This is a genomic window from Paraburkholderia sp. MPAMCS5 (assembly GCF_036016995.1).
Taxonomy (GTDB): domain Bacteria; phylum Pseudomonadota; class Gammaproteobacteria; order Burkholderiales; family Burkholderiaceae; genus Paraburkholderia.
In genome coordinates this window covers 458,122-498,900 of record NZ_JAYXBK010000005.1, presented here as the reverse complement: position 1 = coordinate 498,900, position 40,779 = coordinate 458,122, and the positions used below count along the sequence as shown (strand labels likewise).

At 64.3% G+C, this 40,779-nt stretch carries 43 protein-coding genes and 1 pseudogene (1 of these 44 only partly in view); 18 read left to right on the top strand and 26 right to left on the bottom strand.

Features of this window, described 5'->3' with window-relative positions:
* From VOM14_RS15120 to VOM14_RS15110, 3 genes are all read left to right on the top strand, one after another.
* The coding region (locus VOM14_RS15120) for a hypothetical protein (RefSeq protein ID WP_327629532.1) at positions 1 to 139 on the top strand (139 nt) is incomplete at its 5' end.
* A 243-nt stretch (positions 140 to 382) separates the two neighbouring features.
* The gene (locus VOM14_RS15115) at positions 383 to 1,561 is read left to right on the top strand and encodes a 4-hydroxybenzoate 3-monooxygenase (RefSeq protein ID WP_327629510.1); all 1,179 of its coding nucleotides are present in this window, start codon (positions 383 to 385) and stop codon (positions 1,559 to 1,561) included.
* Between the two features lie 154 nt (positions 1,562 to 1,715).
* Complete coding sequence (locus VOM14_RS15110; protein WP_327629509.1) at positions 1,716 to 1,970, top strand: hypothetical protein; 255 nt, start codon at positions 1,716 to 1,718, stop codon at positions 1,968 to 1,970.
* A 73-nt stretch (positions 1,971 to 2,043) separates the two neighbouring features.
* On the opposite strand, the gene VOM14_RS15105 is transcribed toward VOM14_RS15110, so the two are convergent.
* The 3 genes from VOM14_RS15105 to VOM14_RS15095 form a co-directional block, all read right to left on the bottom strand.
* Positions 2,044 to 2,307, bottom strand: coding sequence for a hypothetical protein (locus tag VOM14_RS15105; protein WP_327629508.1), 264 nt, complete (start codon positions 2,305 to 2,307; stop codon positions 2,044 to 2,046).
* A gap of 93 nt (positions 2,308 to 2,400) precedes the next feature.
* The gene (locus tag VOM14_RS15100; protein ID WP_327629507.1) at positions 2,401 to 2,778 is read right to left on the bottom strand and encodes a hypothetical protein; all 378 of its coding nucleotides are present in this window, start codon (positions 2,776 to 2,778) and stop codon (positions 2,401 to 2,403) included.
* A 53-nt stretch (positions 2,779 to 2,831) separates the two neighbouring features.
* Positions 2,832 to 2,960 carry a hypothetical protein gene (locus VOM14_RS15095; protein ID WP_327629506.1) on the bottom strand — a complete coding sequence of 43 codons (129 nt, stop codon included), beginning with the start codon at positions 2,958 to 2,960 and terminating at the stop codon, positions 2,832 to 2,834.
* Between the two features lie 482 nt (positions 2,961 to 3,442).
* Between VOM14_RS15095 and VOM14_RS15090 the strand changes: the two genes are divergently transcribed.
* The gene (locus VOM14_RS15090; protein ID WP_327629505.1) at positions 3,443 to 3,997 is read left to right on the top strand and encodes a cytochrome b; all 555 of its coding nucleotides are present in this window, start codon (positions 3,443 to 3,445) and stop codon (positions 3,995 to 3,997) included.
* Positions 3,998 to 4,168: 171 nt separating this feature from the next.
* On the opposite strand, the gene VOM14_RS15085 is transcribed toward VOM14_RS15090, so the two are convergent.
* Both VOM14_RS15085 and VOM14_RS15080 read right to left on the bottom strand, forming a co-directional pair.
* Positions 4,169 to 4,756 carry a GNAT family N-acetyltransferase gene (locus VOM14_RS15085; protein WP_327629504.1) on the bottom strand — a complete coding sequence of 196 codons (588 nt, stop codon included), beginning with the start codon at positions 4,754 to 4,756 and terminating at the stop codon, positions 4,169 to 4,171.
* A gap of 166 nt (positions 4,757 to 4,922) precedes the next feature.
* Positions 4,923 to 6,368 carry an NAD-dependent succinate-semialdehyde dehydrogenase gene (locus VOM14_RS15080; RefSeq protein WP_327629503.1) on the bottom strand — a complete coding sequence of 482 codons (1,446 nt, stop codon included), beginning with the start codon at positions 6,366 to 6,368 and terminating at the stop codon, positions 4,923 to 4,925.
* Between the two features lie 353 nt (positions 6,369 to 6,721).
* Between VOM14_RS15080 and VOM14_RS15075 the strand changes: the two genes are divergently transcribed.
* From VOM14_RS15075 to VOM14_RS15065, 3 genes are all read left to right on the top strand, one after another.
* The gene (locus VOM14_RS15075; RefSeq protein WP_006052818.1) at positions 6,722 to 6,925 is read left to right on the top strand and encodes a cold-shock protein; all 204 of its coding nucleotides are present in this window, start codon (positions 6,722 to 6,724) and stop codon (positions 6,923 to 6,925) included.
* A gap of 179 nt (positions 6,926 to 7,104) precedes the next feature.
* On the top strand, positions 7,105 to 7,497 hold the full coding sequence (locus VOM14_RS15070; RefSeq protein WP_327629502.1) for a hypothetical protein: 393 nt from the start codon (positions 7,105 to 7,107) through the stop codon (positions 7,495 to 7,497).
* 197 nt (positions 7,498 to 7,694) lie between these two features.
* The gene (locus VOM14_RS15065; RefSeq protein ID WP_327629501.1) at positions 7,695 to 8,471 is read left to right on the top strand and encodes a ProQ/FinO family protein; all 777 of its coding nucleotides are present in this window, start codon (positions 7,695 to 7,697) and stop codon (positions 8,469 to 8,471) included.
* 47 nt (positions 8,472 to 8,518) lie between these two features.
* Here VOM14_RS15065 and VOM14_RS15060 read toward each other — a convergent pair whose 3' ends face one another.
* On the bottom strand, positions 8,519 to 9,859 hold the full coding sequence (locus tag VOM14_RS15060) for a TAXI family TRAP transporter solute-binding subunit (protein WP_327629500.1): 1,341 nt from the start codon (positions 9,857 to 9,859) through the stop codon (positions 8,519 to 8,521).
* 507 nt (positions 9,860 to 10,366) lie between these two features.
* On the opposite strand from VOM14_RS15060, the gene VOM14_RS15055 reads away from it, so the two are divergent.
* The gene (locus VOM14_RS15055) at positions 10,367 to 11,113 is read left to right on the top strand and encodes a glucose 1-dehydrogenase (protein ID WP_327629499.1); all 747 of its coding nucleotides are present in this window, start codon (positions 10,367 to 10,369) and stop codon (positions 11,111 to 11,113) included.
* Between the two features lie 88 nt (positions 11,114 to 11,201).
* Here the strand turns inward: VOM14_RS15055 and VOM14_RS15050 are convergent, their stop codons facing one another.
* Positions 11,202 to 12,119 (bottom strand): LysR substrate-binding domain-containing protein, encoded by a 918-nt coding sequence (locus VOM14_RS15050; RefSeq protein WP_327629498.1) that lies wholly within the window; start codon positions 12,117 to 12,119, stop codon positions 11,202 to 11,204.
* A gap of 119 nt (positions 12,120 to 12,238) precedes the next feature.
* Between VOM14_RS15050 and VOM14_RS15045 the strand changes: the two genes are divergently transcribed.
* Both VOM14_RS15045 and phnX read left to right on the top strand, forming a co-directional pair.
* Complete coding sequence (locus tag VOM14_RS15045) at positions 12,239 to 13,468, top strand: 2-aminoethylphosphonate--pyruvate transaminase (RefSeq protein ID WP_327629497.1); 1,230 nt, start codon at positions 12,239 to 12,241, stop codon at positions 13,466 to 13,468.
* A 57-nt stretch (positions 13,469 to 13,525) separates the two neighbouring features.
* Positions 13,526 to 14,329 (top strand): phosphonoacetaldehyde hydrolase, encoded by an 804-nt coding sequence (phnX, locus tag VOM14_RS15040; RefSeq protein WP_327629496.1) that lies wholly within the window; start codon positions 13,526 to 13,528, stop codon positions 14,327 to 14,329.
* Positions 14,330 to 14,372: 43 nt separating this feature from the next.
* Here phnX and VOM14_RS15035 read toward each other — a convergent pair whose 3' ends face one another.
* The 4 genes from VOM14_RS15035 to VOM14_RS15020 all read right to left on the bottom strand — a co-directional run bounded on the left by VOM14_RS15035 (position 14,373) and on the right by VOM14_RS15020 (position 20,719).
* Complete coding sequence (locus VOM14_RS15035) at positions 14,373 to 17,285, bottom strand: Hsp70 family protein (protein ID WP_327629495.1); 2,913 nt, start codon at positions 17,283 to 17,285, stop codon at positions 14,373 to 14,375.
* Complete coding sequence (locus VOM14_RS15030; RefSeq protein WP_327629494.1) at positions 17,282 to 19,129, bottom strand: Hsp70 family protein; 1,848 nt, start codon at positions 19,127 to 19,129, stop codon at positions 17,282 to 17,284. The genes VOM14_RS15035 and VOM14_RS15030 overlap by 4 nt, the downstream gene beginning before the upstream one ends.
* Complete coding sequence (locus VOM14_RS15025) at positions 19,126 to 19,704, bottom strand: DUF2760 domain-containing protein (RefSeq protein ID WP_327629493.1); 579 nt, start codon at positions 19,702 to 19,704, stop codon at positions 19,126 to 19,128. The genes VOM14_RS15030 and VOM14_RS15025 overlap by 4 nt, the downstream gene beginning before the upstream one ends.
* Before the next feature lie 289 nt (positions 19,705 to 19,993).
* Positions 19,994 to 20,719 (bottom strand): DeoR/GlpR family DNA-binding transcription regulator, encoded by a 726-nt coding sequence (locus VOM14_RS15020; protein WP_327629492.1) that lies wholly within the window; start codon positions 20,717 to 20,719, stop codon positions 19,994 to 19,996.
* Positions 20,720 to 20,946: 227 nt separating this feature from the next.
* Here VOM14_RS15020 and VOM14_RS15015 point away from each other — a divergent pair, with 227 nt between their 5' ends.
* From VOM14_RS15015 to VOM14_RS15005, 3 genes and pseudogenes are all read left to right on the top strand, one after another.
* Entirely contained in the window at positions 20,947 to 21,195 is a 249-nt protein-coding gene (locus VOM14_RS15015; protein ID WP_327629491.1) for a DUF2934 domain-containing protein, read from the top strand.
* Between the two features lie 81 nt (positions 21,196 to 21,276).
* Positions 21,277 to 21,552: a hypothetical protein gene (locus VOM14_RS15010; RefSeq protein WP_327629490.1), complete on the top strand. Its 276-nt coding sequence runs from the start codon at positions 21,277 to 21,279 to the stop codon at positions 21,550 to 21,552.
* A 308-nt stretch (positions 21,553 to 21,860) separates the two neighbouring features.
* A pseudogene (locus tag VOM14_RS15005) lies at positions 21,861 to 22,142 on the top strand (HAD family hydrolase); the annotation flags it as partial.
* A 135-nt stretch (positions 22,143 to 22,277) separates the two neighbouring features.
* Here the strand turns inward: VOM14_RS15005 and VOM14_RS15000 are convergent.
* Together VOM14_RS15000 and VOM14_RS14995 are read right to left on the bottom strand one after the other, a co-directional pair.
* Complete coding sequence (locus VOM14_RS15000) at positions 22,278 to 23,189, bottom strand: LysR family transcriptional regulator (protein WP_327629489.1); 912 nt, start codon at positions 23,187 to 23,189, stop codon at positions 22,278 to 22,280.
* Between the two features lie 88 nt (positions 23,190 to 23,277).
* On the bottom strand, positions 23,278 to 24,231 hold the full coding sequence (locus VOM14_RS14995; RefSeq protein WP_327629488.1) for a 2-hydroxyacid dehydrogenase: 954 nt from the start codon (positions 24,229 to 24,231) through the stop codon (positions 23,278 to 23,280).
* A gap of 362 nt (positions 24,232 to 24,593) precedes the next feature.
* Between VOM14_RS14995 and VOM14_RS14990 the strand changes: the two genes are divergently transcribed.
* Positions 24,594 to 25,976: an MFS transporter gene (locus VOM14_RS14990; protein WP_327629486.1), complete on the top strand. Its 1,383-nt coding sequence runs from the start codon at positions 24,594 to 24,596 to the stop codon at positions 25,974 to 25,976.
* 39 nt (positions 25,977 to 26,015) lie between these two features.
* Here the strand turns inward: VOM14_RS14990 and VOM14_RS14985 are convergent, their stop codons facing one another.
* Positions 26,016 to 26,768: a TerC family protein gene (locus VOM14_RS14985; RefSeq protein WP_327629485.1), complete on the bottom strand. Its 753-nt coding sequence runs from the start codon at positions 26,766 to 26,768 to the stop codon at positions 26,016 to 26,018.
* Between the two features lie 143 nt (positions 26,769 to 26,911).
* Between VOM14_RS14985 and VOM14_RS14980 the strand changes: the two genes are divergently transcribed.
* Positions 26,912 to 27,793 (top strand): LysR family transcriptional regulator, encoded by an 882-nt coding sequence (locus tag VOM14_RS14980; protein WP_327629484.1) that lies wholly within the window; start codon positions 26,912 to 26,914, stop codon positions 27,791 to 27,793.
* On the opposite strand, the gene VOM14_RS14975 is transcribed toward VOM14_RS14980, so the two are convergent.
* The 6 genes from VOM14_RS14975 to VOM14_RS14955 all read right to left on the bottom strand — a co-directional run bounded on the left by VOM14_RS14975 (position 27,766) and on the right by VOM14_RS14955 (position 33,121).
* Positions 27,766 to 28,227, bottom strand: coding sequence for a TerB family tellurite resistance protein (locus tag VOM14_RS14975; RefSeq protein WP_327629483.1), 462 nt, complete (start codon positions 28,225 to 28,227; stop codon positions 27,766 to 27,768). The two genes, VOM14_RS14980 and VOM14_RS14975, sit on opposite strands and share 28 nt — an antisense overlap.
* Positions 28,228 to 28,439: 212 nt before the next feature.
* Positions 28,440 to 29,882 carry an aspartate aminotransferase family protein gene (locus VOM14_RS14970; protein ID WP_327629482.1) on the bottom strand — a complete coding sequence of 481 codons (1,443 nt, stop codon included), beginning with the start codon at positions 29,880 to 29,882 and terminating at the stop codon, positions 28,440 to 28,442.
* Between the two features lie 27 nt (positions 29,883 to 29,909).
* Positions 29,910 to 31,244, bottom strand: coding sequence for a glutamine synthetase family protein (locus VOM14_RS14965; RefSeq protein ID WP_327629481.1), 1,335 nt, complete (start codon positions 31,242 to 31,244; stop codon positions 29,910 to 29,912).
* Positions 31,237 to 32,049, bottom strand: coding sequence for a gamma-glutamyl-gamma-aminobutyrate hydrolase family protein (locus VOM14_RS14960; RefSeq protein WP_327629480.1), 813 nt, complete (start codon positions 32,047 to 32,049; stop codon positions 31,237 to 31,239). Before VOM14_RS14960 ends, VOM14_RS14965 begins: the two co-directional genes overlap by 8 nt.
* A gap of 286 nt (positions 32,050 to 32,335) precedes the next feature.
* On the bottom strand, positions 32,336 to 32,557 hold the full coding sequence (locus tag VOM14_RS31420; RefSeq protein WP_414696227.1) for a hypothetical protein: 222 nt from the start codon (positions 32,555 to 32,557) through the stop codon (positions 32,336 to 32,338).
* A 246-nt stretch (positions 32,558 to 32,803) separates the two neighbouring features.
* On the bottom strand, positions 32,804 to 33,121 hold the full coding sequence (locus tag VOM14_RS14955; RefSeq protein WP_327629479.1) for a hypothetical protein: 318 nt from the start codon (positions 33,119 to 33,121) through the stop codon (positions 32,804 to 32,806).
* 95 nt (positions 33,122 to 33,216) lie between these two features.
* Here VOM14_RS14955 and VOM14_RS14950 point away from each other — a divergent pair, with 95 nt between their 5' ends.
* A complete protein-coding gene (locus VOM14_RS14950; protein ID WP_327629478.1) occupies positions 33,217 to 33,492 on the top strand; it encodes a DUF1488 domain-containing protein in 276 nt (91 codons plus the stop codon).
* Positions 33,493 to 33,624: 132 nt separating this feature from the next.
* Complete coding sequence (locus VOM14_RS14945) at positions 33,625 to 34,617, top strand: zinc-dependent alcohol dehydrogenase family protein (protein ID WP_327629477.1); 993 nt, start codon at positions 33,625 to 33,627, stop codon at positions 34,615 to 34,617.
* On the opposite strand, the gene fnr is transcribed toward VOM14_RS14945, so the two are convergent.
* The 5 genes from fnr to VOM14_RS14920 all read right to left on the bottom strand — a co-directional run bounded on the left by fnr (position 34,604) and on the right by VOM14_RS14920 (position 39,240).
* Positions 34,604 to 35,464: a fumarate/nitrate reduction transcriptional regulator Fnr gene (fnr, locus tag VOM14_RS14940; protein WP_327629476.1), complete on the bottom strand. Its 861-nt coding sequence runs from the start codon at positions 35,462 to 35,464 to the stop codon at positions 34,604 to 34,606. The genes VOM14_RS14945 and fnr overlap by 14 nt on opposite strands.
* The gene (locus tag VOM14_RS14935) at positions 35,457 to 35,888 is read right to left on the bottom strand and encodes a response regulator (RefSeq protein ID WP_327629475.1); all 432 of its coding nucleotides are present in this window, start codon (positions 35,886 to 35,888) and stop codon (positions 35,457 to 35,459) included. The genes fnr and VOM14_RS14935 overlap by 8 nt, the downstream gene beginning before the upstream one ends.
* Before the next feature lie 141 nt (positions 35,889 to 36,029).
* The gene (locus tag VOM14_RS14930; RefSeq protein WP_327629474.1) at positions 36,030 to 36,680 is read right to left on the bottom strand and encodes a response regulator transcription factor; all 651 of its coding nucleotides are present in this window, start codon (positions 36,678 to 36,680) and stop codon (positions 36,030 to 36,032) included.
* Positions 36,677 to 38,023, bottom strand: coding sequence for a PAS domain-containing sensor histidine kinase (locus tag VOM14_RS14925; RefSeq protein WP_327629473.1), 1,347 nt, complete (start codon positions 38,021 to 38,023; stop codon positions 36,677 to 36,679). Before VOM14_RS14925 ends, VOM14_RS14930 begins: the two co-directional genes overlap by 4 nt.
* A 380-nt stretch (positions 38,024 to 38,403) precedes the next feature.
* Complete coding sequence (locus VOM14_RS14920; protein ID WP_327629472.1) at positions 38,404 to 39,240, bottom strand: universal stress protein; 837 nt, start codon at positions 39,238 to 39,240, stop codon at positions 38,404 to 38,406.
* Between the two features lie 214 nt (positions 39,241 to 39,454).
* On the opposite strand from VOM14_RS14920, the gene VOM14_RS14915 reads away from it, so the two are divergent.
* A complete protein-coding gene (locus tag VOM14_RS14915) occupies positions 39,455 to 39,970 on the top strand; it encodes a flavodoxin family protein (protein ID WP_327629471.1) in 516 nt (171 codons plus the stop codon).
* Between the two features lie 109 nt (positions 39,971 to 40,079).
* On the opposite strand, the gene VOM14_RS14910 is transcribed toward VOM14_RS14915, so the two are convergent.
* Positions 40,080 to 40,779, bottom strand: the end of a protein-coding gene (locus tag VOM14_RS14910; protein ID WP_327629470.1) for an oleate hydratase. The gene runs 941 nt beyond the window's last position; only the last 700 of its 1,641 coding nucleotides appear in the window; the start codon falls outside the window, past its right edge; the stop codon is at positions 40,080 to 40,082.

Sequence of the window (40,779 nt, the reverse complement as noted above, 5' to 3'; positions counted from 1 at the left end):
CGCGGACTACAGCTCGATTCTCGTCGGCATTCAGGTGCCGGAAGCCGATAACGCGGAGTTCGACCGCTTTCTGACGACGCTCGGCTATCCGTATTGGGAAGAGACGCAGAATCCGGTTTATCGGTTGTTTCTCGGCTAGCGCGCTCGCTCGGGGTTTACCTTGAGTCGATGCCGCGCGCGTTATCGGGCCGGATAGAGAATGCTCGCGCTGCAAGCGCCGTCAGCCGGGCGTCACGCCGTCCTGATGCCTGCCGACAGCGCCTGAAGCGCACGGGATTTATCTCAAAACGGGATACGACCTATCCGCCCTATCGCGTTGCGCGATAGCGTGGCGAATCGTCACACTGAGCGCAAATCTAACGTCGCACTCAGGAGACACCTCATGCGCACCCAGGTTGGCATCATCGGTGCAGGGCCCGCAGGCCTGCTTCTTTCTCATCTTCTTCACTTGCGCGGTATCGAGTCGGTCGTGCTCGAAACGCGCACACGCGAGCAGATCGAATCGACCATCCGCGCCGGCGTGCTCGAACAGGGCACGATGGATCTGCTCACCGAAGCCGGCGTCGGCGCGCGCATGAAGGCGGAGGGCGCGCTGCATCACGGCTTTGAACTCGCGTTCGAAGGCAAGCGTCGCCGTATCGATCTCACCGGACTCACCGGACATTCGATCACCGTGTATGCGCAACACGAGGTCATCAAGGATCTGGTCGCGGCGCGCATGGCGGCCAATGGCGCGCTGCGCTTCGGCGTGTCGGAGACGTCGCTGCACGGGATCGATACCGACAAGCCGTCGATCCGCTATCGCCACGAAGGCGAAGCTCACGAGCTGCAATGCGACTTCGTGATCGGCTGCGACGGCTCGCAAGGCGTGTCGCGCGCATCGATTCCGCAGGCGCTGCGCCGCGACTTCGAACGCGTGTACCCGTTCGGATGGTTCGGTATCCTATGCGAAGGGCCGCCGTCGTCGGACGAACTGATTTACGCGCGCCATGAGCGCGGCTTTGCCCTGGTCAGCACGCGCTCGGCGAACGTGCAGCGCATGTATTTCCAGTGCGATCCGAAGGATTCCGTCGACAACTGGTCCGACGATCGCATCTGGGCGGAACTGCACGCACGTGTCGATTCGCACGACGGCCAGCATGTCGTGGACGGCAAGATCTTCCAGAAGAACATTGTCGGCATGCGCAGTTTCGTGTCGGCCACGATGCAACACGGCCGGCTCTTTCTCGCGGGCGATGCCGCGCATATCGTGCCGCCGACCGGCGCGAAAGGCATGAATCTCGCCGTCGCCGATGTGCGCATTCTCACGAAAGCGCTCGACGCGTTTTACGTCGAGAATCGCACGGACCTGCTCGACAGTTATAGCGAAACGGCGCTCAAGCGTATCTGGCGCGCCGAACATTTCTCGTACTGGATGACGAGCATGATGCACCGTATCGAAGGCGCGTCGGCGTTCGAGCAGCAGCTTCAGGTGGCCGAACTGGAATACGTGACGACGTCGCGTTCAGCGGCCACCGTGATGGCGGAAAACTACGTCGGCGTGGCGGTGCCGCAGGTTTGAACGCGGGGCGCAATCGCGTTGGATTGTCGGTTCGGCAGCAACAGTGAATTCAGGTTTGGCGGATTTATCGACATCGGGGACGCACCTACACTGCCTTCATCGCTGTGAGCAAGCGCGCTCGCAGCGCACATGAAGGCATACCGGAGGTACTCAGATGAAATCGCTCATTCAGGCTGTTGCTGTGGCGCTCGTGCTCGGCGCGCCGATTGCATCCTTCGCGCAGGCGGCGCCTCAACAGGCGGCGGCGCAAGATACGCAAGCGGTACAGACGCAAGCGGCCGGTCAGCAAGCAGCGGCGCAAACCGGTCACGGCGGCTATGGTTCGAACGGCCACGGAAGCTGGCAAGCGGGTCGCGGCAGCGACACCACGGTCAGCGCGTATTCGCCGCCGATCCACAACGCCCGCTAGGCTTCTTTTTGGAACGTTTTCTCAAACGAAGCGCGCGGCGCAACTGGCGTCGCGCGCTTTTCTTTTCGGCGCGCTAGAGCACGTTGCCTTGCGGCACGCGCAAGAAGGTCATTTCGTTGCGAAGCAGGGCGAGCAGATCGTCGTCGGAGGGACGCGTGCCCCAATGCCGCGCGCCCGCCACCGACGCAATCGCGATCCACGAATGCGGTGGAAACCATTCGCGAAGCAGCGCGCCGTCCTGGCGCAAACACAACTGGCCGGTCTGTTCGCTGTATTCAGCGCAGATCACCGTACCGTCGACCTCCGCGATGACTCGCCGTGGATCAATGCGTACCAAGATGTCGCTCCTGCAAAAGGGTCGCGCGAGCGCAATTGCGAACGCGAGCGGCGCGGCATCGCCGTCTTGAACGGAAGAGCCGCGCTGCGTGCATCAATGGTCGTGATCGCCGTGGTCGCCGTGACCGCCGCGGCCGTGCCAATCGTCGTGGCCGTGCCAGTCGCCGCGCGGACCGCGGGCGTCGTGCCACTCGCGTTCATGATGGCGCTCTTCCCACTCGCGGCGCTCCCAATAGCGGTGGCCATCGTAATAACGCTCGCCATACCAGCCAGGACTCACGACGACCACCGGCGGGGGCGGCGCATACACGGGCGGCGGAGGCGGCGCGTAGACCGGCTCGGGTGCATACGCGACACCGGGGACGCCGATGTTCACACCCACATCGACGTGCGCGAGTGCAACCGACGATGCGCCGATCCCCAGACCTGCGACGATTGCCATCGAGACAAAACGGGTTCGTGATTTATTCATATTCATTCCCATATTTTTATGATTGAGCGAGGACGCCCGGGCGCAAGCGGCAATCAATAACGATCGTGGTGGTAATAGTGATCGTGATCGTGATAACCGCCGCCATCGGGCACCACGATGCAGCCGCTCAATGCGGCGCCGAGCGTTGCGGCAAGCATGGCCAGCGCGAGAATTCGTTTCATGACAGTGCTCCTCTTTTCTGTTGATCGAACTCTACTGAGCGGCCGCATTACCGGTGTGTTTGTATGTAACAGGACGTGTCGATCGCGTTTCGCCGATGCGCGACGCGCTGTGCGCGCGGGCACGGGCGCGTGGAGATGAAGGGGGCGATGGCAAGGCCGTCCGCGAGACGGGCAAGCTGTTGAGCCTGCAACGAAAACGCTGTGTGTTCGCGCACGCGGCAACGCGCGGTGGCTTGGCCGCGTCGCCTGACCGGCTTCGGAAAGCGGCTCGCGAGAAGCGCGGCAAGGCGTATGCCGCGCGGATACATTCGGTTGCAGACTCGCGAATTCTGTCTACCCACGTACAACGCTCGCGCGAGAAAAGGCGCGCGGCGCGCTGTCAGCTTTTCTTAAGATTTGGCCCGTAGCATACTGGCTGCCACGCGGCCGCCGCACGCTGGTCGCGGCATTCCCAACACGCTACGACAACGGCATTCCCTCTTATGAACCTGCAATCCATCGAATCCCATGCGCGCCGCTACGCGGCCGGCTATGACGGCGTCGCAAAGTTTCTTCACTGGCTGGTGGTCGTGCTGATCGTCGCGCAGTTCCTGATCGGCTGGACCATGCCCGACATTCACAAGGGCACGCGGCCAGACGGACTGATCGCGTGGCATCTCGGCGTGGGCGCAACGTTGATCGCGGCGGTTGCGCTGAGAATCGTATGGCGTGTCACGCACCGGCCGGTGCCCGCGTCGCTGTCGCCTTTGCTGAGCATGGTGTCGCATATCACGCACGGTCTGCTGTATCTGGCGCTGATCGTTGTGCCCGTGCTCGGATGGGCGAATGCGTCGTCGCGCGGCTGGTCGGTGAAGTTCCTCGGCGTGCTGCCTTATCCGTCCATTTCGCCGGTCGGCTCGAGCGTCGGTCATGAAATGGGTGACATTCACGGTTGGCTCGCCTGGGTGTTGCTCGTGCTGATCGGGCTGCATGTGGCGGGCGCGCTCTATCATCGCTTCGTTTTGAAGGACGACGTTTTGCAGCGCATGCTGCCGTGAGTGAGCGATGCGCGCGGCTATGGCGGCTTTTGCTTTATAGAGCGCTAGGACAGCAGTAGCAGTACCGCTGTTATCGCGCCGCGCGCCTGCGATCGCCTTCCCGCGCGTGACAGGCGCATGACAAGCGCGTCTTCGGTTGAAGCTGGGACTTGAGCCGAAGCCGAGGCAAATTCAGCCCTCCGTCAGCTTAGCTTCGAGCATCGCCTTCACGTGCGCCCATTCATCGTCGATGATGCTAAAGCGCACCGAGTTGCGCTTGCGTCCGTCCGGCATGATGCGTTCATGACGAACCAAGCCTTCCTCTTTCGCGCCGATGCGCAGAATCGCCGCGCGTGACTTTTCGTTGAGTTCGTCGGTGGTGAACTGAACGCGCACGCATTGCAGCGCTTCGAAGGCGTGGCGCAACAGCAGATATTTCGCCTCTGTATTCACGGCCGAGCGCTGCGCCGATTCGCTCAACCACGTGTGGCCGATTTCGAGCTTGCGATTCACACAATCGATTTTCCAGAACCGCGTGCTGCCGACCACCGTGCCCGCGTCGCGACGCACGATCACGAACGGCATGACCGTGCCCGCGTCGCGTCCGGCCAACGCCGTGCCGATATAGCCGTCGATGGTGTCCGCTCGGGGCACGACCGTGAGCTTCATATTCCACAATTGTCCGTCTGCCGCGGCGGCGAGCAGGGCGTCGGCGTGTTCGCGCCGAAGCGGCCTGAGTTCGACGGTCTTTCCAGTCAGCGTGGGTTGCGCGGGTTGCATGGGTTCAAGGCCGGCTTGGTTGATCACAATAAAAAGCCGCGAGCGGAAACTCGCGGACCCGGCACGACTGGAAACGCTCAAGCGCTGCCTGCTTGATGCCTCAGGCCATGCATCAGGCAATACGTCGGGCCTGACGCCTCATGCCACATGCCTTATGCCTCATGCCTTACGACGACATCACCGTCACGGCCTTCGTAACCAGATAGGCCTCCATGGCTTCCGGGCCGCCTTCCGAACCGTAGCCCGAATCCTTCACGCCGCCGAACGGCATTTCCGGTGTCGGCGTGGCCGGCTGATTGATCCACAGCATGCCGACCTCGAGTTGCTGCGACAGCAGATGCACGTTGCTGAACGACTTCGTGAACGCGTAGCCCGCCAGACCGAACGGCAGACGGTTCGCTTCGGCAATCGCGTCTTCGAGTTTGTCGAAGCCGCGGATCGCGGCGATCGGGCCGAACGGCTCGTTGTTGAACACGTCCGCTTCGAGCGATACGTTCGTCAGGACCGTGGGCGCGAAGAAGTTGCCCGCCGAGCCGACGCGTTCACCGCCGGTCTCGACTTTCGCGCCGGTCTTGCGCGCGTCGTCGAGCACCTTGCTCATCGCCGTCAGGCGGCGGGCGTTGGCGAGCGGCCCGAGGGTCGTGCCTTCGGCGAGACCGTCGCCGAGCTTCAAGCCTTCGGCGTGCTTGACGAGCGCCGCGGCGAATTCCTCGCGGATGCTGTTGTGCACCAGAAAGCGCGTCGGCGAGATGCACACCTGGCCCGCGTTGCGGAACTTCGCGCCGCCGGCCGCCTTGACGGCCAGCGCGACGTCGGCGTCTTCAGCGACGATGACCGGCGCGTGGCCGCCCAGCTCCATGGTGGCGCGCTTCATGTGCGCGCCGGCGAGCGCGGCGAGTTGCTTGCCGACCGGCGTGGAGCCGGTGAACGTAACCTTGCGGATCACCGGGTGCGGAATCAGGTAGCTCGAAATTTCAGCCGGATCGCCGAACACGAGGCCCACGGTGCCGGCCGGCACGCCCGCTTCGACGAAAGCCTGCAGCAGCCCAGCCGGCGACGCCGGAGTTTCTTCCGGCGCCTTCACGAGGAACGAGCAGCCGCTTGCGAGCGCTGCGCTCAGCTTGCGCACGATCTGGTTGACCGGGAAATTCCACGGCGTGAACGCCGCGACCGGGCCGATCGGCTCCTTCAGAACGAGTTGCTGCGCGGCGAGGTTGCGCGACGGCACGACGCGGCCGTAAAGGCGGCGGCCTTCGTCGGCGAACCATTCGATGATGTCCGCCGCGGCCAGCACTTCGACCTTGGCTTCGGCGAACGGCTTGCCCTGTTCCTGGGTCATCAGGCGGCCGATGTCGGCAGCGCGTTCGCGCACGAGTGCAGCGGCTTTGCGCATGATCGCGGCGCGCTCGTGAGCCGGCACCTTGCGCCAGGCTTCGAAGCCGCGTTGAGCCGCTTCGAGCGCGCGGTCGAGGTCGGCGATGCCGGCATGCGCCACCTTGCCGATGGCCTCGCCGGTAGCAGGGTTGATGACGTCGAGCGTCTTGCCGCTGGCGGCATCGCACCATTCGCCGTTGATCAGAAGTCGGGTATCGGTATAGCTCGAAGTTGCCATGCTGGTTCCTGTAAAGGGAAAAACGACAGACTGCGCGCGGTTCGAACGCTCAAATAATGAGCCGAATGCGCGCGGCCGAGAATGGACTGCCGATAACGAAACATCTTATCTGATTGTGCCGGAACGCACCGGCGGCCGCCCCGGCTCGCGAGGCCGCGGCACGCATTTTGCTCCCTCAAGGTTGGGGGTCGCCGCCTTTAATTGCCATTGACTTTGTTGAGCTTTGCAACGACGGTTAAGAGGCGCGCGCAGCACGCTGCCGAGGCCACGCTTCGTAAAGAGGCGTAAAGTCGAGCAGCGGTCCCCGCCCGCAAACGCAGTACAGTTCAACCAGATGCACACGAGGAATCGACATGCCAACCGGTACAGTGAAGTGGTTCAATGACGCAAAGGGCTTCGGCTTCATTACTCCCGACGACGGCGGTGAAGACCTGTTTGCCCACTTCTCGGAAATTCGCTCCGAGGGCTTCAAGTCGTTGCAGGAAAATCAGAAGGTGAGCTTCGAAGTGAAGCAAGGACCGAAGGGCAAGCAGGCGGCGGATATCAAGCCCATCTAGCGAGAAGCGAAAGGCAGGTCAGAAGGCAGCGAGAAGACAGGCGAAAGGGAAAGCGGCCGGCTCGCGCCCGGAGTGGCATCCGGTGCGCGCAGCCGGCGCGGCTTTTGTGAATCCGGCATCGCGTTTCCGGCATCCTTTCCGGCATCGTTTCCGGCATCACGTGCTCGCGCGAGGTTCATGTGGACAAGCAAAGCGCGTATCAGTCCATCGACGATAACGGCGGCGAAGCCTATGCGCGCTTTTTCGCCGCGCAGAATCCGGATCATCCGCTCACGCCGTACTGTCATCGCTATCTATTCGAAAAGGATCAGGAAGCGCGGGCCGCGCGAACCCATGAGGAGCGTGGCTTCGCATTGAAGTCGCTCGCGCAGATGGAGGCGTCCTCGCACGTCGCGCAGATCGCGGCGAGCGCGTCGCGCGATGCGGCCAACGCCGCGCACACCTCCGCCAGGGCCGCGCGCCGCTCGGCCTTCTGGACGATGATCGCGGCCATCGCCGCCGCGCTCGGCGTCGCGGTGAATGCGGCGCTCAATCTCGGCTGGCTCGAATGGGCACGGCATGCCGTGCGGTGATGGCGGGCGCGTCGGCGTGGGCATTGGCGTCTGCACCGGCGAGCGGTGCCGGGTAGCTGAAACATCGCGTTAAATGGACGCGCTCTGGACAGATCCCTCGAAGCTGGCGGCGTAAGGCTTGGCGGCCGCGCAACGCCGTCACTAACGTCTTACCGCGCGCTGCTACAATCTCGTCTTTCTCGATTTGGTTGTGCGCTATGGGTTTCGAACAACTCGCTGAACTGAAGAAGCAACTGGCCGCCGCGCGCGCCGCCGCCGCACCTGCGAAGTCCGACGCGAAGTCCGACGCGAAGTCTGGTGCGAAGTCGGATTCACGACGCGACGCCAAGGGCGAGCGCGGCAGCAACCGCGCGGGCGATGCCCGGCGCGAGGGCAAAGACAGCGCGAAGTCCGCCAAGCCCGGCGCGGCTTCTCACGCGAAGTCCGGCACACGGCCTGGCGGCAAGCCGGCCGAGGCCCGCCGCGACCGGCCGCAAGCCGCGCCGGCAGCGGACGCGAAGCCGGTCGACCCGGTGGTGAAGTCGATCGGGCGTCTGCAAAAACGCTTCCCGAACGCGTTCCCGAAAAATCCGGCGCCCAAGCTGCCGCTGAAGGTCGGCATTTTCGAAGACCTCGTCGTGCACGCCAAGGATCTCTCGCTTTCCGAAGCCGAATTGCGCGACGCGATCAAGACGTGGTGTCGTGGCAGCCGCTACTGGAAGAGTCTCGTCGAAGGCGCGGCGCGCGTCGATCTGACGGGCGCCGAGGCGGGCAAGGTCACGGCGCAGGAAGCGGCGGGCGCGCAGCGTTTGCAGGCGCATCGCGCGGCGAAGAGCGCGAAGGCTGCAACGGCTGCAACGGCTGCAACGGCTGGATCGGGCGAAACGCAACAGGAGACGCCGGCTGCCGCTTCCACGGAAGCGTCGCCTGACGACAAAGCTGCTGCGCAATCCGACAACGCGCCGCAGACCGTTCCCACCACGCCCGAGGCCTGAGCAAACCGGCCAGACGACGGTCAGGCCACTCGAAACCGGGTGGCCGCTCAGTGCGCCGCGGCCGTGAGCCGGCTGCGCACGAAGCCGACGTGTTCGCGCAGCACATAGAACGCGTCGGCGTAAGCCAGCGGCATACGCAGGCCATTCAACGACTCCTCGATCTGATCCAGCTCCGCGAAGAGCCGCTTGCGCTCTTCGGCGGTGGCGTGCGCGAGCGCGCCGCGTTCGATGGCGATCAGCGACCCGTAATAGCGATAAATGCGCGACCGCACGCGCCACCGGTATAGCGCCGGAATCACGCGCATCGCGGGAAAGAGCAGCACGGCCATGGGCAACAGCAGCACCAGCGTGCGATCGCCGATGCTCGCGAGCCAGAACGGCAGCGTCCGGTACAGAAAGCTCTTGCCCGTGCGGTAATAGCGTTGCGCGTCTTCGCTGATCTGATATTCATGCGCGACGGGGCTCGGAAACTGCCCCGCGCGTTGCAGCAGGCCGGGCATCCCGTGCACTTCCTGCGCCGCTTCGATCAGCAGATCGGAGATGGCCGGATGCAGATTCGTTCGCGCCACGAGTTCGACAGTCGGACTGACCAGATGCACCGTTTCAGGCGGAATCTTGTGCCGCAAATCCAGCACGCCGGGCGGCAGATCGATCTGATCCAGATACGGAAAAAGGCGCGTGTAGGCGCTGGCTTCGTCGAAATTCATCACCGAAATGCCGGGTACCCGCAGCAGGCGCAGCATCAGGCCGCGTGTCGCCGAGTCGCCACTCAGGATCGCCGCGTCTACCTCGCCGCCGACGAGTTGCGTGGCCGCCTGAAGGCCGTCGCTCGGCACGAGCGTCGTGTCGCCGCCGGGCTCGATGCCGTTGGCGTCGAGCAGCTTCAGCGCAAGGAGGCGCGTGCCGCTGCCTTCGCGGCCCACCGCGATGCGCTTGCCTTCGAGTTCGGACAACTCGGTCAGGCCGCTGCCGCGATAAAACACCACGACCGGAACATAGAAGACGCTGCCGAGCGACATCAGCGACGAAGTATCGAGCCCGTCCGCGACGCCGCCTTGCACGAGCGCGAGGTCGACGTGCTGCTTCGGGTCCAGCAGACGACGCAGGTTCTGCACGGAGCCGTCGGATTCGAGCACCTTCAGCGTGATGCCGTTTTGCGCGAGGATTTTCTTGTACTGGTCGGCGGCGGCGACGAACGAACTGTCGTGTGGACCCGCGCTCAGCGTGATCGTTTTCGGCGGCGCCGGATCGACGAGCCAGACGACGAGCGTGACGACGATCACGACCAGCGCGGCCATGACGACATAAGACAGCGTGTGGTCGCGCCATTCGGCATGCGCGGACTCGCGGGGAAACGGCGGAGGGCGACGCGGAGGCTGCGCTTTCATAGGCATGTCGTGCGGGAGCCGGGATGCGGCATTGTCCACGTTTGAAGGCGGCGTGTGGTCGGGAGTGTGCGCTCCCGGAGGTTGTCGAGTAAAGCGCGCGAGGTTGCCGATATCCGCCGCAAGTCCTTTAATCGATAAGGTAAGCAATCGTTCTTCAGGCAGGGGTCGGTGAACAAGGAAGGCGATCGTGTTATCCGCCGCATTGGATACTTTAGGTGCATTGGCGGTGCTCGTGAGCATCGCCGCCCAGATCGTGCTCCTGCGCAAGCGGTAGTTCGCGCGTGACTTGCGCGGGCGCGGCCCTGCCGGCATCCCCGCCTTACACTTCGCTTGCCGATTGTTCGGCTCACCCGACGTATCAATTCGCCCGTGGCCGCTTTATCCGCGCGGCCGTCGTGCCTACATTTGTGTCCAGTACCAGCGCCGCAGCGTTCCCGCTGAAACGCGTGATGCCGCGAATCTCCGCGACAGCATGCCGGCGCTTAACCAGTTAAAGGACACACGATCATGAGCAAGCTCACAGGCAAGGTTGCGGTTGTAACGGGCGCGTCGAAAGGCATTGGCGCCGCGATTGCGAAGGCGTTGGCCGCGCAAGGCGCGTCGGTGGTGGTGAACTACGCGTCGAGCAAGGCGGGCGCCGACGACGTGGTTGCCGCGATCACCGCCGCCGGCGGCAAGGCGGTCGCCGTGGCGGGCGACGTATCGAAAGCCGCGGACGCGAAAGGCATCGTCGACACGGCGGTGGAGACGTATGGCCGCCTCGACATTCTGGTCAACAACTCGGGCGTGTACGAGTTCGCGCCGATCGAGGACATCACCGAAGAGCACTTCCACCGGCATTTCAATGTGAACGTGCTCGGTCTGCTGCTGACCACGCAGGCGGCGGTCAAGCATCTGGGCGAAGGCGCGAGCATCGTCAACGTGAGTTCGGTGGTGAGCCGCATCACGCCGCCCGGAAGCGCGGTCTATACGGCGACGAAGGGCGCGGTGGACGGCATCACGGGCGTGCTCGCGAAAGAGCTGGGCCCGCGCAAGATCCGCGTGAATTCCGTGAATCCGGGTATGGTCGCGACCGAAGGCACGCACAGCGCGGGCATTATCGGCTCCGACTTCGAATCGTGGGCCGTGAGCACGACGCCGCTGGGCCGCGTCGGCCAGCCTGACGATATCGCCGATGTCGTCGCGTTCCTCGCCTCCGACGATGCGCGTTGGCTCACCGGCGAAAGCCTGATCGCGAGCGGCGGATCGCGTTAAGCGTTAGGCATTAAGCGTGAAGCGTTAAACGTGAAAGCGCGAGCGGCGCGCAGCCGTGCCGCTCGCGCTTTCACTTTCACGTGATTTTTCAGCTCGATCCTTGTGCCGCGTTCATCGGCTCGTTCGTTTCTTCGTTCATCGTTTCGGCCATCGACAACTGAACGGCAAACAGCGCGTCCAGCAGATTCGATCCCGGCCGCTCGGTAAGCCGTGTCAGCGATTCGGTCATCCGCACCTGACAATCGTGCAGCGGAATCATCCTGATCCGCCGCGACTGGTTGAACTCCGCGCGCGCGATCACGCCGACGCCCATTCCCTGAGCCACCGCTTCTTCGAGTGCTTCGCGGCCGTCCACATACATGACCGGCTCGACTTGCAGCGACTCGCGCACCAGTTCGATTTCGAGCAATTGCTGCGTGACCGATTGCGGCTCGCGAAAAATCATCGGCTGCTGCACGAGTTCGCGGTAGCTCAGCTTGCGTTTCTTCGCGACGGGATAGCTCACCGGCACCATCGCGACGAGCGGATCGCGCCGCAACACGCGCGATACGAGCCGGCTGTGAACCTGCGGCGCGGCGGTGATGGCTGCATCGACCGCGCTGGACAGCACGCGCTGCATGCACTCTGCCGCGTTGGCGATGGACAGCGTCACCACGATGCCCGGATGCAGCTTGCGAAATGCGCCGATCAGCGCGACGGCGAGATCGGGCGCGTCCGCGGCGAGCGACAGCGAGCCGGATTCCAGACCGCCCGCCGATTCGAGCAACTGCCGCGCGTCGCGCTCGCAACTGAGCATGTGCCGCGTCACGCTGAAAAGACGCAGCCCGAGTTCGGTGGTCTCGACGCCGCGCGGGCCGCGCTCAAAGAGTTTCACACCGTAATCCTGTTCGAGTCGCCGCACGTGATCCGACACCGCCGGTTGCGAAAGCGACAGCGCCTGCGCCGCTCGCGAAAAGCCGCCGTGTTCGGCGACGGCATGAAACGCCCGCAATTGCGCGTATTGCACGTAAGCCTCCGGTCATCTATAACTTTTTACGATATCAACATCGATTATATCGATTTTACCGATGAACGACTTTTCGGTAGTCTGTGCATTGTCGAAACGAGCAAGACCGGAGATTCCGCATGGAAAGCGCGACGGGCAGTTCCGCGGTGCAGGCAACGGCGGCACAGGCCGCGACGTGCGCGGCGCCGGCCAAAGGCGAGCCGTATCTGCTGACGCCCGGGCCGTTGACCACGGCCTTCGCGACCAAGGAAGCGATGCTGCGCGACTGGGGCTCGTGGGACGGCGATTTCCGCGCGATGACCGCTCAATTGCGCGGCAGCCTGCTCGACATCGCGGGCGACACGGCGGGCGACTACGACTGCGTGCCGCTGCAAGGCAGCGGCAGCTATTGCGTCGAAGCGATGCTGGGCAGCCTTATTCCGCGCGACGGCCACGCGCTCGTGCTGGCCAACGGCGCATACGGCAAGCGCATCGCGACCACGCTGCGCTATCTCGGCCGAGCGCACACGGTGCTCGACAAGGGCGATTACCTGCCGCCGCGCGGCGCGGAAGTCGAACGCATGCTCGACGCCGACGCCAGCATCACGCATGTGGTCGCGGTGCACTGCGAAACCAGTTCGGGCATTCTCAATCCGCTCGAAGAGATCGCGGCCGCAACGGCCGCCAAAGGCCGCAAGCTGTTGATCGATTCCATGAGCGCGTTCGGCGCGGTGCCGCTCGACGTGCGCGAGATCGCCTGCGAGGCGTTCGTGTCGTCGGCGAATAAATGCATCGAGGGCGTGCCTGGCTTCGGCTTCGTGATTGCGCGCAAGAGCGCGTTGCACGAGGCGCGCGGACGCAGTCATTCGCTCGCGCTCGACGTCCACGATCAATGGGACGTGATGAACCGCACAGGGCAGTGGCGCTTCACGCCGCCCACCCACGCGGTCGCGGCGTTTATCGAGGCGCTGCGCCTGCACAAGCTCGAAGGCGGCCAGCCGGCGCGCCTCGCGCGTTACGCGAACAATCGCGACGTGCTGGTCGCGGGCATGCATGAACTCGGCTTCGAGCCGCTTCTGAGCGCGCGCTGGCGCTCGCCGATCATCGTGACGTTTTTCTCGCCGGCGCATCCGTCGTTCGAATTCGAGCGCTTCTATGAACTGATGAAGCAGCAGGGCTTCATCATCTATCCGGGCAAGCTGACGGTGGTGGACAGTTTCCGCATCGGCTGCATCGGTCAGGTGGACGAACCGGTGATGCGCCGCGTCGTCGAGGCATGCGCGGCGTCGTTGCGAACCATGGGCGTCGATCACGCCGCGCCGCCCGCCGCGGCCATCGAGGAGCGCAAGGTGCTCGCCGAGGCGGCATGAAAACACGAACAGTAACAAGCAACACCCGCAACACCCGCAACACTCAACTGGAAGTGCATGAAACACGTTAAGGCAGTGATTTTCGACTGGGCTGGCACGGTGGTCGATTATGGTTCTCTCGCACCGATGGGCGCGTTCGTTGCAACATTCGAGCAGTTCGGCGTACCGATCACCATCGACGAAGCGCGCGGACCGATGGGCATGGCCAAGCGCCCGCATATCGCGGCGCTGATGGCGCTGCCGCGCGTGTCGCGCGCATGGGCCGACAAGTATGGGCAGGCGCCGGGCGAAGCGGACATCGACGCCGTGTACGACGTATTCGTGCCGAAGAACATCGCGGTGGCCGCGAGCTGCAGTTCGGTGATTCCGGGCGTCGCGGACGTAGCGAGCGCCTTGCGCCGCGACGACATCCGCATCGGCTCGACGACCGGCTATACGCGCGAGATCATGGCCGAGATCGTACCGGGCGCGGCGGCGCAGGGCTTCTCGCCGGACAGCATCGTGTGCACCGGCGACACGCCGGAAGGGCGGCCGTCGCCCTACATGATCTACAAGACCTTGCCCGAGCTGGGCGTGTGGCGCGCGAAAGACGCGATCAAGGTCGACGATACGGAAGTCGGCATAGAAGAGGGCATCAACGGCGGCACATGGGCGGTCGGCGTGGCGGTGAGCGGCAACGCGTTCGGCATGGCCGAGGACGACGTCAAGGCGCTCGCGCCCGATGACTTCGCGCGCCGCCGCGAGGCTGCGATCCAGCGATTGCGAGCCGCGGGCGCGCATTATGTGATTGACAGCGTGGCGGCTCTGATGCCGGTCGTGCACGATATCGACGCCCGGCTGGCGCGCGGCGAGCGGCCTTGAGCGCGGCTAGGCACCCTTAAGCCGCGTCACTATTCCAGCGTCGCTAGCTGGAAATCAGCTTCAACCCCGCCGGCAAGGACTCGCCGAACACGCGGCCTTCGTCGGCGTTATCGAGTTCCACGTTTTCGCTCACCATCGTGATCCACGCGCGCGGCGCGCTCGCTGCTTCAAGCCGGCGCAGCACCGCGTGGCGCATCTCGTCGGGCAGGTCGCGCGAACGGTCGCCGGTCATGCGCGCAATCTGCACCGCGGCGAACGCGGCGGGATCGATCTTCTTCCAGTCGAGCGCAAGAATGGCCTCGAGCCAGCGGCTCGCCATGTCAGCCGGCACCACGCTGTGCGCGCTGCCATAGAACGGCCGGCGCGCGCCGATCCGTCCCACGGCCCACCAGCCTTGATGATTCTCGCCAGGTTTTTGCAAACGCACGAGCACCGACTCGCCCAGCTCGATCTTGCGCTCCACAGGGATGCGTTCCAGCGACGCGCTCAAACGAACCATATCGGCGATGCCTGTTTTCGCCACGTCGAAGGGCAGTTTGTGACGCGCTTGCGCGGCCGTTTGCAGATACGCCATCGCATCGAGCACGCGCAGTTGCGCGTTTTCGTCGAGGCCGCCCGCGGCGCGGCGCCAGAGCGTCCACCACTCGGACCAGACCTGGCTTTCCTGAACGTACTGAATGCCGTCGTCGAAGAGCGACCAGAGTTGCTCGACGCGCCATTCGTCGAGCGGATAGCCGAAGCCCGGACGCACGCAATAGCCGGCGAGATTCAGCCACAGCCGCTCATGATCCGCCGAGCGGCGCCGACGGCGCGCGCGTTCCCATAGCGCGCCGAACAGCTCGCGCAGCAGCGCGCCATTCCAGCTTTCGCGCGGGCCGAGCAGATGTTCGAGCTGGCCGCGCAGCCGTTTGACTTCCTTTTTATCGACGTTTTGCGAGCGCGACCCGAAACAGCGGTCGATCTGTTCGATGGCCTCATCGAGCCGTGGATGCCGTGCCTGCCCGGCATCGTCCGCGAGGCTTGCTTGCGTGTCCTCACGGCGTAGCTGGAATTCGAGCAGCCAGCGCAGGCCGGGATTGTCCCGGTCGATGCAGTGCACTTCGAGCGTGCCGACTTCGGTCAGAGACGTCGCGATCCGCACCGCGGTTTCGCGCGCGTGGCTCGCGCCGCGCGGTTCGACGATCGTCGCGATGGGCGGCAGGCGCACGAAGTCGCCGGCAGCAAGTTCGGTCAGTTCGCCCGGCGCATATACCGTGTCCGCGCTCGACGACACCAGGTGAAAGCGCACCGGATGCCCGAGGCGCAACGCGAAGGTGCGATCGGCGATCAGGATTTCGCGGCCTTCCTCGGTGCCGCGCGGCAGCAGGCAGATGCCGCGCGGCGTGGCTTCCTTGTCGTCCGCGTTTCGCGCAGCGCCGGCGCTTTCGTCGAGGACGAGAAAGTAGCTGCGCGGCGAACCGCCGCCGATTTTCGGCGCGCCGCCCGCACGCGCGAGGCTGTACGCGACCGCGCCGCGCGCGACCGCGACGTCGGGGTTGTCGTTGTGCAGCACATTGAGCGGCTCGCCGCGCCACGCGCCGAGCGTGTTCGCGAGGCGCTCCGTCAAGGCTTGCGCGCGGAACACGCCGCCGTTCAGCAGCAGGGTGTCGGGAACAGGCAGCGGTGCGGGTTCGGCGGTTGCGGCGGTCGTGTCGAGGCGAGCGGCGGCGTTGTCATCCTGGTCATGGCGGGCCTCCCACCCGAGCGCCTTGCGCGACTGCGCGTCGAAACGGCTCAAAAACGCCGCGATATGACGCGTGACCGCGGCATCGGTGGCATACGGCAAGCCGAATTCGACGATTGCGCCGCGCGGCCGTCCGGGCCGCTCATGCGGCTTCACCGCCGGAAAGAAGCCGTCGACGATCGCCTGCTCGACTTCCTCGCGCGTGACCTGCGCGGTGCGCGCGCCGCCGACCAGCTTCGAGCCCGCGCCGAGCAGCGTGATCGACGCCGAGTCGGGCGCTTGCGGCCCGAGCAGTTGCTCCTTCGCGGCGCGGCAGCGCTCGACCAGTTGCGAAAGACTCGCCGCCGACAACCGCGCGCGCTCGCCGCCGCCCGACAGCCGCGCTTCGACCCGATGCGCGAGCGCGAGATCCATGTTGTCGCCGCCGAGCATCAGATGGTTGCCCACGCCGATGCGTGTGAGTTGCGGCTCGCCGCTTGCCAGGCTCACTTCGATCAGCGTGAGGTCGGTGGTGCCGCCGCCCACGTCGCAGATCAGCACGAGGCGCGTGTGCGCAAGCTCATCCACCAGCCGCTCGCGATGATGAAACAGCCAGTCGTAAAACGCCGCTTGCGGTTCTTCGAGCAGCCGCAACGCGGGCAGGCCGGCCATGCACGCCGCTTCGACGGTCAGCGCTCGCGCGCCTTCGTCGAACGAGGCGGGAACCGTGAGCACCACGTCCTGGCGTTCGAGCGGCGCGTCAGGAAAGCGCTGGTTCCACGCCGCGCGCACGTGCGCGAGATAGCTCGCGCTGGCCTCGACCGGTGAGACTTTGTGGACGCCCTCGGCGGCGCCCCACGGCAGGATCGGCGCAACGCGATCCACCGACGAATGCGAGAGCCAGCTTTTCGCGCTCGTCACGAGCCGACCGGGCACCTGAGCACCGAGAACGCGCGCGAGCCGGCCGATCACGGCCGGCTCGCTGTCGCTGTCGCTGTCGCGGCCGCGATTCGGCGAAGACGCGGCGCCCGGATTCGCGCTCCATGGCAATTGCAGATCGCCCGCGCTCAACTCGCCGGCAGCGGCGTGATAGCGCACCGAGGGCAGAAGCGGCTGCGCGGCGACCTCGCCGGGACTCACGAGCTGTTCGATCTCGAACACGCGAATCTCCTGCGACCCGGCCCACGCATACGCGAGCACCGTGTTGCTCGTGCCGAGGTCGATGCCGACGCTGTACCGCTTCATGTCACTCATGCATTGGCGTTGCCGCGCACGTCGAATTCGACTTTCCAGCGCTCGTCGGTGCCGCGTGGCATGGCTTCGAGTTCGAGCGTGCCGGCTTCCGTCACGCGCGCGTGCAGCTTGACCGGCACGACTTCACCGGCCGTGCGGCCCGACGCGGGCAATGTGGCCTGGATTTCCTCCAGTTCCTGCAACTCGTCGGGACTCCAGAAATCGAGCAGCGAGCCGACCTGATCCTGACGACGCACCGACGAGCCGAAAAAGCGGAAATGCACCGGTTCGCCGACGACCAGCCCGAACTCCTGCGCGGGCAACTCGGCCTCGGTGCCTTCCTCCATGCCGAACGGCGCGACGCATAGCGCCTGAATGGGCGGTTCCATGCCGGGCACGGCGGGCATCGCCGACTCGATTGCGATGTAGTAAGCCCGCGCGGTGCCGCCGCGAATCCGCACGCCCTGGCCGCGTCGCACGTAGCCGTAATAGGCGGCGCCGCGCGCAACGGCGAGATCGAGATCGGCGCCTTCGAGCAGCCGCGCGGACGCCGCGCCTTCGGCCGCCAGCCAGCCATTCAACGTGCCCATGATCCGCTCGACCAGCAGCGGCGACTTGAACACGCCGCCGTTAAAGAGCACCGCCGTGGGATGCAGGAAACTCGCGCCCGGCGGCGCGGCGAGATCGCCCAGACCTTGGAGTTCGGCGAGCGCGCCCACCTGACGGCCGAGGAACGCCGCCAGATGCCGCGTGATGCCCGCGTCCTGCGCATACGGCAGGCCGAGTTGCGTGAGGCCGGCGCGCGCGCGGGAGACCGGACGCGCCGCGCTATCCACCTGCGGGAAAAAGCCTTCGAGGATGGTTTGCGTCAGCTCGGCGCGCGTGAGTTCGGTGCGGATCGATCCGCCGATCAGCTTCGAGCCGCGGCTCGGCACGACGAGCGCCACCGTGTCCGTCGCCGGGTCGGCGAGCAGCGTTTCCTTGGCCGAGCGGCACGCATAGGTGAGGGCGCGCAACTGCCACGCGTCGGCCTGCGTGCCTTGCGCCGCGAGCTTGCGCGCGACCACGTGCGCGAGCGCGAGGTCCATGTTGTCGCCGCCGAGCAGGATGTGTTCGCCGACCGCGACACGATGCAGTTCGAGATTGCCCTCGCGCTCGATCACGGCGATCAGCGAGAGGTCGGTCGTGCCGCCGCCCACATCCACCACGAGGATGATGTCGCCGACCTTGACCTGCTTGCGCCACTGGCCCGCGCTTTTCTGAATCCAGCTGTAGAGCGCGGCTTGCGGCTCTTCGAGCAGCGTCATGCGGCCGTAACCGGCGGCCTCGGCGGCTTCAGCGGTCAACTCGCGCGCGGCTGGATCGAACGAGGCGGGAATCGTCACCGTGATGTCCTGCTCGGCGAACGGCGCGTCCGGATGCGCGTGATCCCACGCCTCGCGCAAATGCGTCAGATAGCGCACCGAGCTTTCGAGCGGCGACACGCGCGCGACTTCGGGCGGCGCATCGCTCGGCAGAATTGCGGCGCGGCGATCGACGCCCGGATGGCACAGCCAGCTCTTTGCGCTGGAGATCAAACGGATCGGCGTCGCCGCGCCGCGGCTGCGCGCGAATTCGCCGACCGCGAACTCGCGCTGGCCGGTCCACGGCAAATAGAGGTCGCCTGAACTCAGTTCGTCCGGATGCGGCAGATACAGGAACGACGGCAGCAGATCGAGGTCGCCGATGGCGCCGGGCCCCGTGAGCTGCGCGATGGGCAAGACCGCTTGCGTGGTTTTTTCACCGTCGCTCGTGCTCGTGTCGACGTAGGAAAGCGCGCAGTGCGTGGTGCCCAGATCGATACCGATGGAGTAGCGCGCGCTCATAGTTCCACCTCGGCGGGCGCGATCACCTTCGCGTTGTGGCTCTGCGCGAGTTTCGGCAGACGCACTTCGTCGACCCGCCAGCCGCGGTGGCTGATGCTGCCGCTAAACGGCGCCTTGCCGATCACATTGCCGGTCAAGCGCACCGCGCTCGCGTCGAAACCTTCTTGCAGTGTGACGCGGCTGCCTTCGGCTTCGTCGCGCACCGGACGGATCGTGAAGTGCTCGCGCAGCGTCGCGCGGCAGCCCTCGTGCACGAGGCGCGCGGCGGCGCCGATGTCGGCGTCGCTGAAATGCTTGATGTCTTCCTCGACGAAATCGATAAAGCGCGCGTCGCGTTGCAGCAGGCCAAGCAGTTGCAGCGCGGCGTCCGGGCTGGCTTCCTTCAGCGTGGGCGCGGGTGCCGGCGCCGGAGCCGGAGCCGGCGCGGGTGCTTGTGCCTGCGCGGGCGCGGCGGCAAGGCCGCCCTCGCGCACGCGCAGCACGTCGGCGGCAAACTGGCCATCGCCGAGGATGCGGAAAAACGTGCTGACGGCCAGGGAAATCCTGCCGAGAAAAGACGGGTTCGAATCTGTCATAAATGCTCCTGAGAGGCTCTGTTGAAGGACGAGCCGTCCTGTATTCGGGGTTGCGCGCACCACAGGCAGTCGGCGCGGCCGCAACCGGGATTGTCGCGATGCATGTGCCGCAATGGCCGGCGTGTCAGCGCCGGGCGAATCGCCGCATGGCGGTATGACCGCGCCGTGCGCGGCGCAAAACCCGTATTTTGCCCTGTGCCGCGCCCAAACGCGGCCAAAGCCGGAGATTCGCGCGGCCAATGCCGCAAGTTTGGCGGCCTCGCGAGGCCGTGCGTGCCGAAAGCCGCGCTTACTTGCGCTGGCGATGCTGCTGACCGGTTTCGGTGATGATCGAGTCGAAGTCGTCGATCTGCGAGAAACGCACGGCCTTCACCACGCCGAACTTGCTCGTGTCGACCACCAGATGCCGTTCGACGGCATTCGCCATTGCCGCCTGCTTCAACGCGACTTCGTGAAAATTCCAGCACGTGACGCCGCGCGCGGGGTCCACGCCGCCCGCCGAAATGAATGCCTTGTTGATGCCCATGCGGCGCAGCATATCGAGGCTTTCCTCGCCCGCGAACGAATCCGACGAAGGCACATACACGCCGCCGAGCAGAATCATTCGCACATTCGGCTTGCGCCGCAAAACCTCCGCGACGTTCAGCGAATAACACACCACCGTGACCTGCAATTCGGCCGGAATCAGACGCGCGAGCGTGCCGAGCGTCGTGCCGCAATCGATGAAAAGCGTTTCGTTGTCGCCGATGAGCCCCGCCGCGATGGCCGACGCCTCCGCCTTCGCCTGCGCGAAGTGGTCCGTGTGCTGTTCGAGTGAATAACCGGCGTGATTCGGCAGATCGGTCGCGTTGACGATATAGCCGCCGAGATACGTGAAGCGATCCGAACTGGCTGCGATGTCGCGACGCACGGTCATTTCCGATACGCCCAGCAAGGCAGCGGCGTCGCGCAGGTGCATCACGTTTTGCCTCGCCAATGCATCGGCGAGGGCGCGTAGGCGATCGGGTTTCAGCATGGCACTCCAGCAGCGGATATGAGCATGGCGTTGTGTAAGAGGCGTGATGTTTGAATCAGCACGGCTGAAAGAATTATAACAAGGCGCGTCTCGCCCTCGCAGACGAAAGCGGCGGGTTCGCGCATGCGTCGCGCGCGCCGGATGGAACATCGCTTGCTCGTCACACGGGCGCGGCGGCGATGCCGGCCGGCGCATTTTCGACTGACTACAAACGTTTGGAGGTTGCCATGGACGGCCTGCCGGGTGAACCCACTGTGGAAGACCGGATTCGCAAGCGCGCGTATGAGCTGTGGGAAAGCGACGGCTCGCCCGAAGGACGCGCGGACGCTTACTGGTCGCGCGCGCAGGCTCAGATCGAGGCCGAGGGCGCGGCGGGCGACGCCGTGCCGCCGGAGCCGGTCGAGCAGTCGGGGAAGGGACGGCGCGCGGCCGAAGCCATCGGCGAAGAGGGCGCGCAGGGGCAGAGACCGGCCTGATGAGCGGCCAATCAAGCTGCTAATCAAGCGGCCAATCAAGCGGCCAGCAGGCGACCACCAACAGGAGCAGAGGAGATCACAATGGACTTCGAGTATGGAGGATGCACCGTTTACATCACAGCCGGGATCGAGAACGGCAAGATCGTCGCGCAAGCGAGGATCGAAGTCACGTCCGACAGCGTCAGTTCGATCGACGACACGCACGACATGGAGTTTCATCGCGATTTCGTCGACGAACACGAGGCCATTGAATTCGCCCGCGAGCGCGCGATGGCCTGGATCGATGAGCATGTCGAGCAACCCGGACAAGCGCAGTCCGAGGCGCACGCCGACGGCTACGCCGGCCCGATCCGATAGCGAGGCGCGCGGCAATGCGATGGCGCGCCTGAGAAAGTGGGCGCGTGCAACGGGCGCGTGCAGCGGGCACCCTGCAACGCGCGCCCTGCAACGGGCAATTTTCACCGCCGGCCTGTACATTTTTCCACCGGCGGAAACTCCGGCGGCGGCTCCGACGCTACACCGTTGCGCCGGGCATGCACGATGCGGCGCGCTACGCATGAGGGCGTGCTACGCATGAGATGAGTTGTCCGACGGGAGCTGTCCATGCGCATCGCCCAGGGGTCCTCGCCCCCACGAGAACCCGACGCGAGTCACGGAGTGCTTCCATGCGATTTTTTGCCCTTGCGAGCGACTACGACAACACCCTTGCATCGGATGGACACGTGGCCGATGCCACCTGGGACGCACTCGAACGCCTGCGTGCCTCAGGACGCCAGGCGATTCTCGTGAGCGGCCGGGAGATGGACGACCTGCTCGCCGTCTGTCCGCGCCTCGACTTTTTTGCGCGTGTTGTCGCGGAGAATGGCGGCGTGCTCTATACGCCCTCGGACGGCACGCGCCGGCTGCTGGCTCCGGCGCCGCCCGTTTTCGTCGACGAACTGAAGGCAAATGAACGGTTCTGCTCTGCGGCATCGCCGCGCATAATGGCGTGACGTATTGGCGTGACGCAGGGGCGTGACGTATTGGCGCGACCCAACGATCGCCTGGAGCGAAGCCGCTAACACCTTCGTTCCAGCCGCCGATCAAGCTCCTGTCAAGCGTCGCGCCTTGTTCGCGAAGTGCCCGGCCGCCATCAGACGGAATGCGTTGACGGCCGGATTATCCTGATCCGCCCGCCACGCCATGCTCATTTCTGCCTGAAGCGAGTTGCGCGCGATGAAGCGGAACTCGACATTGTCGTAATGAAACCGTTGCGCCGAGGCCGGCAGAATCGCAAGACCGAGCCCCGCGCGAACCAGCGACAGAATTGTGGGCGTCTGGTCGATGTATTGCGCGATGTTCAGGTTCACGCCTTCAGTGGCCAGCATGCCCATGATGCGGTCATGAAAGTACTTGCCTTGCGCGGGCGAATGCATGATGAACGGCTGGCCGTCGAGTTGCTTCAACTCGATCTGCTCGAAGCGGCACAACGTATGGTGCTGCGGAAGCGCAACGATCAACGGCTCTTCATCGACGAGAAGAAACTCCAGTTTTTGCCGTGACGGCAGGGGCCGCAGAAAGCCGATGTCGATCGTATTCGCGGCGAAGGCCTCGATCTGCGCGGCCGAGACGAGTTCGAGCAGCACCACGTCGATCTCGGGCAGGACATCGGCGGCGGCCACCAGCAGTTCGGGAATCAGCTCGTAGCCGGCCGCGCCCGTGAAGCCGAGCCGCACGCGTCCCGTCTTGCCTTTGCTCGCGCGACGCACGGTGCTCTCGGCCTGTTCCGCGAGATTGAGCAGACGCGTGGCGTCCGCGAGAAACACGCGGCCTTCCGTCGTCAACTTCACGGTGCGCCCAACGCGCTCGAAAAGCTTCACACCGAGGTTGTCTTCGAGCAACTGGATCTGTCTGCTCAACGGCGGCTGCGTCATGTGCAGCAACGCGGCAGCGCGTCTGAAATTCAATTCTGTCGCGGCGGCGACGAAGCAACGCACTTGTCCGAGATCGAGCATTCTTGTATCGACATGAATGGGGGAGTCGGCGGTCATTATAGGTGCGGGTGCGCGCGCTCGATCCGGACATGCGGCGAAGTGCGCCGCCTCAGGTGGTCAGGCTCCCTTCGGGACGTTGGCCGGCGAGCGCCGCCGCGAGGCTCGCCAGCACCATTTCGCCCATTGCCGTGCGCGATTCCACCGTGGCGCTCGCGCGATGCGCCTGCAGAACGACGCGATCCATCTCGAACAGCGCGGACGGCACGTTCGGTTCGTCGACGAACACGTCGAGGCCCGCGCCGGCGATCACGCCGCCCTTCAACGCGTCCACCAGATCGCTTTCCACCACGAGCTTGCCGCGCGCCACGTTGATCAGATAGCCGTTCCTGCCCAACGCGTCGAGCACGGCGGCATTCACGATGCCTTGCGCCTTGTCGGCGGCGGCGGCTAGCACCAGCAGGTCGCAGCCGCGCGCGAGCGACAGCAGATCCGCGACGAACGCGTGAGGCACGTCGTCCATGCGGCGCAAATCCGTGTACGTGATCGGGCAGTCGAACGCGCTCGCGCGCTGAGCAATCGCGCGCCCAACTTTGCCCATGCCGACGATGCCGACACGCTTTCCGCTCAGACGGCGCGACAGCGGCAACGCGCCCGGATGCGGGTTCTTCTGCCAGTTGCCCGATTTGACGAACTCGTTGCCCGCGCAAATTTCGCGGCACACGGCCAGCATCAAACCGATGGCGAGGTCGGCCACGTCTTCGGTCAAGGCGCCGAATGTCGCCGTGACGGGAATGCCGCGCGCGCGCGCGAATTCCAGATCCACCGCATCGGTGCCCACGCCGTTGACCGCGATCACTTTCAATGCGGGCAGGCGTTGAACCAGATCATTGGAAATACCCGTGTGTCCGCCCGTGATCACGCCGCTGATCGACGCGCCGTGCTCGCGGATATACGCATCCTTATCGCTTTGTTCGAAGAGGCGATGCACCGTATAGAGCGAGGCGAGCGTCTCGTTGATGGCGGGAATCAGGATCGGGTTCAATTGCAGAATGTTCGGTTTCATTCGGGCGCTCCATGTTGTCGTGGGCGACGGGAGCGGCGCTCTGAGCGGCGCACGACATCCGGTCGCGATGCCGGCGGATCATGGCGTGTTTCGTCTGCTGCGTCCAATCCCAAAACGCTATCAGTTGATCCACGGATCGAAGACGGCGCGGCGCGTGGCTTATCGATTCAATCCAGGCATCAGGTAATAGCGAGAAAAGATTGGACGGTATAGGGCACGGTCGCCAGAATCGGAACCCTGAAGGAGCATGCCTTCACCACTTCTCAAGAGAGAAGGGAACAATACATTTCAACACGGAGACATAACGTGAGATCGTGCCGCGTTACACCACTATCCCTTCGGATCGTCGCGAGGGATTCGTTATGAACAATGTCGAGGGTGTAGTCGCGGCCTCAAAAGTCGAGCCGATCGTGCAGAAACGCACGGGCCACCGCTGGATCGTGATGGGGCTCATATTCTGTATCTGGGCGATTGCCTGCGCGGACCGGGCCAACTTCGGCATTGCGTTGCCATATCTGAAGAAGGAATACGCCATTACGAATACGCAGGCGGGACTGATCGTGAGCCTGTTTTCGTTTGCGTATGGCTTTGTGCAGATTCCGGTCGGCCTGCTTTACAAGCGGCTTGGCGAGAAGACCACGGGCTTTCTGTTTTCCATCTTCATGCTGCTCACTTCGGTATTCACGGGGCTGATGGGCACGACGTCTTCCGTGTTTCTGCTGCAGGCGTATCGCGTCGGTCTCGGCTTGTCCGAAGGGCCGCTCGGCATCGGCTGCACGAACGTGATCAACCGCTGGTTTCCCGCGAAAGAGAAGGGCACGGCGACCGGGCTGTGGATCGCCGCGTCGAAGCTCGGACCTTTGATCGTGCCTTCGGTGTGCATCGTCGTGATCCAGTTGTGGGGATGGCGCGAGATCTTTTATGTCTTCGCGATACCGGGCATTCTGTTCGCCGTCGTGTGGATGCTGCTGGTCACGAATTCGCCTCAGGAAAACCGCTTCTGTTCCGAAGCCGAGCGGCGCTATATCGCCGACGACGCACCCGAGCACGCCAACCGCGCGCAAGCGGAGCGCCGCACTGAGGTGACCCGCATTCCGTATCTGGATACGATCAATCGCACGAAACGCGTTGCGCCACTCGAGACGATTCGCCAGGTGTTCGGCTCCTGGAACATTCTGGGCATTGCCATCGGCTACGGTTGCATGATCGGCATCAGCAATATCTTCATGTCGTGGATGCCGACCTATCTGGTCACGGTCAAGGGTTTTGCCTCGGTAAAAATGGGTTTTCTCGCGTCGGCGCCCTTCATCGGTGCGGTGGCCGGCAATCTGCTCGGCGGTCTCATCTCCGACAGGCTGCTCGCCGGCCGCAGAAAGCCGATGATGCTGCTGGGCGCGCTCGGCACCATGCTGATGATGATGCTGCTCATCGACGCGCCGAACAGCGTCGCGTATCTCGGTGTCACGCTGATGCTCGCGGGCCTCATGCTCGGCATTGGTTTCGCGGGATATTCCGCGTATCCGATGGGACTCGCCACCAAGTCCACCTATCCGATGGCCTTCGGCATTGTGAATTGCGTGGGGCAGATCGGCGGCGCGTGCGCGCCGCTCGTCGTGGGCATTCTGCTCGACAAATTCAGTTGGACGAGCGTGTTTCTGTATATGGTCGGCACCTCGTTGCTGTGCCTGCTGTTGCTCTTCAGCGTGGCTGAGCCGCTTGCCACGCGGCGCGAGCGCGACGCGTAGACCAAGCGGCGAAGTTTGCCGGCTCTCGGGCGATGCCGGTTATTGTCCGGCACTCGCCGCGTGCGTCGACTTCGAGCGACGCACGAGCATGTTCACCGCCTCGACGAACGCCGAAAAAGCCATGGCCACGTAGATGTAGGCCTTTGGCACATGCGTGCCGAAACCCTCCGCAATCAGCGTCATGCCGATCACGAGCAGAAAGCTCAACGCGAGCGTCACAATCGTCGGATTGCGATCGATGAAGCGCGACAGCGGACCTGCAGCGAACAGCATCGCCATGACCGCACTGATCACCGCGAGGAACATGATCGGCATGTGATCGGTCATGCCGACCGCGGTGATGATGCTGTCAACCGAGAACACGATATCGAGCAGCAGGATCTGGCCGATCGCACCCGCCACGGTCAATTGCACCGTACTGCTCGCGGCGCTGCGCGCTTCTTCCTTCTGCATCACGTGATGATGCATTTCGCGCGTCGCCTTCCACACGAGGAAAAGACCGCCCCCGAGCAGAATCAGATCGCGCCACGAAAAAGCATGGCCGAACAGCAAGACGGCGGGCGCGGTCAACTGCGCGATCCAAGCGACAGTGCCGAGCAAACCGAGCCGCAACACCAGCGCGAGCATGATGCCAAGACGCTGCGTGCGGGCGCGTTGCGCTTCAGGCAGCTTGTTGCTGAGAAGCGAAATAAAGATCAGGTTGTCGATGCCGAGCACGATTTCCATCACGACCAGCGTGAGGAGCGCAACCCAGGCGGCGGGGTCGGCAGCGAGTGTGAGCAGGGTGTCCATGTGGTTTTCGTCGGCGAATGAAGGGAAGTAGCGGTGCGATGCAAGGATGATCGCTGTTCGGACGAATCGGATAAACCAGTGTTAAGCTGAGCAATCAATCGCTTTTTTCGAAGTGTCAATAGTATTAATCGGCTGATCGCACCATGCTCAACTACCGTCATCTGTACTATTTCTGGATCGTCGTGAAGGAAGGCGGCTTTGCGCGCGCGGCCGAGCGGCTCGACATGGCCGTCCAGACCATCAGCGCGCAAGTGCGTGAACTGGAAAAATCCATCGGGCGCCAATTGCTGAAGCCTGCCGGGCGCGGCGTCACGATGACGGATGCCGGCGAGACCGCGTTCAGCCGCGCGGAGCAGATTTTTCAGCTCGGCGAGGCGCTGCTCGACGACATGCGCGAGGCAGAAGAGGGCGCGGTGACGCGGCTTGCGGTGGGTCTTTCCGATGGCATTTCAAAGCTCGCGGCGCACGCGCTCCTTGCGCCCGTGCTCGGCACTGCGTCGCTCAGACTCTTGTGCCACGAGGGCGAGCACGCGCAGTTGTTGTCCGAACTCGCGCTGCATCAGCTCGATCTCGTACTGGCTTGCCAGCCCGCGCCCAACAATTCCGACTTGCGTGTGCTGAGCCAGCGGCTCGTCGGCGCGCCGGTGGACTGGTACGGTCCCACGGCGATCGTGCGCAAAGCCGCGCGCGTGGGCTTCCCGCAGTGTCTCGCCGAGTTGCCCGTGCTGCTGCCCACTCGCCACGCCGCGTTGCGCGCGCGGCTTGACCGGTGGTTCGAGTCGATGGGCATCCGGCCGCGCATCGTCGGCGAATTCGAGGACAGCGCGCTCATGGCCGTATTTGCGGCGCGCGGCCTCGGCGTGTTCCCGCTCGCGGAACTCGGCGCAGAAGACCTGTCGCTGCTGCGCGGCTTGCGCTGGCTCGGCCGCGCGGATGGCGTCATCGAAGAGATTCACGCCATCCGTTCGCGGCGCGGGCAGCATCACGCGCTGGCGTCTCAGGTGGTGGCCGCGGCCCGCTCGTAACCGCGCGTGACATGCGAGGGCACGCCGTGGCGGCTCGCAGCCGGTTTCAGGTTGTGTCCCCATGCGTTGAACACGGCGGCGAGCAGCGCGATTTCGCCGTCTGCCAGATGATCGTCCGCGACGGCGACCGCCACGCACAGGCGCATGACCTTGCGGCGCAACGCGGGGTCGTCGATTTCGTCGATCAACGTGTTGAGCAACGCAGCGTCGAGATGCCCCATCGGCGGCGCGGACGACAACTGTGCGATCGAACGGTCTTCGCAGAGCGTCTGCACGATCTGCTCGAATTGCGACGGCGCGAGGCCGAGTTCTCCGGCGATGTTCAATTTGTCCAGCACACGCTCTTCCGAACTGCATACATGACCGTCCGAAGTGAGGGCAAGCGCGACGATACGTGCTGCGGCTTGAGGGCTGTTACGCGGATAAGTTCGCATGGCCGGCTCCTTTCGCGGACGATGTCCGTAGTGAAGATGCGCCCAGTCTGCGGGAAGTGTTCGATCGAATAAACAGGCTAATCTGGAAGTAAAGGTTCGAAAAAAACGAAGCGTCGCGATGAGTCCGGGCTTGAGAAATGAAGAACCCGTAGCGAGAAGGCGGCATGAGCGCGAGCCGCGAACAGACACGCTCATGCCGGAACGGGCCGTCTCTACGCCATACCGAGTTGCCGTGCGGTTGCGTCGATCGCCTGTTTCGCCTTCGACACGATCTCGTCGATTTCCGCCTTGTTGATCACGAGCGGCGGCGAGAGCAGCATCCGGTCTGCGCTTGCGCGCATGATCAGATTGCTGTTGAAGCAGAAGTCGCGGCATAACGCGCCCACGTCGCCGCCATTGGCAAAGCGCTTGCGCGATGCAGGTTGCTCCGCGAGTTGCAATCCGGCCACGAGCCCCGCGCCGGCAATCTCGCCGATAATCGGATGATTGGCGAACGTGTCGCGCAGTGTCTTCTGGAAGTAAGGGCCCGTGTCGGTCTTGACGCGCTCGACGATCTTTTCGTCGCGCAGCACCTTCAGGTTCGCCACGGCGACGGCGGCCGCGACAGGATGCCCCGAATAGGTGAGGCCGTGATTGAACTCGCCGTTTTCGATAATGGCGCGTGCGATGCGCTCACTCAGGCCGACTGCACCCATCGGCACATAACCGCTCGTGAGTCCTTTGGCGAGTGTGATCAGATCGGGCTCGAAGCCGAAGTGCTGGTGAGCGAACCATTCGCCCGTGCGGCCAAAGCCGCCGATCACTTCATCCGCGACGAGCAGAATGTCGTACTTGCGGCAGATGCGTTGAATTTCCGGCCAATACGTGGGCGCCGGAAAGATCACGCCGCCCGCGCCCTGGAAAGGCTCACCGATAAACGCAGCCACATTGTCCGCGCCGATTTCGAGAATTTTCGCTTCGAGTTGTTGCGCTCGCGCCAGCGCGAATGCTTCGGGCGTCTGATCGCTTTCAGCTTCGCCGAAGAAATAGGGTTGATCGATATGCACGATGTTCTCGACTTTAGACGGCATCTGCTCATGCATATAACCCATGCCGCCGAGTGTGCCGCCGGCAATCGTCGAGCCGTGATAGCCGTTCCTGCGCGCAATGACGACTTTTTTCGCGGGCCTGTCTTGCGTCGCCCAATATCGATGGACGATGCGCAGCACGGTGTCATTGCCCTCCGAACCGCTATTGCAATAGAAAAAGTGGTTGAAACGTTCGGGCGCGAGTTCCGCGAGCAGAGCCGACAACTCGATCACCGGCGGATGCGTGGTCTTGAAGAACGTGTTGTAGTAAGGCAGCTCCTGTATCTGTCGATACGCGGCATCGGCCAGTTCCTTGCGCCCATATCCGACGTTGACGCACCACAGGCCGGCCATGCCGTCGATCACTTTGTTGCCGTCGGAATCCCACAGGTACACGCCGTGGGCTTTCACGATCACGCGGCTGCCGCTGCGATTGAGCGCGCCCATATCCGAGAATGGATGAATGTGGTGCGCGGCATCGAGCGCGCGATAGCCGGCGGTGCTGCGTGATGAGGCCTGCGCGCTCGCCGCGGGTTGCCCCTGCTGCGCCTGCTGCACGTCAGCGATTTCATCTGTTCGATAACTCATACTGCCTCCGGTTTTCCTGCGTTGGCGTTAGACGTGCAGCAGCAAATGCCGGCGTTCCCATGAACTGATCACGCGGAAGAACGCTTCGTATTCGGTTTCCTTCAGAGCGAGGTAGGCTTTGACGAACTTGTCGCCGAGCACTTCGGCAATCGGCTCGCAGGCGGCCATCAAGGTCAGGCCGTCTTCGAGGTTGCGCGGCAACTGGTACGGCAGTTCGTAACCGTCGCTGAGCAATGGCTCGGTTGCTTCGAGTTTCTGCGTCATGCCGAGATAACCGGCCGCGAGCGTTGCCGCAATCGCGAGATGCGGGTTGCAGTCCACGCCCGGAATACGATTTTCGATGCGGCGCGCGGCCGGCCCCGAATGTGGAATGCGAAAGCCCACGGTGCGATTGTCGTAGCCCCAGGCGACGTTGATCGGCGCGGCCATGAAGCGCGACAGACGCCGATAAGAGTTGATATAAGGCGCAAAAATCGGCATCAACGCGGGCGTGTACTTTTGCAAGCCGGCGATATAGCTCGTGAATAGCGAGGTCGGTTTGCCGTCGGTTCCGGTGAAGAGATTGTGGCCGCTCTCCTGGTCGACGAGGCTTTGATGCATGTGCATGGCCGAGCCCGGTTCGCCTTCCATGGGCTTCGCCATGAAGGTCGCGTACATCTTGTGACGCAATGCGGCTTCACGCACGGTGCGTTTGAAGAGGAACACGCTGTCCGCGAGTTTCAGCGGATCGCCGTGCATGAAATTGATTTCCATCTGCGCGGCGCCCACCTCGTGAATCAGCGTATCGACTTCCAGTTCCTGCACCTCGCAGTACTCGTAGATGTCTTCGAAGAGCGGATCGAATTCGTTGACGGCCTCGATCGAATAAGCCTGACGACCGGTTTCCGCGCGCCCGGTGCGGCCGATGGGCGGTTGCAGCGGCAAGTCCGGGTCCTTGTTCATGTCGACCAGATAGAACTCCAGTTCGGGCGCGATGACGGGCTTCCAGCCTTTTGCCTTGTAGAGTTCGAGCACGCGGCGCAACACGCGGCGCGGCGAGATCGCAACGGGCGTGCCGTCGAAGTGGACGCAATCGTGAATCACCTGGGCAGTCGGATCGACTGCCCATGGAATCATGCGGATCGTCGTGGCGTCGGGCACGCACACCATGTCAGGGTCCGTGACGCCGGTGAGCGTGCCGTCGTCCGGATACTCGCCGGTGACGGTCTGGATCATCACTGCTTGCGGCAAGCGCATGGACTCGCCCGATTCGAACTTGCTGCGCGGAATGATCTTGCCGCGCGCGATGCCCGCCATGTCGGGAATGATCGCCTCGATTTCAGTGACGTGGTGCTTCTTCAGAAAATCGTCGATGTCATGCATGATTGTTCTCACTCTGTTTGCTGCGTTTGCTGCGTTTGCTGCGCATCTGTTCGCGGCAGGCTTCGCCGAACGCATGAAAGATCGCGGACGAGAGCGCGTCGCTCGCGTGCTTCCACTCCGGATGCCACTGCACACCCAGCGCGAAAGCGCGCGCATCCTTCACGCTGACGGCTTCGATCAGTCCGTCCGTCGCGGTAGCTTCGATCGCGAGGCCCGCGCCCAATCGCCTGATGCCCTGCGCGTGCAGCGAATTCACGCGGGCTTCGTTCGCGCCGCCGGCAAGGCGTTGCAGCACGCCGCCTTGAGTGAGCGAGATCGAATGCGACGGTGCGTATTGCACGTCCAGACTGTCGCCCTTGTTCTCGCGATGGTCGTTAAAACCCGACATCGCGTGAACGTTTTGATGCAACGTGCCGCCGAACACCACGTTCATTTCCTGGAAGCCGCGGCATAGGGCGAGCACGGGTACGCCCGCATCGATCGCGGCGCGCATGAGCGCAAGCGTGGTTGCGTCGCGGGCGGGGTCGCGCAGGGTGGCGGGCGTGTTTGCGTCGTTGAGTTCGTTGGGTTCGTCACCGTAGCGATGCGGCTCGATGTTCGAGTAACTTCCCGTGAACAGCAGGCCGTCGACTATCGACAAAAGCTCCTTTGCGGGCTGGCGCTCGCCGAGCGCGGGCAACAGCAGGGCGAGCGCGTGCGAGCCGTCCACGATGGCGGCGATGTACTTCTCGCCGACCACGTGCGACGGGTGATGTCCTATCGTCGTTCTATCGGCACTGATGCCGACAACAGGTTTAGTTCGCATAACGAATAGATATGTGTGTTCAGCCGTGAGACGCGGCGCGAGAAACGTCTAAAAGCGTGGACGCGTTGCGTCAGGCTACCGGAAGCGCGAAGGCGGTGGCCGTCAACGGAATGCGCCGCGCGTGACGATCAGATTTGCTGTTCGATACGGTCCGTTGCGATGCGCGACTGAACGGACGTGCGCGAAACGCTTGCACGAGAGCAAGCCCGGCTCGCGCGAAAACGCGCGACTCAGGCGAGCGCGTTCAAGCCAACGGACGAATCGAACGGCAACGAGGAGGGAGGCGCTAGGGAAGCAGCGACGCGACTTCGTCCGTCCGCACGGCGATGAAGGCGCGCGCGGAAATGGAGTTGTGACGTCGAACTGAACGACGCGACAGGATGGTGAAGACAGACAGAAAGCGACGCAACGCAAGGCTGCCGCTGCTGCCGTCGCCGATGGCGCGGTCAGCGCGAGGACAACTCGCCTGACTGCGGTTCCATCTCACGAAAGGGCCACGGACTCTCACGATTACACTCGACTGGCGACGTTAAAGGTATTGAACGACCTGCTTGAACTACGCACGGGGCGCTTAAAGAAACAGGACGTTCGGGATCGTTTTTTGGCTATTTTGAAGCGCTTTTTCGAGCCGGAAAGACGATCGCCTATTTGCCAGCATATACGAGCCAATATCGGCGTCAAATCTTTCGAGGTGGTTTATGCGGGATGGTGTCGCGGGGAGGGCGGTTAAGCGAGTGAGGGAAGGGGGGCGGGTTCATGCTGAAAGCTGCGCTCGTGGTTTGCGTGATGAAACGCCGCTGATTGAAAGAGCAGAAATCGGGAAAAAATGGCCTGTTCGGTGTGGAATTGCGGCGTTCCGTACGGGTGCGAAGTTTGCGCTCGTGAGTCGTCGATCGATATGGTGTTCGACCGCGGCCGGTTCCGGCTCGGGGCGCAGGGCCGCGACATACAGCGCGAACGCCATCCATGCTGGCACGCCGCGACGTAAACGGGCATTCCTGGCACGCGCTCCGGTATGAAGGAACGCGTTCAATGTACGATCGTCCATCACGCCGCCGTTGACCTCGATCAACCCACACGCGCCGGATGAATTTGACCTACTGCCGCCAACTCCTATGCTGATGAAAGGCGCACCGCCCGCACGCGCCCTTCATTGAGGTGGCCCTCGTGAAAATCTACTTTCCCGCTGAGTGTCCGGAGTACTGCGCGCGCGATCTCGTCGTCGCGTTTGCGGCGCAAGTGGATGGCAAGCGCGTGCAGTGCGCGATTACTGCGCAGGCGTTGGAGGACCACTTCGGCGCCGCCTCACTGCGCGAAGACGATCTGCTCGCGGCATTCGAATCGAACCGGCATCCTATCGAGCACGCGGCAAGGAACCTGCTCCATGAGATCGGCGCCAAGCCGATGCTGCTGCACAGCGGCTACTTTCGTTTTTGCGAGTGAGTTGCGAGTGAGTTGCGAGTGAGTTGCGACTGAGTTGCGACTGAGTTGCGACTGAGTTGCCACCGATTCGCCACCGATTTGGCAATACGCGCCCAGCGCCGCGTCACTCACAGAAGCACAAGGAAACCTCCCATGCGCGCCATGATTTTCGACGGCGAATCCCCGATCCTGCGTGAAGACGAGATGCCCGATCCCACGCCCGGCCCCGGCCAGATGCTGATCGACATTCACGCGTGCGGCGTGTGCCGCACCGATCTTCATCTGGTCGATGGCGAACTCGATCATCCCAAACGGCCGGTGATTCCGGGCCATGAAATCGTCGGCATCGTCGCGGAACTGGGCGCGGGCGTGACGGGCTTCGCCGTCGGCGACCGGGTCGGCGTGCCGTGGGTCGGCCGCACGTGCGCGCATTGCCGCTACTGCCTGTCGGCGCGCGAAAATCTCTGCGACGACGCAAGCTTCACCGGCTACACGATCGACGGCGGTTATGCCGAACGCACCGTCGCTGACAGCCGCTATTGCTTTCACTTGCCCGCGCAGTACAGCGATATCGAGGCGGCGCCGTTGCTATGCGCCGGTCTCATCGGCTATCGAGCCTTGAGCATGGCGGGCGAGGCAGCGCGCATCGGCATTTATGGTTTCGGCGCGGCGGCGCATATCGTCGCGCAAGTGGCGCATCATCAGCGGCGCACGGTGTATGCGTTCACGCGGCCCGGCGATCACGCGGCGCAGCGACTCGCGCTTCGGCTGAACGCCGCGTGGGCGGGCAGCAGCAACGAGGCGCCGCCCGACGAACTCGACGCGGCCTTGCTGTTCGCGCCGGTGGGCTCGCTCGTTCCGCAAGCGTTGCAAGCCGTCGCGAAAGGCGGCGTGGTGGTATGCGGGGGAATCCACATGAGCGATATTCCGTCGTTCCCCTATTCGTTTTTGTGGGGCGAGCGGCGCGTGGTATCGGTCGCGAATCTGACCCGCAACGACGGGCTGGCCTTCATGCGCATCGCGAGTGAAACGCGCCTCGCGCTGCAAACCACGACTTACGCGTTGACGGATGCCAATCGCGCGCTGGGCGATCTACGTGATGGCCGCGTGACGGGCGCGGCAGTGCTCGCCGTCACACACGCATGAGACCGTCGTGGTCCAGAATGCGGATGTTCTTGCCGCGTGCGTCGATGAGTCGTTCGCGCTGGAACCGCGACAGCATCCGGCTCACCGTTTCGAGCTTGATGCCGAGATAGCTGCCGATTTCCTCGCGCGTCATGCGCAGATGAAATTCGGCCGGCGAATAGCCGCGCTGTCTCAGCCGATCCGACAGATTCAGCAGAAACGTCGCGACGCGCTGTTCGGCGGACATCGTGCCAAGCAGCATCATCTGCGACGATTCGCGCACGATCTCGCCGCCCATCAAGCGATGCACGTGCTGCTGCACGGCCTTGAGCTCGCGGCACATTGTTTCGAGCCGGTTAAACGGGATGATGCACACCTTGCTGTCTTCGAGCGCCACGGCGTCGCAGTTATGCTGGCCGGAGCACACGCCGTCGAGTCCCAGCGAGTCGCCCGCGAGATGAAAGCCCGTCACGTGCTCGCGGCCGTCGCGATGCATGATGACCGTCTTGAACGAGCCGGCGCGCACGGCATAGATGCTGTGGAACGCATCGCTCGCGCGATAGATCGTCTCGCCTGGTTTGATCGTCCGCGACGGGCAAATCAGCGATTCGATCTGCTGCAATTCCTCGGCCGTCAGACCTGGCGGCATGCAGATCGCGCGCATCGAGCACGATCCGCAGCGCAGGGCGTGGCGCGAGGCGTCCTTGCGTGGCGCGCACTCGGCTGGCTTGCCGGTTGCTCGCGACGGCGCTGCGTCGAGCAATAGGATTTTCCGCGAAAGGAGCGGTGAAGCGGGCGGTGAAGCGGACGGTGAAGCGGACGGTGAAGCGGGCAACGACGTGAGCGGATAAGCGGCAACGTCAGACATGATCGGCTCCGGTTTGATAGAGGGCGCGTGCACGGTGTTCGCTCGCGATCCGCTGGACCGTGCTGCGCGCGAGTTCGAATTCGCGAGTCTTGTCGAAAAAGTAGTGGGCGCCGCTAGTCAGGCAGGCGCGCCGGAATCCTGCGCCGCAACGGTTTGTCAGCACCATGACGATCACGTGCGGCAGGCGTTGTGCGAGCAGGGCCAGCAACTCCATGCCGGTGCCGCCGCTCAGATGCAACTCCGTCACGACCAGACCGGCCGCGCTGGTCTCGATGCCCGCGAACGCCGCCGCTGACTCCTCGGCTTCGCCGACAATCCGCACGCCATCGAGCGCGCCGAACAGTGCGGCAAGGCGGCGCCGCACGAAGAGTGCGTCGTCGACGAGAAAAACACGCAGGACGGAAAGGTCGGGGCTCGAGTTCATGGCTCGAAGTATCGGCCGCGCTGTCTCAAAATAAAATCGGCGCTGAACGTTCTTCGAGTAGGCAAGTGAGAAGCTGTGTAGGGGTTTTCCTACATTGGCTGCATCAGCTATCGGCGCGCGCGAACGGGGCTGCGCGCTCGCTCAGATTTCGTCTTCTTCGTCGCTGACGAGCTTGTGGCGCATGGCATAGCGCACGAGCGCCGCGTCGTGCGGCATCTGCATTTTTTCGAGGATGCGCGTCTTGTAGGTGCTGACGGTTTTCGTGCTGACACACAGTTCGCCCGCGATCTGGGTAATCGTCTGACCCGCGGCGATGCGCTTTAAGACGTCGAATTCGCGATCCGACAGACGCTGGTGCGGCAAAAGATCGGCGGGCTCGTTCAGGCTCTGCGCGAAGCGTTCGGCCATCGCGAGGCTCACATAGACACCGCCCGCGGCGACCTTCGTGACGGCCGCCACCAGTTCCGCGCTCGCGCTTTCTTTCGTGAGATAGCCGGACGCGCCGGCCTTGAACGCGCGCACCGCGTATTGCTGCTCGGCGTGCATGGTCAGCACGAGGATGCGCAGCGCCGGCCGTTCTTCCCTGATCTGCTTGATCAGCTCGACGCCGTTGCGGCCGGGCATCGACAGATCGAGCACCAGCACCTCGGCCGCGCGCGCCCGGATCAGCGCGATGGTGCTCGCGCTGTCGTTCGCTTCGCCGACCACTTCGAAGCCGCTCGCGCCCTGGAGGATATGGCGCAGACCGTCGCGCACGAGCGCATGGTCGTCGGCGAGCAGAACCTGGGTCATGATTGCCGCTCCTGCATCTGCACGGTCTCCGATGGAATCCTGACGGTCAACACAAAGCCTTTGCCCTGCGCGGTCTCAATTTCGACGGCGCCGCCGAGCATATGCGCGCGCTCGCGCACGCCGAGCAGACCGAACGACTTGCCCGCCGCCTCGCCCGCGCGATGCGCGCCCTGGCCATTGTCGGCGATGCGCAGCACGAGCGTGTGGTCTTCGGCGCGCAGGCTCAACGTGACGAGCGTGGCGTCGGCATGACGCGCGACGTTCGTCAGCGCTTCCTGCACGATCCGGAAGAGCGCGGTGGCGCCGGCCGGGCTGAAGCGCGCGTCGCCGGTCTGGATGTCGCGCGCGACGTCGATGCCGTAGCGGTTCGTGAAGTCGTTCGCGAGCCATTCGACGGCGGGAATCAGCCCGAGGTCGTCGAGCATGACCGGCCGCAAATCGGCGGCGATGCGGCGCACCGACGCCACCGTCGCGTCGATCAGGCGGCGCATGCCGTGCAGATGGTCGCGCACCATCGCGCTCGCGGAGCCTTCCAGCGCCTGTTCGACCGACGAGATGTCCATTTTCAGCGCGGTGAGCTGCTGGCCGAGGTCGTCGTGCAATTCGCGTGCGATGCGCGTCTTCTCGTCTTCGCGGATGTTCTGCAGGTTGGCCGACAGCTCGCGCAGTTCCTCGCGCGCCTGTTGCTGGGCGTGCTCGGCTTTCACGCGTTCCGTGACGTCGCGCAGCATCACCGTGTAGAGCCGCGCGTCGCCGTCGCGGATCTGCGAAATCGAGGCTTCGAGCGGAAATTCGTCGCCGTTGGCGCGCAAGCCCGACAGCACGCGCTGCCTGCCCATCTGCCGGTCGGATACGCCCGCCACGCCGAACTGCTCGACATGCCGCGCGTGCGCCGCGCGAAAGCGCTCCGGAATGAAGCGCGCGAGCGGGGCGCCGAGCGCGTCCGTCGCGGAGCAGCCGAACACCTGTTCCGCCATCGGATTGAAGAGCACGACGCGTTGCTGTTCGTCGATGGTGATGATCGCTTCCATCGAAGAACGGATGATCGCCATCATGCGCGCCTCGTTCACGCCCGACTGACTGCCGGAGGCGCTCGCTTCGCTGCGCGCCAAAGCGGCGTCGCGGCGCGCGCGTGCGAGCAGGAAGACGCTCGTGGCAAGAAGCAGGGCGGCTGCCACGCTGACGAGCAACACCGGATCGAACCAGCGCCGCGCGCTCAGCAAGGCGGCCAGTGTCACGACGAATGCCGCCGCTGCCGCGAAGGCAGGCCGCGCGCCGAACGGGCCGGACCGCTCGTGCGACATGACATGGCGCCGCGTGGGCGTTTTACCGCTGACGGGCATGGGTGCCTCTTTGGATGATTGTTGGCGGCTGGGGATGCGGTTTCGTGCCGCTGCGACGCGACGCGACGCGATGCGCGAGCATGCACGGCGAGGCGGCAACGGCGGCCGGCTGAATCGCGGCCAGGTCGCGGCCGCTGAAGCCCTCCAAGCCCTCCAAGCACGCCCAGCACGCCCAGCACGCCCAGCACGCCCAGCACGCTAAACATGCCAAGCACCGCGCGCCGCTTGCATATAGGCTCATTGTCCGGGAAACGCCGGCTTCGTGCCAGCGCCGCCCGGCGGCACGGGCGGACGGCGGCTTCATGGAGTCGGCGAGGGCGCCCGCATTTCGGGCCGACGGGGGCCGACAGCCGATGTGCAACCGGCAACGCGCGTGCAACTCAGTGGGACATCAGGACCGGCACGGTCATCGACTGGAGAATCGTGCGCGTGGCGCCGCCCATCACCAGTTCGCGCCAGCGGGCGTGGCCGTAGCCGCCCATCACCAGCAGATCGACGCCGCCGTCGGCCACCTGCGAAAGCAGCACCTCGCCGACCGAACCTCCCGCGCCGGTTTCGATGTCGGCCACTTCCACCCGCACGCCGTGGCGCGCGATCGCCATCGCGATTTCCGCGCCGGGCATGCGCGCGGTTCCGGCTTCGTGCATGCCGTTGACCGTCAGGATCGTGATGCTTTGCGCCGCGCGCATGAACGGCAGCGCGTCGTGCACGGCGCGCGCGGCTTCGCGGCTACCGTCCCACGCCACGAGTATCCGGTTGCCCGTCGATCTTTCGTTGCGCGCGCAGGGCACCAGCAAAACTGGGCGGCCGCTCGTCAGAATCAGGTTTTCGGGGAAGAAATCGCCGACATACGATTCGGGGTCGCGCAGGTTGTCCTGGCCGGCCACGATCAGATCGGCGCAGCGGCCAAGGCGCGGCACGGCGAAACCGGCGGATTCCTCGACGGCGATCCATTCGCCCTCGACCTCCGCGCGCCGAAGCTCCGCATGAAACAGCCGTTCGAGCGCCGCGCGCCGCTCCTCGCGCCTTTCCTCCTGGTCTCGGTAGTAATCCGCGGTGCCGGCCATCACATAAAGCGAACGCGGTTCGGGCGAGAACACGGCGAATGCGCCGGTCAGATGCGCGCCGAACTGTCGGGCGAGACCCAGCGCCGTTTCGAGGCGCGGATGGGCATTCGGGCTCGTGTCGAGGTGAACGACGATGGTCTTGTAGCTCATGGCAGACGCTCCCAGAAAGGACGATGAAGTACGCATAGATCAGTTCGAGTCTAGAAACGCCGGCCTCTGCCTCGTTGACGCAGATCAACGGCGGATGAGCCGCCGCGCGTCACGGCGTTATTTGACGTGGGTCATGAAGCGGCGCTCCTTGCCGCCTATGCTCCCGACATGCAAGACGCCCGCGTCGGCGCGCTTGTCAAGGAAGGAGCGAGTCATGTCGAAGCCCCGCGTTCTGATTGTCTTTTTCTCGCGTACCGGTACGACGCGCCTGCTCGCCGCCACGCTCAGTAGCATGGTCTTCGCCGATGTCGTGGAAATCCGCGATTGTGCCGAGCGTCGCGGTGCGCTGGGCTACCTGCGCTGCGTGATCGACTCGTGGCGCAAGCGTCTGGCGGCGATTGCCCCGCCAGCGCTCGACGCTTCACAGTACGACCTCGTGGTCGTGGGCACCCCGGTGTGGGCGGGCGCGGTGGCGTCGCCGGTGCGCGCGTATCTGGCCGAAAACCGCTGGAAGTTCAGGCATATCGCGTTTTTTTGCAGCCTTGGCGGGCGCGGCGCCCAAGCGGTTTTCGATGAAATGCGCGCGCTTTGCGGCCACGCGCCGGTCGCGCAGTGCACGGTGCGCGCAATCGCGGTGCGGCACGGGACGGCGGCCGCATCGCTCGAACTGTTTGCCGGCGCATTGAAGCATCACCTCGCGCGTGACGAGGCGCTGGCATGGTGCTGCTGATAGCCTGCCGCTGATAGGGTGCTGCTTATTTTCCGGCTCGATCAGTCGCGCCCGGCGTCGCGGACGCGAACCCGCCGCGAGGCGCGCGGCGGCACGGAGATTGTCGCCGTCAGCGATGGAAACCGGAAGCCACGCCATGAGCCACGCCATGAGCCACGCGCGGATCGTGCAAGCCTTTGTACACGGCCGGAGCCGACCGATTCAAACCGAGCAGCGAGTAGACGGCGGTCTGCGCGGAGCGAACCGAATACTCGACCGTGAATACGACGTCGTTCGGCAGCTCGCAGAACTGGCCGACGAACGCCACATTCGCCCAGCCCTCGGGCACCACGTGCGGCCGGTCGCCGCCCTTGCGCCGCAGGAACTGGCTCGTGATGAACGGCATGAGGCACGGCAGGCAGATCGCGTCGTCGAGAATGCGCTGAGCCTCGTTTTCGACACGCAGATGACCCAGCAGCTCCGTCATGATCTCGCGGCCGCTGCACTCGGTCATGGGCCTGGCGACGAAATTGCCCGGCCGGTCGACAAGGAGCCCGTAACCCCACAACACCTGCACGTCGTCCGGCTGACCGATGAAGTGCGGCTGATGCGGCAGCACGATCGACGCAAGCCAGTTCGATTGCGCGAAGGTAATCAGCCCGCCTTCTCCCGGCACGTTGCCGGTGAGATCGCGGAGCAGGCGGAACAGTGTCGGATCGTGCAGCGTCGCCGTGAAGGAGAGCCACCGCGATTCGTCGACGTGATCGGCGAACGCGGACGGATGACCGAACTCATCACGTCCCGCGGCGATGGTTTTCCAGAGCGCCCAG

Excerpts from the sequence above, each read along its gene's own strand:
- VOM14_RS15115 (WP_327629510.1), top strand. The coding sequence starts at position 383 with ATGCGCACCCAGGTTGGCATCATCGGTGCAGGGCCCGCAGGCCTGCTT.
- VOM14_RS15110 (WP_327629509.1), top strand. The coding sequence starts at position 1,716 with ATGAAATCGCTCATTCAGGCTGTTGCTGTGGCGCTCGTGCTCGGCGCG.
- VOM14_RS15100 (WP_327629507.1), bottom strand. The coding sequence starts at position 2,778 with ATGAATAAATCACGAACCCGTTTTGTCTCGATGGCAATCGTCGCAGGT.
- VOM14_RS15095 (WP_327629506.1), bottom strand. The coding sequence starts at position 2,960 with ATGAAACGAATTCTCGCGCTGGCCATGCTTGCCGCAACGCTCGGCGCC.
- VOM14_RS15090 (WP_327629505.1), top strand. The coding sequence starts at position 3,443 with ATGAACCTGCAATCCATCGAATCCCATGCGCGCCGCTACGCGGCCGGC.
- VOM14_RS15085 (WP_327629504.1), bottom strand. The coding sequence starts at position 4,756 with ATGCAACCCGCGCAACCCACGCTGACTGGAAAGACCGTCGAACTCAGG.
- VOM14_RS15080 (WP_327629503.1), bottom strand. The coding sequence starts at position 6,368 with ATGGCAACTTCGAGCTATACCGATACCCGACTTCTGATCAACGGCGAA.
- VOM14_RS15075 (WP_006052818.1), top strand. The coding sequence starts at position 6,722 with ATGCCAACCGGTACAGTGAAGTGGTTCAATGACGCAAAGGGCTTCGGC.
- VOM14_RS15065 (WP_327629501.1), top strand. The coding sequence starts at position 7,695 with ATGGGTTTCGAACAACTCGCTGAACTGAAGAAGCAACTGGCCGCCGCG.
- VOM14_RS15060 (WP_327629500.1), bottom strand. The coding sequence starts at position 9,859 with ATGAAAGCGCAGCCTCCGCGTCGCCCTCCGCCGTTTCCCCGCGAGTCC.
- VOM14_RS15055 (WP_327629499.1), top strand. The coding sequence starts at position 10,367 with ATGAGCAAGCTCACAGGCAAGGTTGCGGTTGTAACGGGCGCGTCGAAA.
- VOM14_RS15045 (WP_327629497.1), top strand. The coding sequence starts at position 12,239 with ATGGAAAGCGCGACGGGCAGTTCCGCGGTGCAGGCAACGGCGGCACAG.
- phnX (WP_327629496.1), top strand. The coding sequence starts at position 13,526 with ATGAAACACGTTAAGGCAGTGATTTTCGACTGGGCTGGCACGGTGGTC.
- VOM14_RS15035 (WP_327629495.1), bottom strand. The coding sequence starts at position 17,285 with ATGAGTGACATGAAGCGGTACAGCGTCGGCATCGACCTCGGCACGAGC.
- VOM14_RS15030 (WP_327629494.1), bottom strand. The coding sequence starts at position 19,129 with ATGAGCGCGCGCTACTCCATCGGTATCGATCTGGGCACCACGCACTGC.
- VOM14_RS15025 (WP_327629493.1), bottom strand. The coding sequence starts at position 19,704 with ATGACAGATTCGAACCCGTCTTTTCTCGGCAGGATTTCCCTGGCCGTC.
- VOM14_RS15020 (WP_327629492.1), bottom strand. The coding sequence starts at position 20,719 with ATGCTGAAACCCGATCGCCTACGCGCCCTCGCCGATGCATTGGCGAGG.
- VOM14_RS15015 (WP_327629491.1), top strand. The coding sequence starts at position 20,947 with ATGGACGGCCTGCCGGGTGAACCCACTGTGGAAGACCGGATTCGCAAG.
- VOM14_RS15010 (WP_327629490.1), top strand. The coding sequence starts at position 21,277 with ATGGACTTCGAGTATGGAGGATGCACCGTTTACATCACAGCCGGGATC.
- VOM14_RS15000 (WP_327629489.1), bottom strand. The coding sequence starts at position 23,189 with ATGCTCGATCTCGGACAAGTGCGTTGCTTCGTCGCCGCCGCGACAGAA.
- VOM14_RS14995 (WP_327629488.1), bottom strand. The coding sequence starts at position 24,231 with ATGAAACCGAACATTCTGCAATTGAACCCGATCCTGATTCCCGCCATC.
- VOM14_RS14990 (WP_327629486.1), top strand. The coding sequence starts at position 24,594 with ATGAACAATGTCGAGGGTGTAGTCGCGGCCTCAAAAGTCGAGCCGATC.
- VOM14_RS14985 (WP_327629485.1), bottom strand. The coding sequence starts at position 26,768 with ATGGACACCCTGCTCACACTCGCTGCCGACCCCGCCGCCTGGGTTGCG.
- VOM14_RS14980 (WP_327629484.1), top strand. The coding sequence starts at position 26,912 with ATGCTCAACTACCGTCATCTGTACTATTTCTGGATCGTCGTGAAGGAA.
- VOM14_RS14975 (WP_327629483.1), bottom strand. The coding sequence starts at position 28,227 with ATGCGAACTTATCCGCGTAACAGCCCTCAAGCCGCAGCACGTATCGTC.
- VOM14_RS14970 (WP_327629482.1), bottom strand. The coding sequence starts at position 29,882 with ATGAGTTATCGAACAGATGAAATCGCTGACGTGCAGCAGGCGCAGCAG.
- VOM14_RS14965 (WP_327629481.1), bottom strand. The coding sequence starts at position 31,244 with ATGCATGACATCGACGATTTTCTGAAGAAGCACCACGTCACTGAAATC.
- VOM14_RS14960 (WP_327629480.1), bottom strand. The coding sequence starts at position 32,049 with ATGCGAACTAAACCTGTTGTCGGCATCAGTGCCGATAGAACGACGATA.
- VOM14_RS14945 (WP_327629477.1), top strand. The coding sequence starts at position 33,625 with ATGCGCGCCATGATTTTCGACGGCGAATCCCCGATCCTGCGTGAAGAC.
- fnr (WP_327629476.1), bottom strand. The coding sequence starts at position 35,464 with ATGTCTGACGTTGCCGCTTATCCGCTCACGTCGTTGCCCGCTTCACCG.
- VOM14_RS14935 (WP_327629475.1), bottom strand. The coding sequence starts at position 35,888 with ATGAACTCGAGCCCCGACCTTTCCGTCCTGCGTGTTTTTCTCGTCGAC.
- VOM14_RS14930 (WP_327629474.1), bottom strand. The coding sequence starts at position 36,680 with ATGACCCAGGTTCTGCTCGCCGACGACCATGCGCTCGTGCGCGACGGT.
- VOM14_RS14925 (WP_327629473.1), bottom strand. The coding sequence starts at position 38,023 with ATGCCCGTCAGCGGTAAAACGCCCACGCGGCGCCATGTCATGTCGCAC.
- VOM14_RS14920 (WP_327629472.1), bottom strand. The coding sequence starts at position 39,240 with ATGAGCTACAAGACCATCGTCGTTCACCTCGACACGAGCCCGAATGCC.
- VOM14_RS14915 (WP_327629471.1), top strand. The coding sequence starts at position 39,455 with ATGTCGAAGCCCCGCGTTCTGATTGTCTTTTTCTCGCGTACCGGTACG.